Origin of the sequence: Mesorhizobium sp. M4B.F.Ca.ET.058.02.1.1 (assembly GCF_003952505.1) — a bacterium.
Lineage (GTDB): Bacteria > Pseudomonadota > Alphaproteobacteria > Rhizobiales > Rhizobiaceae > Mesorhizobium.
Window position 1 is genome coordinate 1,173,546 of record NZ_CP034450.1, and the last position, 53,981, is coordinate 1,227,526.

At 64.4% G+C, this 53,981-nt stretch carries 58 protein-coding genes, 1 tRNA gene and 1 pseudogene (1 of these 60 only partly in view); 26 read left to right on the top strand and 34 right to left on the bottom strand.

The window, feature by feature from the left end:
- The first annotated feature begins 6 nt into the window (after positions 1-6).
- Entirely contained in the window at positions 7-1,260 is a 1,254-nt protein-coding gene (locus EJ073_RS05945; RefSeq protein WP_126054898.1) for a cytochrome P450, read from the top strand.
- A 25-nt stretch (positions 1,261-1,285) separates the two neighbouring features.
- On the top strand, positions 1,286-1,993 hold the full coding sequence (locus tag EJ073_RS05950; RefSeq protein ID WP_126054899.1) for a transporter substrate-binding domain-containing protein: 708 nt from the start codon (positions 1,286-1,288) through the stop codon (positions 1,991-1,993).
- Positions 1,994-2,009: 16 nt separating this feature from the next.
- Here the strand turns inward: EJ073_RS05950 and EJ073_RS05955 are convergent, their stop codons facing one another.
- From EJ073_RS05955 to EJ073_RS05980, 6 genes are all read right to left on the bottom strand, one after another.
- Positions 2,010-2,360, bottom strand: a complete 351-nt coding sequence (locus EJ073_RS05955; RefSeq protein ID WP_126054900.1) for a cupin domain-containing protein — start codon at positions 2,358-2,360, stop codon at positions 2,010-2,012.
- Positions 2,360-3,640, bottom strand: coding sequence for an O-acetylhomoserine aminocarboxypropyltransferase (locus EJ073_RS05960; RefSeq protein WP_126054901.1), 1,281 nt, complete (start codon positions 3,638-3,640; stop codon positions 2,360-2,362). Before EJ073_RS05960 ends, EJ073_RS05955 begins: the two co-directional genes overlap by 1 nt.
- A 160-nt stretch (positions 3,641-3,800) precedes the next feature.
- On the bottom strand, positions 3,801-4,322 hold the full coding sequence (locus tag EJ073_RS05965; RefSeq protein ID WP_126054902.1) for a CoA-binding protein: 522 nt from the start codon (positions 4,320-4,322) through the stop codon (positions 3,801-3,803).
- Positions 4,319-5,095, bottom strand: coding sequence for an AAA family ATPase (locus tag EJ073_RS05970; RefSeq protein WP_126054903.1), 777 nt, complete (start codon positions 5,093-5,095; stop codon positions 4,319-4,321). The genes EJ073_RS05965 and EJ073_RS05970 overlap by 4 nt, the downstream gene beginning before the upstream one ends.
- An 8-nt stretch (positions 5,096-5,103) precedes the next feature.
- A complete protein-coding gene (locus EJ073_RS05975) occupies positions 5,104-5,526 on the bottom strand; it encodes a VOC family protein (protein WP_126054904.1) in 423 nt (140 codons plus the stop codon).
- 25 nt (positions 5,527-5,551) lie between these two features.
- Entirely contained in the window at positions 5,552-6,373 is an 822-nt protein-coding gene (locus EJ073_RS05980; RefSeq protein WP_126054905.1) for an enoyl-CoA hydratase, read from the bottom strand.
- A 184-nt stretch (positions 6,374-6,557) separates the two neighbouring features.
- Between EJ073_RS05980 and EJ073_RS05985 the strand changes: the two genes are divergently transcribed.
- The 3 genes from EJ073_RS05985 to rpsI all read left to right on the top strand — a co-directional run bounded on the left by EJ073_RS05985 (position 6,558) and on the right by rpsI (position 8,190).
- Positions 6,558-7,022 (top strand): PaaI family thioesterase, encoded by a 465-nt coding sequence (locus EJ073_RS05985; protein WP_126054906.1) that lies wholly within the window; start codon positions 6,558-6,560, stop codon positions 7,020-7,022.
- 227 nt (positions 7,023-7,249) lie between these two features.
- A complete protein-coding gene (gene rplM, locus EJ073_RS05990; protein WP_126054907.1) occupies positions 7,250-7,714 on the top strand; it encodes a 50S ribosomal protein L13 in 465 nt (154 codons plus the stop codon).
- Positions 7,714-8,190 carry a 30S ribosomal protein S9 gene (gene rpsI, locus EJ073_RS05995; RefSeq protein WP_126054908.1) on the top strand — a complete coding sequence of 159 codons (477 nt, stop codon included), beginning with the start codon at positions 7,714-7,716 and terminating at the stop codon, positions 8,188-8,190. The genes rplM and rpsI overlap by 1 nt, the downstream gene beginning before the upstream one ends.
- Before the next feature lie 60 nt (positions 8,191-8,250).
- On the opposite strand, the gene EJ073_RS06000 is transcribed toward rpsI, so the two are convergent.
- Positions 8,251-9,162: a LysR family transcriptional regulator gene (locus EJ073_RS06000; protein WP_126054909.1), complete on the bottom strand. Its 912-nt coding sequence runs from the start codon at positions 9,160-9,162 to the stop codon at positions 8,251-8,253.
- A gap of 94 nt (positions 9,163-9,256) precedes the next feature.
- Between EJ073_RS06000 and EJ073_RS06005 the strand changes: the two genes are divergently transcribed.
- Positions 9,257-10,129 carry an aldo/keto reductase family oxidoreductase gene (locus tag EJ073_RS06005; RefSeq protein ID WP_126054910.1) on the top strand — a complete coding sequence of 291 codons (873 nt, stop codon included), beginning with the start codon at positions 9,257-9,259 and terminating at the stop codon, positions 10,127-10,129.
- A gap of 212 nt (positions 10,130-10,341) precedes the next feature.
- Here EJ073_RS06005 and EJ073_RS06010 read toward each other — a convergent pair whose 3' ends face one another.
- The gene (locus EJ073_RS06010) at positions 10,342-11,400 is read right to left on the bottom strand and encodes a glycerophosphodiester phosphodiesterase family protein (RefSeq protein WP_126054911.1); all 1,059 of its coding nucleotides are present in this window, start codon (positions 11,398-11,400) and stop codon (positions 10,342-10,344) included.
- Positions 11,401-11,495: 95 nt separating this feature from the next.
- On the bottom strand, positions 11,496-12,713 hold the full coding sequence (locus EJ073_RS06015; protein WP_126054912.1) for an acyltransferase: 1,218 nt from the start codon (positions 12,711-12,713) through the stop codon (positions 11,496-11,498).
- 124 nt (positions 12,714-12,837) lie between these two features.
- On the opposite strand from EJ073_RS06015, the gene speB reads away from it, so the two are divergent.
- Both speB and argC read left to right on the top strand, forming a co-directional pair.
- A complete protein-coding gene (speB, locus tag EJ073_RS06020) occupies positions 12,838-13,839 on the top strand; it encodes an agmatinase (RefSeq protein WP_126054913.1) in 1,002 nt (333 codons plus the stop codon).
- Positions 13,840-13,869: 30 nt separating this feature from the next.
- The gene (gene argC / locus EJ073_RS06025) at positions 13,870-14,802 is read left to right on the top strand and encodes an N-acetyl-gamma-glutamyl-phosphate reductase (RefSeq protein ID WP_126054914.1); all 933 of its coding nucleotides are present in this window, start codon (positions 13,870-13,872) and stop codon (positions 14,800-14,802) included.
- A 212-nt stretch (positions 14,803-15,014) separates the two neighbouring features.
- Here argC and EJ073_RS06030 read toward each other — a convergent pair whose 3' ends face one another.
- Positions 15,015-16,106, bottom strand: coding sequence for a COX15/CtaA family protein (locus tag EJ073_RS06030; RefSeq protein ID WP_126054915.1), 1,092 nt, complete (start codon positions 16,104-16,106; stop codon positions 15,015-15,017).
- Between the two features lie 152 nt (positions 16,107-16,258).
- Here EJ073_RS06030 and EJ073_RS06035 point away from each other — a divergent pair, with 152 nt between their 5' ends.
- The 7 genes from EJ073_RS06035 to EJ073_RS06065 all read left to right on the top strand — a co-directional run bounded on the left by EJ073_RS06035 (position 16,259) and on the right by EJ073_RS06065 (position 18,928).
- Entirely contained in the window at positions 16,259-16,474 is a 216-nt protein-coding gene (locus EJ073_RS06035; RefSeq protein WP_126054916.1) for a DUF2842 domain-containing protein, read from the top strand.
- A gap of 110 nt (positions 16,475-16,584) precedes the next feature.
- The gene (locus tag EJ073_RS06040) at positions 16,585-16,908 is read left to right on the top strand and encodes a metalloregulator ArsR/SmtB family transcription factor (protein WP_126059087.1); all 324 of its coding nucleotides are present in this window, start codon (positions 16,585-16,587) and stop codon (positions 16,906-16,908) included.
- Positions 16,905-17,315, top strand: a complete 411-nt coding sequence (locus EJ073_RS06045) for an SRPBCC domain-containing protein (protein WP_126054917.1) — start codon at positions 16,905-16,907, stop codon at positions 17,313-17,315. The genes EJ073_RS06040 and EJ073_RS06045 overlap by 4 nt, the downstream gene beginning before the upstream one ends.
- 63 nt (positions 17,316-17,378) lie before the next feature.
- Positions 17,379-17,771: a VOC family protein gene (locus EJ073_RS06050; protein WP_126054918.1), complete on the top strand. Its 393-nt coding sequence runs from the start codon at positions 17,379-17,381 to the stop codon at positions 17,769-17,771.
- A gap of 32 nt (positions 17,772-17,803) precedes the next feature.
- Positions 17,804-18,025: a hypothetical protein gene (locus EJ073_RS06055; RefSeq protein ID WP_126054919.1), complete on the top strand. Its 222-nt coding sequence runs from the start codon at positions 17,804-17,806 to the stop codon at positions 18,023-18,025.
- Entirely contained in the window at positions 18,026-18,478 is a 453-nt protein-coding gene (locus EJ073_RS06060; protein WP_126054920.1) for a DUF1801 domain-containing protein, read from the top strand. It begins immediately after the preceding gene.
- 51 nt (positions 18,479-18,529) lie between these two features.
- The gene (locus EJ073_RS06065) at positions 18,530-18,928 is read left to right on the top strand and encodes a DUF1801 domain-containing protein (protein WP_126054921.1); all 399 of its coding nucleotides are present in this window, start codon (positions 18,530-18,532) and stop codon (positions 18,926-18,928) included.
- A 166-nt stretch (positions 18,929-19,094) separates the two neighbouring features.
- On the opposite strand, the gene EJ073_RS06070 is transcribed toward EJ073_RS06065, so the two are convergent.
- The gene (locus EJ073_RS06070) at positions 19,095-20,153 is read right to left on the bottom strand and encodes a polysaccharide deacetylase family protein (protein WP_126054922.1); all 1,059 of its coding nucleotides are present in this window, start codon (positions 20,151-20,153) and stop codon (positions 19,095-19,097) included.
- Positions 20,154-20,243: 90 nt separating this feature from the next.
- Between EJ073_RS06070 and EJ073_RS06075 the strand changes: the two genes are divergently transcribed.
- Positions 20,244-21,470 (top strand): GNAT family N-acetyltransferase, encoded by a 1,227-nt coding sequence (locus EJ073_RS06075; protein WP_126054923.1) that lies wholly within the window; start codon positions 20,244-20,246, stop codon positions 21,468-21,470.
- A gap of 59 nt (positions 21,471-21,529) precedes the next feature.
- Here EJ073_RS06075 and EJ073_RS06080 read toward each other — a convergent pair whose 3' ends face one another.
- The gene (locus tag EJ073_RS06080; RefSeq protein WP_126054924.1) at positions 21,530-23,704 is read right to left on the bottom strand and encodes an exopolysaccharide transport family protein; all 2,175 of its coding nucleotides are present in this window, start codon (positions 23,702-23,704) and stop codon (positions 21,530-21,532) included.
- 260 nt (positions 23,705-23,964) lie between these two features.
- Between EJ073_RS06080 and EJ073_RS06085 the strand changes: the two genes are divergently transcribed.
- The 4 genes and pseudogenes from EJ073_RS06085 (at position 23,965) to EJ073_RS06100 (ending at position 28,613) form a co-directional block, all read left to right on the top strand.
- Positions 23,965-24,528 carry a polysaccharide biosynthesis/export family protein gene (locus EJ073_RS06085; protein ID WP_126054925.1) on the top strand — a complete coding sequence of 188 codons (564 nt, stop codon included), beginning with the start codon at positions 23,965-23,967 and terminating at the stop codon, positions 24,526-24,528.
- An 8-nt stretch (positions 24,529-24,536) separates the two neighbouring features.
- A complete protein-coding gene (locus EJ073_RS06090) occupies positions 24,537-25,667 on the top strand; it encodes a glycosyltransferase (protein WP_126054926.1) in 1,131 nt (376 codons plus the stop codon).
- A 152-nt stretch (positions 25,668-25,819) separates the two neighbouring features.
- Positions 25,820-27,355 carry an undecaprenyl-phosphate glucose phosphotransferase gene (locus EJ073_RS06095; protein ID WP_126054927.1) on the top strand — a complete coding sequence of 512 codons (1,536 nt, stop codon included), beginning with the start codon at positions 25,820-25,822 and terminating at the stop codon, positions 27,353-27,355.
- Positions 27,352-28,613 (top strand): annotated as a pseudogene (locus EJ073_RS06100) (O-antigen ligase family protein). The gene EJ073_RS06095 and the pseudogene EJ073_RS06100 overlap by 4 nt, the downstream one beginning before the upstream one ends.
- A gap of 86 nt (positions 28,614-28,699) precedes the next feature.
- Here the strand turns inward: EJ073_RS06100 and EJ073_RS06105 are convergent.
- Positions 28,700-28,776, bottom strand: a tRNA-Pro gene (locus EJ073_RS06105).
- Positions 28,777-28,900: 124 nt separating this feature from the next.
- On the bottom strand, positions 28,901-29,170 hold the full coding sequence (locus EJ073_RS06110; RefSeq protein ID WP_126054928.1) for a helix-turn-helix transcriptional regulator: 270 nt from the start codon (positions 29,168-29,170) through the stop codon (positions 28,901-28,903).
- 158 nt (positions 29,171-29,328) lie between these two features.
- On the opposite strand from EJ073_RS06110, the gene EJ073_RS06115 reads away from it, so the two are divergent.
- The 3 genes from EJ073_RS06115 (at position 29,329) to EJ073_RS31985 (ending at position 30,948) form a co-directional block, all read left to right on the top strand.
- Positions 29,329-29,730, top strand: a complete 402-nt coding sequence (locus tag EJ073_RS06115) for a hypothetical protein (RefSeq protein WP_126054929.1) — start codon at positions 29,329-29,331, stop codon at positions 29,728-29,730.
- A gap of 76 nt (positions 29,731-29,806) precedes the next feature.
- Entirely contained in the window at positions 29,807-29,998 is a 192-nt protein-coding gene (locus tag EJ073_RS06120) for a hypothetical protein (protein ID WP_126054930.1), read from the top strand.
- A gap of 62 nt (positions 29,999-30,060) precedes the next feature.
- Positions 30,061-30,948 carry a hypothetical protein gene (locus EJ073_RS31985; RefSeq protein WP_245455475.1) on the top strand — a complete coding sequence of 296 codons (888 nt, stop codon included), beginning with the start codon at positions 30,061-30,063 and terminating at the stop codon, positions 30,946-30,948.
- Positions 30,949-31,067: 119 nt separating this feature from the next.
- On the opposite strand, the gene EJ073_RS06130 is transcribed toward EJ073_RS31985, so the two are convergent.
- The 6 genes from EJ073_RS06130 to EJ073_RS06155 all read right to left on the bottom strand — a co-directional run bounded on the left by EJ073_RS06130 (position 31,068) and on the right by EJ073_RS06155 (position 35,440).
- On the bottom strand, positions 31,068-31,610 hold the full coding sequence (locus tag EJ073_RS06130; RefSeq protein ID WP_126054931.1) for a MerR family transcriptional regulator: 543 nt from the start codon (positions 31,608-31,610) through the stop codon (positions 31,068-31,070).
- Between the two features lie 131 nt (positions 31,611-31,741).
- Positions 31,742-32,065 (bottom strand): integration host factor subunit alpha, encoded by a 324-nt coding sequence (locus tag EJ073_RS06135; RefSeq protein WP_006201891.1) that lies wholly within the window; start codon positions 32,063-32,065, stop codon positions 31,742-31,744.
- A 102-nt stretch (positions 32,066-32,167) separates the two neighbouring features.
- Entirely contained in the window at positions 32,168-33,139 is a 972-nt protein-coding gene (locus EJ073_RS06140; RefSeq protein WP_126054932.1) for a beta-ketoacyl-ACP synthase III, read from the bottom strand.
- 9 nt (positions 33,140-33,148) lie between these two features.
- Positions 33,149-34,219, bottom strand: a complete 1,071-nt coding sequence (gene plsX, locus EJ073_RS06145; protein WP_126054933.1) for a phosphate acyltransferase PlsX — start codon at positions 34,217-34,219, stop codon at positions 33,149-33,151.
- 125 nt (positions 34,220-34,344) lie between these two features.
- Entirely contained in the window at positions 34,345-34,893 is a 549-nt protein-coding gene (locus EJ073_RS06150; protein WP_126054934.1) for a DUF177 domain-containing protein, read from the bottom strand.
- A gap of 10 nt (positions 34,894-34,903) precedes the next feature.
- Positions 34,904-35,440 carry a ubiquinol-cytochrome C chaperone family protein gene (locus EJ073_RS06155; protein WP_126054935.1) on the bottom strand — a complete coding sequence of 179 codons (537 nt, stop codon included), beginning with the start codon at positions 35,438-35,440 and terminating at the stop codon, positions 34,904-34,906.
- A 116-nt stretch (positions 35,441-35,556) separates the two neighbouring features.
- Between EJ073_RS06155 and EJ073_RS06160 the strand changes: the two genes are divergently transcribed.
- The 3 genes from EJ073_RS06160 (at position 35,557) to EJ073_RS06170 (ending at position 40,113) form a co-directional block, all read left to right on the top strand.
- Positions 35,557-36,075 carry an outer membrane protein assembly factor BamE gene (locus EJ073_RS06160; RefSeq protein WP_126054936.1) on the top strand — a complete coding sequence of 173 codons (519 nt, stop codon included), beginning with the start codon at positions 35,557-35,559 and terminating at the stop codon, positions 36,073-36,075.
- 293 nt (positions 36,076-36,368) lie between these two features.
- The gene (locus tag EJ073_RS06165) at positions 36,369-36,740 is read left to right on the top strand and encodes a hypothetical protein (RefSeq protein WP_126054937.1); all 372 of its coding nucleotides are present in this window, start codon (positions 36,369-36,371) and stop codon (positions 36,738-36,740) included.
- A 4-nt stretch (positions 36,741-36,744) separates the two neighbouring features.
- Positions 36,745-40,113 carry a DUF4132 domain-containing protein gene (locus EJ073_RS06170; protein WP_126054938.1) on the top strand — a complete coding sequence of 1,123 codons (3,369 nt, stop codon included), beginning with the start codon at positions 36,745-36,747 and terminating at the stop codon, positions 40,111-40,113.
- A gap of 67 nt (positions 40,114-40,180) precedes the next feature.
- Here the strand turns inward: EJ073_RS06170 and EJ073_RS06175 are convergent, their stop codons facing one another.
- The 14 genes from EJ073_RS06175 to EJ073_RS06240 form a co-directional block, all read right to left on the bottom strand.
- The gene (locus EJ073_RS06175; RefSeq protein ID WP_126054939.1) at positions 40,181-42,322 is read right to left on the bottom strand and encodes a sodium-translocating pyrophosphatase; all 2,142 of its coding nucleotides are present in this window, start codon (positions 42,320-42,322) and stop codon (positions 40,181-40,183) included.
- A gap of 297 nt (positions 42,323-42,619) precedes the next feature.
- Positions 42,620-43,846, bottom strand: a complete 1,227-nt coding sequence (locus tag EJ073_RS06180; protein ID WP_126054940.1) for an MFS transporter — start codon at positions 43,844-43,846, stop codon at positions 42,620-42,622.
- Positions 43,843-44,343 carry a transcription antitermination factor NusB gene (nusB, locus tag EJ073_RS06185; protein WP_126054941.1) on the bottom strand — a complete coding sequence of 167 codons (501 nt, stop codon included), beginning with the start codon at positions 44,341-44,343 and terminating at the stop codon, positions 43,843-43,845. The genes EJ073_RS06180 and nusB overlap by 4 nt, the downstream gene beginning before the upstream one ends.
- Complete coding sequence (gene ribH, locus EJ073_RS06190) at positions 44,340-44,834, bottom strand: 6,7-dimethyl-8-ribityllumazine synthase (RefSeq protein WP_126054942.1); 495 nt, start codon at positions 44,832-44,834, stop codon at positions 44,340-44,342. Before ribH ends, nusB begins: the two co-directional genes overlap by 4 nt.
- A gap of 95 nt (positions 44,835-44,929) precedes the next feature.
- Positions 44,930-45,547 carry a riboflavin synthase gene (locus EJ073_RS06195; protein ID WP_126054943.1) on the bottom strand — a complete coding sequence of 206 codons (618 nt, stop codon included), beginning with the start codon at positions 45,545-45,547 and terminating at the stop codon, positions 44,930-44,932.
- A gap of 64 nt (positions 45,548-45,611) precedes the next feature.
- Positions 45,612-46,739: a bifunctional diaminohydroxyphosphoribosylaminopyrimidine deaminase/5-amino-6-(5-phosphoribosylamino)uracil reductase RibD gene (gene ribD, locus EJ073_RS06200; RefSeq protein WP_189347436.1), complete on the bottom strand. Its 1,128-nt coding sequence runs from the start codon at positions 46,737-46,739 to the stop codon at positions 45,612-45,614.
- A 2-nt stretch (positions 46,740-46,741) separates the two neighbouring features.
- Positions 46,742-47,221, bottom strand: a complete 480-nt coding sequence (gene nrdR, locus EJ073_RS06205; RefSeq protein WP_126054944.1) for a transcriptional regulator NrdR — start codon at positions 47,219-47,221, stop codon at positions 46,742-46,744.
- An 85-nt stretch (positions 47,222-47,306) separates the two neighbouring features.
- Entirely contained in the window at positions 47,307-47,636 is a 330-nt protein-coding gene (locus EJ073_RS06210) for a GlpM family protein (protein ID WP_126054945.1), read from the bottom strand.
- A gap of 21 nt (positions 47,637-47,657) precedes the next feature.
- Complete coding sequence (locus EJ073_RS06215; protein ID WP_126054946.1) at positions 47,658-48,284, bottom strand: hypothetical protein; 627 nt, start codon at positions 48,282-48,284, stop codon at positions 47,658-47,660.
- Positions 48,285-48,366: 82 nt separating this feature from the next.
- Positions 48,367-49,680 carry a serine hydroxymethyltransferase gene (gene glyA / locus EJ073_RS06220; RefSeq protein ID WP_126054947.1) on the bottom strand — a complete coding sequence of 438 codons (1,314 nt, stop codon included), beginning with the start codon at positions 49,678-49,680 and terminating at the stop codon, positions 48,367-48,369.
- Positions 49,681-49,854: 174 nt separating this feature from the next.
- Positions 49,855-51,495, bottom strand: coding sequence for a Na+/H+ antiporter (locus EJ073_RS06225; RefSeq protein WP_126059090.1), 1,641 nt, complete (start codon positions 51,493-51,495; stop codon positions 49,855-49,857).
- Positions 51,496-51,630: 135 nt separating this feature from the next.
- Positions 51,631-52,884 (bottom strand): murein L,D-transpeptidase, encoded by a 1,254-nt coding sequence (locus tag EJ073_RS06230; protein ID WP_126054948.1) that lies wholly within the window; start codon positions 52,882-52,884, stop codon positions 51,631-51,633.
- 386 nt (positions 52,885-53,270) lie between these two features.
- Positions 53,271-53,669, bottom strand: a complete 399-nt coding sequence (locus EJ073_RS06235; RefSeq protein WP_245455476.1) for a hypothetical protein — start codon at positions 53,667-53,669, stop codon at positions 53,271-53,273.
- A 209-nt stretch (positions 53,670-53,878) separates the two neighbouring features.
- Positions 53,879-53,981 carry the 3' portion of a winged helix DNA-binding protein gene (locus tag EJ073_RS06240; RefSeq protein WP_126054949.1) on the bottom strand. It continues 413 nt past the right edge of the window, so only the last 103 of its 516 coding nucleotides appear in the window; its start codon lies off the right edge, out of view; the stop codon is at positions 53,879-53,881.

Sequence of the window (53,981 nt, forward strand, 5' to 3'; positions counted from 1 at the left end):
TCCAGCATGACCGATTTGATGCCGCCACCCGCCTACCTTGCCTTCGATCCCGCCGGCCGTCGCCTGCGGCTCGACCCGCACGAACCGGCCTTCTTCCTGAACCCGTACGACGCCTATGCCTTCCTGCAGGGCGCCGCGGACGCCTTCTTCTGGGAGGACTACGGTTTCTGGTGCTTTGGCGGCTTCGACGACGTCAACCGGCTCTTGCGCGACCGCCGCTTCGGCCGCCAGAACCCGGCCGGCATTCCCGACAGCCGCGGCGTCGGCCAGGACCGTTCGCATCTCGCCGCCTTCGACGGCATCGAGGCCAATTCGATGCTGGAACTGGAGCCGCCGGTCCACACCAGACTGCGGACGCTGGTCAACCGCGCCTTCGTCTCGCGCCAGGTCGAGCGGCTGCGGCCACGCGTCGAGGCGTTGGCCAACGAACTGATCGACAGCTTCGAGCCCGCCGGGGTCGACCTTCTGCCTGCCTTTGCGTCGCCCTTGCCGATCACCATCATCGCCGAAATGCTCGGCGTGCCGGTGGCGATGGCGCCGCAACTGCTCGACTGGTCGCACCAGATCGTCGCCATGTACATGCATGGCCGCACGCGCGAGACCGAGGAGACCGCCAACCGCGCCGCGCGCGACTTTTCCGATTTCCTGCGCGGGTACGTCGCCGAGCGGCGCAAGCAGCCGGGCGACGACCTGCTTTCGCTTCTGATTTCTGCGCAGGAGGACGGCCAGAAACTGTCCGAGGACGAACTGGTGTCATCGACCATTCTGCTGCTCAATGCCGGCCACGAAGCGACCGTGCACCAGACCGGCAATGCGGTGCGCGCGATCCTGGCGCAGGGCGGCGACCCCAGCCGCTTCTTCACCACGCCGGAGGCGACCGCGGCCACGGTCGAGGAATGCCTGCGCTTCGACGCGCCGCTGCACATGTTCCTGCGCTATGCCTATGAGGAGATCGAAGTCCAGCCAGGCATCGTGCTCAAGCCTGGCGACAAGATTGCGCTGCTGCTCGGCATGGCCAACCGCGACCCCTCCGCCTTCGCTGCGCCGCAGGCCTTCAATCCCGGCCGGGCCGACCAGAAGAACGTCTCCTTCGGCGCCGGCATCCATTTCTGCATCGGCGCGCCGCTGGCGCGGCTCGAACTGCAGGTCTCGCTGAAGACCCTGTTCGAGCGGCGGCCAAAGCTCCACCTCGCCGAGGAGCCGCGCTTCCGCGACAGCTATCATTTCCATGGGCTGGAACGGCTCGCGGTGGCCTTCTGACAGGCGACGGACGGATATCGGGACCATGAGATTCGCCTTCCTGCAGGAACCGCCATTCTGCTTCACCGATTCCTCGGGCGCCTTGCACGGCTGCGACGCGGTGCTGGCGGAGAAAGTCTGCCAGACATTGGGGCTGGAAGGCTTTTCGGCCGTCGAAGCGGAGTTCGCGGAACTGCTGCCGGGACTGGTCGAGGACCGGTGGGACATGACCACGGGGCTGTTCGTTTCCGACGAACGCGCGAAGCTGGTCGATTTCACCCGGCCGATTTGGTCCCTGCCGGACGGCCTTTTGGTCGCCAAGGGCAATCCGCGCGGTTTCGTAGGCTATCGCTCGGTCGCCATGGATCAGACCGGCATGATCGGTGTCATATCAGGCCAGATCCAGCACCAGACGGCGCTGCGTAACGGCATTCCGGCCAAGCGGATCAGGACCTTCGGCACCCAGGCCGAGGCGGCCGAGGCCGTCGCCGCCGGCGTGGTGCATGCCTATGCCAGCGTCGCCATGGCGCATCGCGGCTACCTGGCCGGACGGCCCGACGCGCCGCTCGCCGTCATCGATGTTACGGCCGAGGAAAAGCAGCCGGCGGCCGGCGCTTTCGCGCTCGCCAAAGGCAATGCGCCCCTGCGCCAGCGCATCGATTCCTGCCTGGGCGAGCTGCTCGGCGGCCCCTGGCACCGGCAGATGATGAGCGAATACGGATTCTCCGGCAGCGAAATCGACCGCCTTCTCTGATCCGGTTGGCAGGCGGTCAGAGCTTGATCACATATTCCTTGCGGGTGGTTTCAAGCACTTCCCAACTGCCCTTGAAGCCCGGCCGCAGCACGAAGCTGTCGCCGGCCCTGACGGTGCGCGCCTCGCCGCCGTCCTCGGAAATGACTGAGACGCCGGACAGGATGTGGCAGAACTCCCACTCGTCATAGACGATGCGCCACTTGCCGGGCGTCGATTCCCAGATGCCGGCATAGAGGCCACCGTCCCGCTCCTCGACATTCCAGGTGCGAAACTTCGGATCGCCCGAAATCAGCCGGTCCGGAGCAGGCGCGCCGGCCTCCGGCTCGGCGCTTGCGACATCGACGGAGAGAAAGTTCGGCGCCGCCATCAGACCTTGTCCAGCGCCTGTTCGAGGTCGGCGACGATGTCGTTGACGTCCTCGATGCCGACCGAAAGACGGACCGTGTCCGGCCCGGCGCCGGCCTTGATCTTCTGCTCGTCGGAAAGCTGGCGGTGCGTGGTCGAGGCCGGATGGATGACCAGCGACTTGGTGTCGCCGACATTGGCAAGATGCGAGAAAAGCTCCAGCGCCTCGACGAACTTGACGCCCGCCGCGTAGCCGCCTTTGAGACCGAAGGTGAACACCGCGCCCGCGCCCTGCGGCGAATATTTCTTCTGCAGGGCGTTGTTCTTGTCGCCCGGCAGGCTGGGATAGCTCACCCACGCGACCTTGGGATGGTTCGAAAGCCAGCCGGCGACGCTCGCCGCATTGTCGCAGTGGCGCTGCATGCGCAGCGGCAGCGTCTCCAGTCCGGTCAGGATCAGGAAGGCGTTGAAGGGCGAGATCGCCGGGCCGATGTCGCGCAGGCCGAGTACGCGCGCGGCAATCGCAAAGGCGAAATTGCCGAAGGTCTCGTGCAGCACGATGCCGCCATATTCGGGGCGCGGTTCTGACAGCATCGGATATTTGCCCGACTTCGACCAGTCGAAGGTGCCGCCGTCGACGATGGCGCCGCCGATCGAATTGCCGTGGCCGCCGATGAACTTGGTCAGCGAATGGACGACGATGTCGGCGCCGTGCTCGATCGGCCGCACCAGATAGGGCGAGGCCAGCGTGTTGTCGACGATCAGCGGCAGGCCGTGCTTGCGGGCGATGTCGCCGATCTTCTCGATGTCGACGAAGATGCCGCCCGGATTGGCAAGGCTCTCGATGAAGATCGCCTTGGTCCTGTCGTCGATCTGGCTTTCGAAGGTTGAGACATCGTTGGTGTCGGCCCAGCGAACCTCCCAGCCATAATTCTTGAAGGCGTGGCCAAACTGGTTGATCGAGCCGCCGTAAAGCCTTGTCGCGGCGACGAAATTGTCGCCCGGCTGCATCAGATTGTGGAACACCAGTATCTGCGCGGCGTGGCCGGATGCGACCGCCAGCGCCGCGGTGCCGCCCTCGAGCGCCGCGACGCGCTCCTCGAGCACCGCCTGGGTGGGGTTCATGATGCGGGTGTAGATGTTGCCGAAGGCCTTCAAGCCGAACAGCGAAGCGGCATGGTCGGCGTCATCGAAAACATAGGAGGTGGTCTGGTAGATCGGCGTCGCCCGGGCGCCCGTCGCCGGATCGGGCTTGGCGCCGGCATGAATGGCGAGCGTGTTGAAACCGGGCGTACGCGTCATCGAAAACTCCCTCAGGAACCTGCGCAAGAAATCGCCGGGCATTCTTGGCGAAGGCCGGCCATGAATGCAAAGAAGAAAATACCTTTCGGCGAGGGATCCGCGACGAACGCCCGAGAAAATCCTATTCTTCCCGGAATAATTTTGCGCCGCGGCAGCCGGGCTATTTTTGCCTTACGCCGAAGCTCTGGAAGCCCTGCCGCATCAGCGGCTTCTTGGACGACAGCACGCCGGAATTGACGCCGGTCCAGCCGATCTCGCCCGACAGCTTGCCGTATTCGATCTTCGGGCAGCGGTTCATCACCACCTTCATGCCGGCGGCCTCGGCGCGGACAGCCGCCTCGTCATTGCGCACGCCAAGCTGCATCCAGACCACTTTCGGCAAGGGATCGAGCCGCAGAATCTGATCTAGGATGCCCGGCACCGCGACCGAGCCACGAAAGATGTCGACCATGTCGACCGGCTGCGGCACGTCGGCGAGGCTTGCGTAGACGGTACGGCCGAGAATTTCCTTGCCGGCATGGCCAGGATTGATCGGGAACACCGAGAACCCCTTGGCCAGCAGGTATTTCAGCACGAAAAAACTCGGCCGAACGTCGTTGGGCGACGCGCCGACCATGGCGACGGTCTTCACCGAATTGAGGATGCCGGCGATATAGGTGTTGTCGTAGCTGTCGTGGTTCATGCCTCGTCCTCATACAGCGCTTCAGCGAGAAAACCATCCGGATCGCCGCAGAAATCGCGCATCATGCGAAAGTGGTCGGTGTCGCGAAAATCGACCAGGTCGAGCCCGAAGCGGCTGATGCGGAACAGGCGCGCGCCGGGACAGGCCATCAGCAGCGGCGAGTGCGTCGCCATGATCACCTGCGCGGTGCCGGACTGGTCCATCCGCCCGAGCAGCTTGAGCAGTTCGATCTGGCGCGTCGGCGAAAGCGCGCTTTCCGGCTCGTCCAAGATGTAGATGCCTTGCCGACGGCAGCGCTCCTCGAAGAAGCGGATGAAGCCCTCGCCATGCGACCAGGAGAGGAAATCGGGCGGCGCACCACCAGAGTCCAGCGCCGCCTGATCGAGGTAACGAGCGACGGAGTAGAAGGACTCGGCCCGGAAGAACCAGCCGGCCGTGACCTTCGGCAGCCAGTGGCCGCGCAAGGCGTTGGCCAGTGCGGTCCCGCTCTTGTCGATGGCAGCCGAATGATCGACCGGCCTGTAACCCTTGCCCCCGCCGGCCTCGTCATAGCCGGCCAGCGCGCCGATGGCTTCGAGCAGCGTCGATTTGCCGGTGCCGTTCTCGCCGACGATAATGGTGATCGGCGTGGTGAATTCGAACTCGAACGCGCGGCTGGCGAAGATCGGCAGGTTCCAGGGATATTGTTCCCAGTCCTCGACGCGCACCGGCTCGAGCAGGATGCGCTTGAGGTAGGGCGCCTTCAGCCGCGTCAGTTGCTTGCGAGGCGCCACGGGCAGCGTCAGCCTGGCAGCGAGATCGAGCCGTCTTCCGCGATCGGAAAGGCCGGATTGTGGGCGACTTCCCAGACATGGCCGTCGGCATCGGCGAAATAGCCATACCAGCCGCCCCAGAAGGCGCGGCCGGCCGGTTTCACGATCCTGCCGCCAGCTTTCTCGGCCATGGCAAGGACTTCATCGACTTCGGCGTCGGAGCGGGTGTTGTAGGCGAGGTAGACGGCCGACGGCGCCTTTGCAAAGCTGATGCCGGAATCCTCCTCGGCGCTCTGGCGCGGGAACAGGCCGAGGATGGCGCCACCCATCTGGAAGAAGGCGACGCCCTCTGTGATCCCTTGATGGCGGGCCAGGCCCATGCCCTCATAGAAGCGCGTCGCGCGATCGAGATCGTCGGTGGCGATGGTGATGATGGAGATACGCGGTTCCATTCGGATCTTCCTGTTTCCGGGCGCCCTACTCGTCCTTCCATTCCGGCTTGCGCTTGCCGACGAAAGCGCCGATGCCTTCCTCGGCGTCGCGCGCCAACATGTTCTCGACCATCACGCGGCCGGTGTAGGCATAAGCGTCGGCCAGCGCCATCTCGGCCTGGGCGTAGAACGCCTCCTTGCCGGTCTTGATCACCAAAGATGATTTTGAAGCAATGGTTTGCGCGTATTTGCTGACAACCTGATTCAGGTATTCGCGCGGCACGATGCGGTTGATGAGGCCGAATTCCCTGGCTGTGGCCGCGTCGATCGTCTCACCGGTCAACAGCATTTCCATGGCCTGCTTGCGCGAGACATTGCGCGACAGCGCCACCATCGGCGTCGAGCAGAACAGGCCGATGTTGACGCCCGGCGTGCAGAACGTCGCCTCGTGCGAGGCAATCGCAAGATCGCAGCTCGCGACCAATTGCAGCCCGGCGGCGGTGGCGAGGCCGTCGACCTCGGCGATGACGGGCCTGGGGTGGCGCACGATCGCCTGCATCAACTCGGCGCAAGCGGCAAAGGTCTCTTCGAAGAAACCCCGGCCGCGATCGGCATCGCTGCGATGGGCGCTCAGTTCCTTGAGATCGTGGCCGGCGCAGAACACCTTACCGGACGCCGCGAGGATAATGACGCGGACGGATCTGTCGGATTTCGCGCGATCGAACTCGGCCATCAGCGCCGCCATCACCGCCAGCGACAAGGCATTGGCCGGCGGGCTGGCGAGCGTCAGGCGAAGAATGCCTTTGTCCAGGCTGGCGACAACAGGCCCCTCGGCGATTGCCGGCTTGATGGCAACGACTTCAGCCATGTTCCAAACCTCTCCGCCCAATCCTTTTCGCCCTGCTGTGGCGAACTTCACAGACCATGGAACAAAAGAACTAGCACGCTGCCGATTGAAGAAAAGCCGCTAGCCGTGTTTTCTCGGCCGCAACATTTGGTCCAGGCGCCCTCGCCTTGGGTGCCCTGCCCGTCCCGCACATAGGAAATCGCCGATGCCCGCTCAAAGCAATCTGAAGCCGGTGTTGACCGCGGCTGACGTCAATCGGTTGATGGAAAGCGTCTATCCGCAGGTCAACGACCAGTTTTCCTTCTATCAGGCGCTGGAGGTGTTTCCCGGCGGCTGCACCGTGCGGCTCAATGCCGATGCGCGGCATCTGCGGCCCGGCGGCACGGTTTCCGGCCCTTCGCTGTTCACGCTGGCCGATATTGGGGGCTATGTCTGCGTGCTCTCGCATGCCGGGCCGGATGCGCTGTCAGTCACCACCAACCTCAACATCAACTTCGTGCGCAAGGCCGAGGCCGGTCCGATCGACGGCCATTGCCGCATCCTGAAGCTGGGAAAAAGCCTGATGGTGTTCGACATCGACATCGTCGCCGGGCCGGACGGACACACGGTAGCGCATGCCACAGGCACCTATTCGATCCCACCGAAACGTCCGAATGATGTGGTAAAATAATACCTTTTGCTCAATTCGTTGTTTTTGCTATGTTTTCCACACAAACAGAGATTTCGGTCGCCTTGACGCGCTGATTGCCCTCGCCTATAAGCCCTCGTGAAGCAGCGGCCCGCAACGGCCGCCGTTTTGTTATTGGCCACGGGCGAACACCCCAGCCAATCCAAGCAACAAGAAACGCCTTTCCCTGTCGTTCGCGGGTAGGGAGGGTCCAACCGAGAGCAAGAACCATGGCTACCTTTTCGCAGAAGCCTGCGGATGTGGTGAAGAAGTGGGTGCTGATCGACGCCGAAGGTCTCGTCGTCGGCCGCCTCGCCACTGTCATCGCCAACCATCTGCGCGGCAAGCACAAGCCCACCTTCACCCCGCATGTCGACGACGGCGACAACGTCATCGTCATCAATGCCGACAAGGTGGTGTTCACCGGCAAGAAGTACACCGACAAGGTCTACTACTGGCACACCGGCCATCCCGGCGGCATCAAGGAGCGCACCGCGCGCCAGCTGCTCGAGGGCCGTTTCCCCGAGCGCGTCGTCGAGAAGGCCGTCGAGCGCATGATCCCGCGCGGCCCGCTTGGCCGTCGCCAGATGAAGAATCTCCGCGTCTATGCAGGCGCTGAACATCCGCATGTCGCCCAGCAGCCCGTCACGCTCGACGTGGCCAAGCTGAACTCCAAGAACAAGAGGGCTTCGTAATGGCTGAGCTTTCCTCGCTCGCAGAACTCGGGACCGCCGCTGCCGTCGCGCAGCCGGCCGCTCCCGTCCACGTCCAGAAGCTCGACAAGTCGGGCCGCGCCTATGCCACCGGCAAGCGCAAGAACGCCATCGCGCGTGTCTGGGTGAAGCCGGGCTCCGGCAAGATCGTCGTCAACGACAAGGAATTCGCGAGCTACTTCGCGCGTCCGGTGCTGCAGATGATCCTCAACCAGCCGATCATCGCCGCCAACCGGGCTGGCCAGTACGACATCGTCGCCACCGTCATCGGCGGCGGCCTGTCCGGCCAGGCCGGTGCCGTTCGTCACGGCATCTCCAAGGCGCTGACCTACTACGAGCCGGCGCTGCGCGCCGTGCTCAAGAAGGGCGGCTTCCTGACTCGCGACAGCCGCGTCGTCGAGCGCAAGAAGTACGGCAAGGCGAAGGCCCGCCGCTCCTTCCAGTTCTCGAAGCGCTAAGCGCTCCGGTTTCAAGCTTTCGAAAGGCCGCCTTCGGGCGGCCTTTTGTTTTTGGGATGCTCAGGGGCCGCGGCCGGCCGGTGTCTTGATGTAGTCGATGAAGGCCCGCAGCGGCGCCGGTACCAGGCGGCGCCCGGGATAATAGAGAAACGGCCCCGGAAAGCTCTGCCACCACGGCTCCAACACAGGCTCCAGCGCGCCGCTCTCGAAATGCGGGCGCACCCAGTCCTCGAACAGCCAGAGAATGCCGACACCAGCGATCGCCGCATCGACAGCGAGATCGACGCCTCCACCGATGCTAACGACCAATGGCCCCGTGGGATCGACGCGCACTACCTCGCCGTCGCGCTCGAACTCCCAGGGCGTCATGACCCCGCTCGGGAAGCGGCCGCGCACACAGGCATGGCCAAGCAGGTCGCGCGGGTGCTGCGGCCGGCCGTGCCGGTCAAGGTAGGACGGCGCAGCGGAGGTCGTGAAGCGCTGCACGCGGGGCCCGATCGGCACCGCGATCATGTCCTGCTCCAGCCGCTCGTCATAGCGGATTCCGGCGTCGCAGCCGGCCACCAGCAGATCGATGAAGTTCTCTTCGGCGATCACCTCCAGGCGAATGGCGGGATAGGCCGCGAGAAATCCCGGAACGATTTTGGGCAGCACCAGCCGCGAGGCGCTTATCGGCACGTTGAGACGCAAGGTTCCGGCGGGCCGGTCGCGAAAGCCGTTCACCACATCGAGCGCTGCTTCTACCTCGCCCAATGCGGGGCCGAGTCGCGCCAGCAGGCTGGCACCAGCCTCGGTCAAAGCAACGCTGCGCGTGGTGCGGTTGAAGAGCCTGACACCGAGCTGGGTTTCCAGACGGCGGATGGCTTCGCTGAGCGCGGAGGCGCTGCCCGCCGTCGCGCGGGCTCCTTCGCGAAAACCGCCGGCGCGCGCCACCGCCATAAACGCCTGGAGATCATTGAGATCCGCCGTCATTGTTCGTCGTCCCGTACAACCTGTCCAGATTATAAGCGATTATCGAAACAGCCGACAGCGCCTATCTGCCTCGTCGACAGCAAGGAGAAACAGCATGTCCAGCATCGACAAATCCGACACCTTCACACTCGGCGACCGCCTGGTCCGTCGCCTCGGCTACGGCGCCATGCAGCTCGCGGGCAAAGGCGTGTTCGGCCCGCCGAAAGACCATGACGCGGCCATCGCCGTGCTGCGCGAAGCGGTGGCGCAAGGTGTGAACCATATCGACACCAGCGACTTCTACGGCCCTTACGTCACCAACAGGCTGATCCGCGAGGCGCTATCGCCTTACCCCGACGACCTCACCATCGTCACCAAGATCGGCGCCCGTCGTGGCGAAGACGGCTCCTGGCTGCCGGCGTTCACGGCCGATGAGCTCGAGCAGGCCGTGCACGACAACCTTCGCAATCTTGGCCTCGAGGTGATGGACGTCGTCAATCTGCGCATCATGTTCGGGGTGCATGGTCCGGCGGAAGGCTCCATCGAGGCGCAGGTCACCAAGCTTGCCGAACTGCAGCGCAAAGGCCTGGTGCGCCATATCGGCTTGAGCAACGTCACCCGCACCCAAATTGCGGAGGGTCGAAAAATCTGCGACATCGCCTGCGTGCAGAACCAGTACAATCTGGCGCATCGCGACGACGACGCGCTGATCGACGAACTGGCGCGCGCCGGCATTGCCTATGTGCCGTTCTTCCCGCTCGGCGGCTTCAACCCGCTGCAATCCTCGACCCTGTCGGGGGTGGCGGATCGGCTCGGCGCTACGCCGATGCAGGTAGCGCTGGCGTGGCTGCTGCAGCGCTCGCCCAATGTGCTTCTGATCCCCGGCACGTCGTCAGTTGCGCATCTGCGGGAAAACCTCGCGGCGGCGGAGCTGGAACTGTCGGCGGACGTCCTGCAGGAACTGGATGGCGTGGCGAAAGCGGCGTGATTGGCTAATCTCCCCCCTCGTGGGGGAGATGGTCGGCAGGCCAGAGGGGGGCGCGAAGGAACACCATCCTCAAAGGCCTGCGATCAACAAACACCTGAAATGCGGCCGCGATTGGACCCAGCTGCTGGATAGGCTGGCGGGACAGCGCCCCCCTCTGCCCTGCCGGGCATCTCCCCCACAAGGGGGGAGATCAGCTGCGTCGGCGCCGGCGCCTAATTGATGCTCGCCGTGTGCGCCGGCTCGGCCGGCCGAGGCTGATCTGCATAAGGCACGCGAAAACCGTTCGCTGCGAGCCATTCTATCGCCGCCTTAGGCTCATCGGTCTGGATGATGCTGGCGCCGCGCTCGGCCCAGAACCCCCAGGTCTCGCGCGGCAGGCTGGCAGCGACAGCCAACTCGTCGCCGCGGCCGCCGGAGAGGTAGCCGCCAGGCTTATTGACGATGGCGTAGGTGTCGGCCCAGATGTGCCAGCCGCCGCGCACGGCAGAAGCCCGCATGCGATTGCTGAACAGCGGTCCGCCCGTCTCGGTCAACGTCTCGCCGCCAGCCCGCCAATTGATCAGTTCGATCGCACCCGGAGAAAAGACCCGGCGGACCTTCTCGGCGAAAGCGGCGTCACGCACGGCGTCATCGGCGATGATCGGCATGAACTGGAAGCCGCCGCCGATGGCGTCGATCGCCGCCTTGACTGTGTCGATCCGCTGCTGGTTCCAGAGGTTCTCCTTGACGATGACCTGATCGGCCATGCCGAGATCGCGGGCAACCGCGATCATGCCGGGCAAGGCCCGAACGTCGAGCTTGTTGTCCAGATTGATCAGGATCCGGTCCCTGGTCGCCAGGAGCATCTCGCGCAGCGTCGAAACCGGCTCACTGGTGACAGCGCCAGTGCCTTCGAGGACCAGCCGGCATTCCTTCAGCTCGGCGACCGTGTAGCCGACCACCTCGCCCTTGCAGTTGGTGGTGCGGTCGAGCCAGCTGTCATGCATGACGACGAACTCGCCGTCCTTCGAGCGGCGGATGTCGACCTCGACGATCTCGGCGCCGAGCGCGATCGAGGCTTCGACAGCGGCAAGCGAGTTTTCCGGATAGAGCGTCTTGCCGGCCTGCATGCCGCCGGCGCGGTGCGCCGCCACCATCACATGGTCGCGCCACTGGTTGGCATGCTCGAAGCGGTCGAGGATCTGCCTGGCGCGCGTTTCGCCGGCCAAGGCATGGCCGATCGAGACCGCAAGCGCCGCGGAAAGCAGAAGGCCTTGCCAGATGGTACGCATCAAGAATCGCTCCGTTCCGGATGGAACCCCGGTTAGGCGATGCGCATGACAAGCCGGTGAACGAAGCCGGCTATGGGCTTGAACGGATTGGCTTCTCAGATCCGCTTGGCGAGCCGCCGGAACCAGGCCAGGGCCGGCATTTCGACGAAGCGCCAGGTGCACCAGGACACGGCGATGGTGGCGACAAGCATCGCAAGGATCGCGGCGAGGCCCACCCCCGGCAGGTCGGCGCCGAAGCCGGTTGCGTGGTCGCCGCGCAGCACGATGTCGCCGAGCAGGTGGAGCCCGAACTTGCGCTCCACCAGCCCGCCGACATTGATCATGCGCGCCTGCACGAAGATGTGGACCATGTAGATGGAATAGGAGAGCGCGCCCAGCATCAGCATCGGCCGGGTGCGCAGGAAGGCGCTGATCCAGCCTCCCTCATGCGCAAAGAGGTAGAGCGCCAGCGCAAACACCAAGGGAGCGGCGATGCCGGCATCGTTGTCGCCGGCCAGCGCGACGAAAACACCGATCACCGCGATCATCGCCATCTCGGCCGCCGTCCAGGCGAGCCGCGCCCTGGCGTCGCCGGCAAGCGCCTGTCGCGCCTCTGCAATGGAATCGTGCTGAAACCATGCCAGGAGCGCGCCGAGCGAGAAGCCGTAGAGGCAGCGGATGAAGCCAAAGTCGAAGGACACGTCCATATGCCTGTGAGAGAAGGCAAGCAGGAAAAGCGGCGCGGTGACGGCGGCGGCCACAAGCCAGATCCAGCTGCGCCGGCCCGTCGTGAAGACAATGGCGGCAAACAGCAGATAGGCGAAGAATTCGGCCGAGATGCTCCAGCTCGGGGCGTTCCAGCTCAGATGATCCTCGACACCCATGCCTTGCAGCAGGAAGAGATTGGTGGCGAGGCTGTTGAGGTCGAAGCCCCCGGTGAAGGGCTCGGCACCCGTGCCGCGCAACTGCGGCAAAATGAGCCGCAGTTCCTCGAAGGCGGAGAAGGCTGCCAGCATCAGCAGATGCAGCGGATAGATGCGGCCGAAGCGGACGGGCACGAAGCGGGCAAGCTCGACCGGCTCGCTGAGCCGGCTGCCATAGGAGCTGGCGATGACGAAGCCGGAGAGCACGAAGAAGAAATCCACGAACAGATAGGACCCGCCGACAAAGGCGCTCTGCGAGATCAGCGAGTCGGTCGGGAAATGGAACAATGCCACGAGCAACGCGCAGATGCCGCGCCAGGAATCCAGCACCAGGAAACGCTCGCCCGCCACGGTGCCGGTCCGGGTCGCCGCGGGCATGTGCGCGGGGTTGAGAAAGGCGGTCTGCGTCATGATGATACAATCCTGTGTTGTCGTGGCACTCGCCGAACGCCATTTCCGTTTCCCCACTCTGTGACTGGCATGTTGCGTGCCGGTTCTGTAGTTGTGGCAGCCCGATGAAAACCGAGGATCCGTAATGGCGAACCAGAACATCGACCATGCCTTCACCGCCCGCTCCAAGACGGGCGCGTCCCTCGAGCCGACCTATGCCGGCGCGCTGTCTTTCATGCGGCGCAAATACACGAAGGACGTGAAGGGCGCGGACGCCGTGGTGTGGGGCATTCCCTTCGACGCCGCCGTCACCAACCGGCCGGGCGCACGCTTCGGGCCACAGGCGATCCGCCGCGCCTCGGCGATCCTCGACAACGACCCGCAGTACCCGTTCTCGCGCGACCTGTTCGAGCACCTCGCCGTCGTCGACTACGGCGACTGCCTGCTCGACAGCGGCAACCATCAGAAGACGCCCGGCACGATCGAGCGCGAGGCGGCCAGGATCCTGAAATCAGGCGCCTTCCTGTTGTCGCTCGGCGGCGACCATTTCGTCACCTGGCCGCTGCTCAAGGCGCATGCCGCCATCCACGGACCGCTGGCGATGGTGCAGTTCGACGCCCATCAGGACACCTGGCCGGACGACGGCAAACGCATCGACCACGGCTCTTTCGTCGGACGCGCGGTGAAAGAAGGCATCATCGATCCCGACCGTTCGATCCAGATCGGTATCCGCACGCACGCCCCCGATACGTTCGGCATCAAGATCCTCTACGGTCATGAGGTCGAGGAGATGCGGGCGTCCGACATCGCCTATGCCATCGTAGACCGCACCGGCGGCAGGAAGACCTACCTCACCTTCGACATCGACTGCCTGGACCCGGCCTTCGCGCCGGGCACCGGCACGCCGGTCGCCGGTGGCCCATCCTCGGCGAAGATCCTGTCGACGCTGCGCCAGCTCGGCCAGGTCGACATTGTCGGCGCCGACGTGGTCGAGGTTGCGCCCGCTTACGATCATGCCGATATAACGGCGATCGCGGGCTCCATGGTGGCGATGCACTATCTGGGCCTGGTGGCAGAACGAAAAGCCCGGCTCGAGGAGCTGAACAACGGCAATACTGTTGCAGTCAATCATGCTCAGGGCATATAGCACTGAAATCGCAGGGAATTTTCAAAGGCAATGAAACCAAAAATCTTCATCGACGGCGAACACGGCACGACCGGGCTGCAGATCAGAGCGCTGCTGGCGGAGCGGGGCGACCTTGAGATCATCTCCATCCCCACCGAGCGCCGCAAGGAAACGGCGGCGAGAGCCGAGTTTCTCAACGCCGCCGACGTCGCGATCCTCTGCCTGCCGGACGCCGCTGCCAAGGAAAGCGTCTCGTTGATCGAGAACGACACCACCAGGGTGATCGACGCCTCGACAGCGCACCGCGTCGCGGCGGGCTGGGAATATGGCTTTGCCGAAATGGACAAGGACCAGGCGAGGAAGATCGCAGCAGCGAAGCGCGTCGCCAATCCCGGCTGCTGGCCGCAAGGGCCGATCGCGACGCTCAGGCCGCTGGTGTCGGCCGGATTGCTGCCCGCCGATTTCCCGATCACGGTCAACGGCATTTCCGGCTATTCCGGCGGCGGCCGGCCGATGATCGAGGACTATGTCGGCAAGGGCGAGGACGCACCCGAATTCCTGCCCTACGGGCTGACCCTGCAGCACAAGCACGTGCCGGAGCTCAGGACCTACGCCAAGCTTTCGCACGACCCGATCATGCAACCGGCGGTCGGCAATTTCGCGCAAGGCATGATCACTGTGGTGCCCCTGCAACTCGGCTCGCTTGACCGCGTGCCGACCGGCGCCGAAATGCACGCCGCGCTCGCCGATCATTTCGCTTCGATCGAGGGCGGCGTGGTCGAGGTCGCGCCCTACACGCATCTGGAGCGCATCGCCGAGGTCGATCCGGAAATCTACAACGGCACCAACAAGATGAAGGTCTATGTGTTCGCCAATGACGAGCGGGCGCAGGCGCTTCTGGTCGCCGTCTATGACAATCTCGGCAAGGGCGCGTCGGGTGCCGCCGTGCAGAACATGGACCTGATGCTCGGTCTCGCCCCGTAAGCGGGCAGGCGGGAATTCCCGACGGGCGAAGCTGCGGCAGGAGATCCGCCACGATGAAGGCGAAGCTCGTGGCCGCTCAGGCCCGCTGACAAAGGCGGTCGGCCATCAGCAGTCGGCCGCTTCTGCCCGTCAGGCCGAATTCGACAGTCAGACAGCAAGCAGCTCCACCACCTTCTGGACGTGAAGATACCCACCACCTCAGGCGACGTGGCTCAGCTTGCGAGCTTGACCTCATGCGGTAGCGGATAGGCGCCCTTGGTGCCGCGCCAGTGCGCGGCGGCAAAGCCCAACAGCACGAGCGCGAAACCCTGGTGGGTCAGCGCCATATGCAGCGGCACCTGCATCAGCAGCGTGCCGATGCCGATCGACGCCTGCACCAGGACGATAAGGAACAGCAGCGTCGCGCGACGCGCATGGGTCGTTCCCGGCAGACGCCGGCGGGTTGCGATCATGTGCCAGAGCGCCACCGCGAAGACCGTGTAGGCGCCGATGCGGTGGACGAACTGCACCGTCTTCGGGTTCTCGAAGAAATTGCGCCAGGCAGGCTCGAGCAGGAGCAGATCGCCTGGAACCAGCCTGCCGTCCATCAGCGGCCAGGTGTTGTAGCTCAAGCCGGCGTCGAGCCCGGCGACCAACCCGCCGAGATAGATCTGCACCAGCGCCAGAAGCACGATGACGCCGGCAAGCCGCTGCGTCGAGCGGTCGGCGGCGAGCTCGGAATGCGGCGCCAGCCCACGCGCGACCACCATCGTGGCGGTGAAGATCAGCGCCGCCAGCGTCAGATGCGTGGCCAGCCGGTACTGGCTGACCGAGACGCGGTCGACAAGGCCGGACGCGACCATCCACCAGCCGATGGCGCCCTGCAGGCCGCCGAGCAGCAGGATGCCGATGAGCTTCGGCCCCAGGCCGCGCTCGATACGGCGCGTCGCCCAGAAGAACAGCAGCGGCAGGGCAAAGACGACGCCGACGCTGCGCGCCAGAATGCGGTGCACCCACTCCCACCAGAAGATCGACTTGAACGCGTCGATGCTCATCCCTTTGTTGAGCTCGGCATATTGCGGGATCTGCTGGTAGCGCTGGAATTCCTCCTGCCACTCGGCATCGTTGAGTGGCGGGATGACACCATGGATCGGCTGCCATTCGGTGATCGACAGGCCGGATTCGGTAAGCCTGGTGGCGCCGCCGACCAGCACCAGGGCGAACAGCACGAGAAGCACGAAATACAGCCAACCGCGCAGTTGCGCCCGGTTGCGCAGGTCGCGATCGCGGGCGGCATAGGGTGCGGCAGCAGTGATGGCAGCCATCGTTGTGTTCCGGCAATTGAGGTCGCGGGATTGGTGGACCAAGGCAGCCCCGGTGGCAAGACCGGGCAGCGCGGCACGCCGTCGCGCCGCCGATGACGGGTTGCGCGCACCCGCCGATCGGCCTAAGCGGTAGCGGTCAGAGAGATCGCGACATGCCCATTCGCCTGAAAAAGCTGATCGGAACCGTGCTGCTGGTGGCGCTGGTCGTCATCTACGCGCTGGTGGCGTCGATCGTGGCGGTTGCCCAACTGTCGGAATCGAGCCCGCTGGTGCATCTGCTGTTCTTCCTGTTGAGCGGCCTGCTGTGGGTGCTGCCTGCGATGGGCATCATCAAGTGGCTGATCATCGAACCGCGGCCCAAGGGCTGAAGCGCGGCGTCTGCGAAGGCGCAAACGGGAACGTGATTTCCTTCCCGCTTGACGAACACATATCTCAATGGTTATACGTTTCGATCAATAGCCCTCAGGTTATCGATCCCATGACGAACGCACACGACCTGCTGTTCAGAACACTTGCCGATCCGACCCGGCGCGCCATCTTCGAACGACTGTGCCAGAAGGGAGAGCAGACCGTAGGCGCCCTTACGGCCCAGTCCGGGGTTTCGCAGCCGGCCGTGTCGAAGCATCTCGGTGTCCTGCGGCAGGCCGGCCTGGTGCGCGACCGCCATGAGGGACGGCAGACCCACTACAGCGCGCAGATCGGCGCGTTGTCGCCGCTGATGGACTGGACACGGCAGATGGCAGGCTTTTGGGAAAGCCGGTTCGACGACCTCGAGGATCTGCTCAAAAGGATAGATCAATGAACGATGCCGCTACCGAAACACGCTCCATAGTCGTCGAGCGGGAGATACCTTATCCGCCGGAAAAGATCTGGCGCGCGCTGACGCAACCGCATCTGATCGAGGAGTGGTTGATGAAGAACAATTTCAGGCCGATCGTGGCCCACCGCTTCAATCTCAGCGCGGACTGGGGCGGCGTCGATTGCCAGGTCCGGACCGTCGAGCCCAACAGGACGCTGTCCTACAGCTGGGACACCAAGGATCTCGAGAGCGTGGTCACCTGGACGCTCACCCCCACGGGCACGGGAACCCATTTGCGCATGGAGCAGACGGGCTTCCGGTCCGATCAGGAACCATACTTCCGCGGCGCAACCGTCGGCTGGCCGAGGTTCCTTGCAGCCCTGGAGCAGGTGCTGGCGCGGATGGACTGAGGCCAGCCGGCGCGCTTCGCGGCGCCGTGATCCCCGAACGCGAGAACCAGAGGAAGAAGCAGAATGAAGATCAAGCTGGCGAAAGTGTATGTGGACGACCAGGAAAGGGCCCTGGCCTTCTACACCGACGTTCTCGGCTTCACCAAGAAGGCCGATTTCAGCAATGGACCGTTTCGCTGGCTGACGGTGGCCTCGTCCGACGAGCCCGAGGGGACCGAACTGCAGCTGGCGCTGAACGACAATCCCGCGGCCAAGTCTTACCAACAGGCGATGTTCAAGCAGGGCCAGCCCGCCGTCATGCTCTTCACGGACGACATCAAGGGCGACCACGAGCGCATCAAGGAACGTGGCGGCGCCTTCGCCATGGCGCCGACCGAAGTCACCGGCTCGACCATCGCGCAGGTGAACGACAGCTGCGGCAATCTCGTCCAGATTACTCAATTGGCCCGCTGGTAGGGTTCCCGTTGGCTTTTTCAGAGGAGGTCGCATTGAGCCTTAGCCAATGGATTCGGCAAATTCATCGTTGGCTGTCGATCGCCTTTACGGTGACCGTCATCGCCAACTTCGTCGCCATGGCATTGGGGGAGCCTCCGGCTTGGGTGGTCTACTCGCCACTCCTGCCGCTCTTCCTGCTGCTGTTTTCCGGCCTGTACATGTTCGTGCTGCCTTATCTCGCTAGGTCACGCGACGAGCAGCGCGCGGGCGGATAGATGGCCAAGGCGCGCCAACGATCGAAGCTCACCGCCCAGCGGCCCGGCGCGGAGCCGGTCCTGCTCTCAGGCGGCAACCCGCAGATCGCCAAGGGCTATGGCGACGCCCCGGTGCAGGCCTACATCGCCGCCATGCCGGGCTGGAAGCGCGATGTCGGCCGCCGCCTCGACGCGCTGATCGAGCGTAGCCTCCCCAGCGTCGAAAAGGCGGTGAAATGGAACTCGCCGCTCTACGGGGTCGAGGGCCAGGGCTGGTTCCTCGGCATTCATTGCTTCACCAACTACGTCAAGGTGGCCTTCTTCCGCGGAACATCGCTCAGCCCGCTGCCCCCAGGCGAGTCCAGGACCAAGGAAACGCGCTACCTCGACATCCGCGAGGACGATCCAGTCGACGAAGCCCAGGTCGCCGACTGGGTGAGGCAGGCCAGCCGGTTGCCGGGCGAAAAGATGTGACCAGCCGATGGACACGAGGGGCAAACAACACGAAGGAAGTGACCGCCAGCCATGAAGAATAGCGCATCGCCGGAAAGCAAGTCTCCTTCGCAGCTGATAGACGCCAGGATCGAGGAGTTAGGCGACTGGAGGGGTCAGATGCTCAGCCGGCTCCGCGCTCTGATCAGGGACGCCGATCCCGACGTCGTGGAGGAGTGGAAATGGCGGGGCGTTCCGGTGTGGGAGGACGCCGGCATGATCTGCACGGGCGAGACCTACAAGGCCGTCGTCAAGCTGACCTTCGCCAAGGGGGCTGCCCTGGAAGACCCCTCCAGTCTCTTCAACTCCAGCCTGGAGGGCAACACCAGGCGCGCCATCGACTTCCACGAGGGCGATGCGATAAACGCGGAGGCTCTGAAGGCGCTGGTTCGCGCGGCTGTGAGCCTGAACAAGTCCAAGGCCAGGAAATAATCCGCGGGATCGACCGGCGGCGGCCAAGGTCTGTTGAGATGCAGGTCAGGCCGAGTCGAAAACGGTGATTTCCAAGAACCGGAGCGGAGCGTACTTAAAGTACGTGAGCACCGGAAGCGCAGGAAAGCGCCGTTTGCAGGCTGGCCTCACCTGAATATCAACAGACCTAGATCGTCACCACCATTTTGCCGGCATTGGCGAGCGGCGTCGTAACCCCGGACAGCATCGTGCGAATATGGGCGACGCTCTGGTAGCGTCCGTTGACGGAGATGCGCGGCAAGGCGTGCAGGAAGCCGGCATGCTCGGCGCGCAACACGCCATGGCGCGTCGTCACCGCCGAGACATAGCCGGCGTCGGTGGCAAAGCCCACTTCGCGGCGGCCGACGGCGCTGGCATAGCCATAGGGATAGGCGAGATGGCGCGGTTCCTGGCCGAGCTTTTCCAGCAATATGCGCCGGACATCGCCGATCTCATGCCGGGCATCGGCTTCCGGAAGCCGCTTCAAGTTGAGATGGTTGACGGTGTGGGCGCCGATCGTCACCAGCCTGTGTCCTGCCATGGCGCGGATCTCGTCCCAGCTCATCAGCGTGCTCGGGCGCCTTGTCTCCAGATCGATGCCGTTAGCGCGCGCGAATTCGCGCAGCGTCGCGCGCTGGTCCTCCTCGCGCACCTCCGCGGTCAGCCAGCTATGCAGGCGCGCATTGGCTTGGAGTTTTTTCCCCCGCGTCGAGCAATCGATCGTCACGGAGCCGTCCGGCATCGTCAGCGTCAGCCGATCGCGGGCGTTGACGATATCCTCGATCACGTCCCACCAAAGATCGGAGGCGCCGTCGATCAGACCGGGCGCGACATAGATGGCGATCGGGGCGCCGTGCTTTTCCAACACCGGCAGCGCCTCAGTCATGTTGTCGCGATAGGCGTCGTCAGCGGTGATGGTGGCGAACTGACCGCCCTTGCCGCCGTGCTTGATACGTTCGATCGCCTCGTCCAGCGAAACGAAAGCGTAGCCTTCGGCCCTCATGTCGGCGATGAGGGCGTCGAGGAAGCCGGGCGCGATGTTCAGGTGACGGTTGACGCCGTTCGGCTTCTCCGGCGTCGCGGTGACCCGGTGCAGCATGAGGATGGCGCCGATGCCGCCGACAAACGGCTTTGCCAGCGGGGCAAGGCCGGTGTAGCGGGCAACGTTCAGCGCCAGTTTCCGGATTGCTTCACCCCCGTCGATCATTCCTTCACCTTTTGCGCCTAGGCTCATCCAGCATGCGACGTGCCCATGCGTACCCCCAGGTTGAGACGAATACGCCTTAAGGATTGAGGTATGGTTGACGCCACCGCGTCATTTGACGGCAATCGGCTGGCCGCGCGCGAGACACCGCCACGCACCATGCCGGTCGGTCACGCCGGCCTGTCGGTGACCATCGGCGACGGCGCGGCACTTGCAACTTACGCGCGATTCTGCGCTTCGGCGCTGTTCGCGCCGGCGCAAAGTGCCGTTTGGGTAAGCAACTGGGCTCGGGCGGTTCAGCCCGACATTGTCGTTGCGGCACTCAGCGTCGAAAACGAGCAGGTGCTTTCTCTGGCCCTTGAAGTCGTCAGCCGTGGACCATTCCGCATCGCCCGCTTCATGGGTGGCCGCCATGCCAACGGCAATTTCGCCGCCGCTGCGCCGGGCCGGCTGCCAAGCGCCGACGCCGCGGCGGTCCGTTCGATGCTGAAGACCATCGCCCGGGCGCGACCCGACATCGACCTGATCTCGCTGGAGCGGCTGCTGCCCGACCTCGACGGCGTCGGCAATCCGCTCGCCGCCCTGCCCCATTTTCCGAGCCCGAATCTGTCGCTCGGCGTCGATCTCGACGGCGGCTTCGACGCGCTGCTGGCGCGCGCCAGCGGCAAGCGCAAGCGCAAGAAGCACCGTTCGCAGACGCGCAAATTCGAGGCGGTCGGCGCCTTCCGCCGTATCGAGGCGCGCACGCGCGCGGAGGTGGACAGGCTGCTCGATGCCTTCCTCGACATGAAGGAGGTGCGCTTCCGCAAGATGGGCATCGCCAATGTGTTCGGCGAGCCGGAGGTCCGCGCCTTCTTCCGCACCCTGTTCACCGAAGCGCTGGCAGAGGGAAAACCGTCGTTTGTGTTGCATGGCCTGGAAGTCGCCGGCAAGCTGCGCGCCGTCACCGGATCGAGCCTCTCGGGCAAGCGCCTGATCTGCGAGTTCGGCGCGATCGCCGAGGACGATCTCGCCTTCACGAGCCCCGGCGATTTCCTGTTCTTCGACAACATCCAGGAAGCCTGCCAGGCCGGATTCGGCGTCTATGACTTCTCGGTCGGCGACGAACCCTACAAGCGGCTATGGTGCGATATTGAGACCCAGCATTTCGAGGTGCTGGTGCCGCTGACGCTGAAAGGCCGCGCGCTGGCGCTGGCGCTCCGGCAAGGCGCGCGGACAAAGGCCATCATCAAGAACAGCCCGCTCATCTGGAAGCTGACCAAGATGCTACGCCGCAAGGCCGCCGGACAGGCGGCGCCTGCCGCCGAGGACGACAACTAATCACTGACCGCTGAGACCATTCGAACGATGCCCCGGCAAGCGGCCAGAGAATCGCGGTCTCACGCCGCCGTGCGGCGTCCTGGCACCGGCGTCCCCGGGGCCTCGTGGCCGAGCGGCGTCACCAGCGTGAGCTCGGGGTAGCCGTTCTCGATCAGTTTGACTGCGGCCTGCGTCACCTCGTCGTCGGCTTCCAGCATCGACAGGAAGACCTCGGTGCCCTCGCCCACCAGCCGGCCGATGCCCTGCGCGTCGGCCGGGCCGCATTCGACCACGACAAGATCATAGGCGGTGGTCAGCGACTGCATGATGATCGGCAGCCGATCGGCGGCGCGCATGGCGCGGGCCGGATCGGCGGTGCCGACCGGGATGACGTGGCAGTCCGAGTAGAGGTCGGCGTGGATGACGTCGCTGAACTGCGCCTCCGAGGCGAGCAGGTCGGTGATCCCCGGGAAAAGCCCGCTGTCCAGCATCGGCCGCGAGGCGGCACCCGATGCGGTGAGGTCGAGCAGCAGCACGCGCAGGCCGGCGTCCGAGACCTCGCGCGCTACCAGCACGGCGGAAGCGGCTGCCTCGTCGCCTTCCGGCGACACGAATATGGCGCGCGCCGTGCCAGAAGCGATCAGTTTCTCCGCCGCCTTCTCGATATCAATCTCGCCCAGCGTCGAGGCCTGCTGCCCGGTGTCTCCATCCGTCGCGTCTGCTGCGGCGACTGCTTCCGGCCCTGCCTCCGGTTCGGTCGAGCGATGCCTGGTCAGCCCGGCATCGACAAGCGCGGGCTCGGCGCGGGCAACCGGCATCTCCACCTGCTCGATTCGTCCAAATCGCGCACCGGTGGCCGGGCGCATGGCGCGGCCCGAAAACAACTCCCGAAGCAGCGTCGCGACCGCCATCAGCAGCAGCGAGGCGACAAACGCGGCGCCGACAATCGGCACGATCTTCGGGAAATAGGGCTCCGACGGCACCACGGCGCGCGAGAAGATACGCGCATCGACCGGCAGGTAGTTGCGATCGCTGCGCGAGGAGGCCTCGCGGTAGCGCGTCATATAGGATTCAAGCAGTTGGCGCTGGGCGTTGGCGTCGCGCTGCAGCGCGTCGAGCTCGACCTGTTGCTCGCCGGCACGGGCCGATGCGGCCTTCAGCGTGTTGACGTCGCCGAGGAGCTGGTTCTCGCGCGCCTGCGCCGTCTGCGCCTGCGTCGCCAGACCCTTCATGATCTTTTGCGCCTCGTTACGGATCTGGCCGTCGAGATCGGCAAGCTGTGATTTCAGGGCGCGGATGCGGGGATGATTGTCGAGCAAGGTGGTGGAGAGGTCGGCGATGTTGGCCCTGAGCTCGACCTGCCGCTCGCGCAGGCGTTGGATCAGGTCGGAATTCAGAACTTCCGGAACCGCATCCAGCGAGCCGCCTGACTGCAGCGCCTTGCGCACGCTGTCGGCGGTCGCCTCGGCGGCGGCGCGATTGGCGCGCACCCGCGACAGTTCGGTGGACAGTTCGGAAAGCTGCTGGGTAGCCAGCACCGCATTGTTGCCGCCCATCAGGAGATCCGACTGCGCGCGGAAGTCGGCGACCTTGGCCTCGGCATCCTTGACCCGCTTCGACAGGTCGGCGATCTCGGGCGCAAGCCAGTCGGTGGCTGCGGCGTTCGATTCCAGCTTGGCGTTGCCCTGGACGGAAATGTAGGTGTTGGCGATGGCGTTCGGGATGTCGGCGGCGAGCCTGGGATCCTCCGAGGAGAACTCGATGACGATAACGCGAGATTTTTCAACGCTGTAAACGTTGAGCTTCTCGCGCATCTTCTTCAGCACGCGCTCTTCCGGCGCGATTTCGTTGGGGTCGCTTTTCAACCCGACGATGACAAGCAGGCGGCTGAGCGCCGACATCTTGGCCGCCTCGTCGAATTCGGGCAGCTTCGACAGGTTGAGCTTGGCGGCCACCTGCTTGAGGATGTCCGTCGAGGAAATGACCTCGACCTGGCTGGCGACGCCCTGCTCATCGAGAATCGGTTTTTCGCTGTCGTTGCTCGTGCCGTCAGGCCGGGTGAAGACCGATTCGCGGGTTTCTATCAGCAGTTTCGTCTCGGCCTTGTATTGCGGCGTGGCAAGCCAGGCGAGCGCGAAAGCCAGACCAGTGACGGCAAGCGCAACGATAAGAATGCGCAACCAGTTCCTCGCCAGGCTGGCGAAGAGTTGCCTGAGATCGACATCGACGTCTGCGGCCGCGGACTGAACGGACATGCATCCTGCTCCGAACTTGAGTCTAGGATGGACCGTAAACAACTATGGTAACTCAGCCGTTAAGATAAGAGCGGGCGCCATTAGAGACGACTGAAGAACATTCAGCAAAGACAGTAGAATAGCTACGCTTTTTGGCAACCGCCGCCGCCCGGGACGGCAAACCTTTACCGGCCATTAACCCTAACAGGAGGATAACGGATTCCGTTCCCTGGGGTTTGCCGCAACATCTGGCGGCCAGCGATGAAGGTTCGTGACCGGTCATGAAAAGCACTGCCTCCCTTTTTCGTGCTCTGCTTGCCGTATCAATGCTCGCCGGCTGCTCAAGCTATCGGCCGACACCAGCGGCCTTCCATGAGGTGCTCGACCAACCTTATCGGCTGGGTGCCGGAGATCGCGTCCGGGTCACCGTATTCGAGCAGGATGGCCTGACCAACACCTACAGCGTCGACCAGTCCGGCTATCTCTCCTTCCCATTGGTCGGCTCCGTGCCGGCACGCGGACACACCGCCCAGCAGCTCGAGAAGGAAATCGCCGACAAGTTGCGGCAAGGCTATCTGCGCGACCCCGATGTTTCGGTCGAGATCGACCGCTACCGGCCGATCTTCGTGATGGGCGAAGTTGGCGCGGCCGGCCAGTATTCCTATGTGCCGGGCCTCACCGTGCAAAAAGCCATCGCGATCGCCGGCGGCTTCTCGCCGCGCGCCAACCAGGAGAGCGTCGACATCACCCGCGACATCAACGGCAAGGTGATGACCGGGCGGGTGGTCACATCCGATCCGTTGCTGCCCGGCGACACTGTCTACGTGCGCGAACGGCTGTTCTGAAAACCAACGTGGCGGCGAACCTGCGGATCGTCCATTGCTTTCGCTCACCCGTCGGCGGGATTTTCCGCCATGTGCGCGACCTGACCGAGGCGCAGCTCGCCGCCGGTCACTCGGTCGGCATCGTTTGCGATTCGACCACCGGCGGCGCTTTCGAGGAGCATCTATTCGAGGGTATGAAGGACAGCCTGGCGCTCGGCATCCATCGCACGCCGATGCAGCGCCATGTCGGGCCGGGCGACCTCGCCTCGGCTTGGCGCACATACAGAATCATCAAGGAATTGCGGCCGGACGTGCTGCACGGGCACGGCGCCAAGGGTGGCGCCTATGCCCGTCTGTTCGGCTCACTGTTGCGGGTATCAAGGTCTCGCGTAGCCCGCCTTTATTCGCCGCACGGCGGCTCCCTCCATTATGACGAGACGACGGCCACCGGGAAGCTGTTCTTCGCGCTCGAGCGATTCATGGCCCGGTTCACCGACTGCCTGCTGTTCGTCTCCGACTATGAAAGGCGCACCTGGCGCAGGAAGGTGGGCGAACCGCCTATCCCCAACACGCTGGTCTACAATGGTCTGCGCGCCACAGAGTTCGACGTGGTGCCGACCCTGCCCGAAGCGGCGGACCTGCTCTACATCGGCATGATGCGCGACCTAAAGGGACCGGACATCTTCATCGACGCGGTGGCGCTGGCCGGCAACAGACTCGGCCGCCAGATTAGCGCGGTGATGGTCGGCGACGGCGACGACCTGCCGCGCTACCATGCGCAGGTGAAGCGCCTTGGGCTCGACGGCCACGTCCGCTTCCTGCCGCCCATGCCGGCCCGGGATGCCTTCGCGCTGGCGGAGCTGATTGTCGTGCCCTCGCGCGCCGAGGCCATGCCCTATATCGTGCTGGAGACGCTGGCCGCCGGCAAGCCGATGATCGCCACCGCCGTCGGCGGCATACCGGAGATATTCGGCGAAGCCTCCCCTGCCCTGATCCGTCCCGATCCGAACCAGCTTGGCGACAGGCTGAGCGACGCGCTCTCCGATCTCGGCGCCTATCAGCGCCTGATGCCCGGGGCGCCCGACCTCAAGGCACGATTCGGCGCCGACGTCATGGCCGCGGAGATCGAGAAGGCCTATTTTGCCGCGCTCCGGCGCTAGAGCGTGGTCGATTTGCTCTGGGACGTTTTCTCACGCTGACCAGCCCCGTCCGCCTCAACGCAGGGTGGCAACCGGTTCAAAGCCATCTGTTGTCTCAAGGGTTTCTTAGCTCTCTTTTGCTATTCAGCCGAGCGAAGCCCGCGGACAATCCAATGAACGAGATCGACCCCGCACGCCGCTTTTCAATGAATGCGGTACGCAAATTCGACGGCCCTGCCGAGAGCGAAGCAGCGAGCGGCCTGAACGATGTGGCGCGTCAGGTTGCCTCGCAGTACCGGCGCGATACGATGTCGCCGATCATGGTCAGCGGCGTGCTGCGCATGGTCGAATTCGCGCTGCTGTTCGTGTCGGGCCTCTGCCTCTATTTCTACTATGTCGGCTTCTTCAACTATCTCGCCTGGCAGTATCCAGTAACGATCGCCGCCGCCTCGTTCCTGGCGGTGGTGCTGCTCGACGTCACCGATTCCTACCAGATCGCCGCCCTCATGCGGCCGATCGCCAGTTTTGGCCGGGTGCTTCTGGTCTGGGCCGGGACTTTCGCGCTGATGGCGTTGACGGCCTTCGCCATGAAGATGTCGGAGGACTATTCGCGCCTCCTGTTCGGCACCTGGTTCGTCGTCGGCTTCGTGCTCATCTTCGGCCTCCGGCTGGTGATGTCCAACCTGATCCGGCGCTGGGCCCGCGATGGGCGCATGGAGCGGCGCGCCGTCATTGTCGGCGGGGGCAAGTCGGCGGAGATGCTGATCCGCTCTGTCGAGAGGCAGCCCTACAACGACATCCGCATCTGCGGCATCTTTGACGATCGCGGCGACAAGCGCTCGCCGCCGATCGTCGCCGGCTATCCCAAGCTCGGCACCATTTCCGAGCTGATCGACTTTGCCCGCATCGCCCGCATCGACATGCTGATCGTGTCGCTGCCGCTGACCGCCGAATCGCGCGTGCTGCAGCTCTTGAAGAAGCTGTGGGTGCTGCCGGTGGACATCCGACTGTCGGCACATTCAAATGCGCTGCAATTCCGCCCGCGCGCCTATTCCTATATCGGCTCGGTGCCGATGCTCGACATCTTCGACAAGCCGATCAACGACTGGGACTCGGTCGCCAAGCGCGCCTTTGATATCCTGTTTTCGATCATCGGCATCATCGTCTTCTCGCCGGTGATGCTGGTGACGGCCATCGCCATCAAGCTCGACAGCAAGGGGCCAGTGCTGTTCAAGCAGAAGCGGCACGGCTTCAACAATGAAATCATTGAGGTCTACAAGTTCCGCTCGATGTACACCGATCGATCGGACCCGACCGCCAAGCAGACGGTGACCAAAAACGATCCGCGCGTCACCCGCGTCGGCCGCTTCATCCGCAAGACCTCGATCGATGAACTGCCGCAATTCTTCAACTCGCTGTTCGGCTCGCTGTCACTGGTTGGACCGCGCCCGCATGCGATCGCCGCCCAGTCGCACAACCTTCTCTACAATGAGGTGGTCGACGGCTACTTCGCCCGGCACAAGGTCAAGCCGGGCGTGACCGGCTGGGCGCAGATCAATGGCTGGCGCGGCGAGCTGGACACCAATGAAAAGATCCGCATGCGCACCGAATACGATCTCTATTACATCGAGAACTGGTCGCTGCTGTTCGATCTCAGGATCCTGTTCCTGACCCCAGTGCGGCTGCTCAACACGGAAAATGCCTATTGAGCGCGGTCGCCCATGATCTGCCGGCGGCGGCGGTCAATAGGTTGCCGCCTCAGGCGGTCAACGCCAAGCTGATCGCACTGATTGCATCCGGCGCGGTCTTTTTCGGCCTGCTGCTCTCGGGCTTCGTCATTGACGAGCCGGCGCCCTATGACCTCTACATGGTCGGGCTCATCGCCGTGTGGGGGTTTTCGGCCTGCGCATCTCGCGCGCGGTGGTCCCACTTCTGGTGCTGCTGATAGTGATGAATATTGGCGGCATGATCTCGATGACGCAGATGGCGAATCTCGCCAACACGCCGCTCTACCTCGCCGTCTCGATGTTCCTCGCCTTCACCGCGATCTTCTTTGCCGCGGTCGCGTCGGTGCAGCCCAGCCTCTACCGGCTGATCTTCATCGCCTATGTGGTATCGGCGGTGCTGACCGCGCTGCTCGGCATCGCCGGCTATTTCCACGCCTTCCCGGGAGCGGAGGTGTTCACCAAATACGACCGCGCCGCCGGCGCCTTCCAGGATCCGAACGTGTTCGGACCGTTCCTGGTGCTGCCCGGCGTCTACCTGCTCTATCTGCTCCTGACCGGTCCCGTCGCGCGTATGCCGCTGGTCGCGGCGCCGCTCCTGATCATCACCGCCGGCATCTTCTTTTCCTTCTCGCGCGGCGCCTGGGGCATGTTCGCGGTTTCGGCGGTGTTGCTGACCGGCGCACTCTTCCTGCAGAGCAACAGCGGCAAGTTCCGGCTGCGCGTGGTGATCATGACGATCGCCGCCATCGCGCTGCTTGTCATCGCCATGGTCGTGATCCTGCAACTGCCGGGCGTGGGCGAGATGTTCTCCAGCCGCGCCCATCTCGAGCAGAGCTACGACACCGCGCGCCTTGGCCGGTTCGCCCGCTACACGATCGGCTTCCAGATGGCGCTGGAGCATCCGTTCGGCATCGGCCCGCTGGTGTTCGGCACCATCTTTGGCGAGGACACGCACGACATCTGGCTGAAGATGCTGATGGACTACGGCTGGCTTGGCTTCATCTGTTTCCTGACGCTGACAGTGTGGACGATCGTGGCCGGCTTCCGCATCCTTCTGCGCGACCGGCCCTGGCAGCCCTATCTCTTGTGCGCCTATGTCGCCTTCGTCGGTAATATCGGCCTCGGCACCTTCATCGACATCGACCACTGGCGCCATGTCTACCTGCTGCTCGGCCTGATCTGGGGCGCGATCGCGCTCGAATACCGGCATCAGAAGGAATTGCGGCTGGCGCCCGCATGACGATCCGCTTGTTGCCCGACCGAGGCGGCTACAGAAATCGCTGATTTCAGGAGAAGAGACTTTTGGGGGCAAGTCTCTGGTTTGAATGGTCGGAGTGGCCGGATTCGAACCGACGACCCCTTGACCCCCAGTCAAGTGCGCTACCGGGCTGCGCTACACTCCGGACCGGCCGCGATCTATCGTGATAACCCCGTGCGGGTCAACCGAATTCCACCACAGGACCCCAATCCTGAAAGCGGAATCCGGTTTTTCGGAAACATTGCCGCGGCCGGCTTATCGAACAGCTCTCAGGCGATCCGGCTTTCCGGTGGCGCCATCGCCGCCGCGCCAATGACGGCATCTTCGGGGAGCTGGAGCGCCACAGCGATTCGTCGCAGCTTCGAAGAATCAGTATCCCTGCCACTTTCGATTTCGGCGATCTCTTGAATGGACAGGCCGCAGGTCAGGGACAGCTCTTCGAGGCTGTATCCCCTGGTTTCGCGGGCGGTTTTGAGGGCGCTATGGCCGGGCGTTGCAATCAAATCAGTCAGAACTTCTCGTCTTGCAGTGGCAGGCATTGGCAACTCCTTGGGTTTGAAACACACTGATCAAATCATGGGTTGCCTGAGACGAGCGAGACAATGACCGCTCGGCGGCGATTTGCCAAGCGCCAAAGCGGGCGTCACACCATCGTGAAGCGACGCCGGAACGACTTAACGAAGCGGAAACCGGCCAAATGCGCGGTCCCGTCTTTCGCGAGGTCCAATCAAGTTCTTTTGAAGAACCGAACATCGAGTTGAGCCTCCGTTCGTTCCGCGGATGTCGCTGGCAAGCCAGACAGGTGCGCCAGCCATTTCAGGAAGGATCGGGCCAGCCTGTCGTGGCATTCGCGCCGGCCACGCCGGACGACCTCAGGCCCGGCGCTGTCGTCTTCGCCACTGCCCAGTGCGCCGGCGACGGCATGCTGACATCCGGCCGCGTCATGGTTGGCAACAACGGCGTTGTGCCGCCGATGTGGGCGATCATCTCTGCAACCGGGGCAAACGCCCAGCCGAAACGGCGCGGATGTCACTCAGACACAATCCAGAAACAAAATTCTACAATCGGGAAAAATTGCCGAAAGAATCCAGGAGGATAGTCCCGATCGCGGCGCTCGAGCCACCGATTTGGTCCGGTGCCCTCGGAATGCGGCCCGCGCAAAAGGAAACGATATCATGAAGAAGTCCCTTCTCTCCGCTCTCGGGCTGGCGGTGGCCCTCGCTGTCTCGATGCCGATCCTCGGCGCGACCAGCGCCGATGCTGCTCCGGTGCACCACAAGCATCACCGTCATCATCATCACCGCAAGCATCACCACCACCACCATCATCATCACCACCACAAGAAGGTCCTGGCGAAGAAGGCCTGAGCAAGCCGGCTTATCCGACAGGAAGGGCGGTTTTTGGTTTTGCCACAGCCGGCCTTCCTGCCGTGATCCGCAGCGCCGCATTGCATGGTTCGGCAAGACGTCGCCTTGTCCTGGCCGCAGCCCGGCTGCTGCTAACGCTTCGCCACCCTGCTCTTGTCTTCCGCTTCATCCGGAAGCTCGGCTACCTGCCTAATCCCGCCGCGCCGCGCAGCCATCACGAGCTGATGCTCTGGCGAAAAATCGTCGACCGCGATCCGCTGTTCGTGACGCTGGCCGACAAGCTTGCGGCCAAGGACTATATCCGCCGCATCTGTCTTGAAATGCCCCGGGCCTTTATGCCGGCGAGGTCACCATCTATTCCGCAGCCGGCTGCTGCACGTGGACCAATCCGGTTATCATGGCGGCGATCGAGCGAAACTGGCGGCTCGACCGGTCGGACTTTCTTCGCAGACGGCATCGCGGAATCGCCGGCCTCTATGCCTGCGCACTCATCGCCCGGTGCTTGCCGAGACGCACTCGCCAGGCCTGAAAACCGGTCCGACAAGAAATCAAACCGAGACGTGAACCTTTCCTCTCCGGGGCGCACCAAGCCTGCATGGACGCCAAGAAGGCGCTCCCCAACCCAGAAGGACGCCGGAACGGCGAACCTCGATCAAAGAGAAGGAAATGCTCAAATGACCAACTTCACCAACTTCAAGCGCATCTCGCTCGCCGCGGCCATAGCCGTCTCGGCCTTCGGCTCGGTTTCCGTCCCGAACTCGGCCGTCGCCGGCACGCACCCCACCGGCGACGGCGGCGCGGTCTGTAAGGGCGCAGGCTCGTGTCTGGTGCTGGAGATCGACTGCAAGGGCACCTACACCGACGCCACCGACAAGAACGGCACCGTTTACGGCAAGTGCAGCCAGGTCATGAAGATCGATCCGACGAAGCGGCTCAAGCTCGCGAACTGATCGCGTGCCATCAAGGAAAATGGCGGCCGTCCGCGCGACGGCCGCCATTTTCCTTCGCCTTGATCATGATGCGGCAGGCACTGTTCGCAGGCCGGCATCAACCTGCATGTCAACCCACCCTAGCGCACCTGGTCGAGCAGGCGCTTACACTCCAACAGGTCGAACAGCGCCTCCTGCAGCAGCGCGCGGTTGTCGCGCGACAGTTTCGAGGAGTCCGGCTGGACCGGGCCTTCGTCGTCGCTCTTGCCGAGGCCGAAAAAGCGACGGCTGGGTTTCACCCTGGGCTGGCCGACAAGCATCTCGTCGTCGGCGCCGCGTGGCTGGGCCGCCGGTGTCAGGGGCACCTGTTCGGCCTGCCGGCGCTGCGCGATCGCCTCGACGGCCGCCATGTCGCCATTGCCGATGGCAACCAGGAAATGGTTGCCGTTCTCGCGCAACAGCTTCTGCACGCCCTTGATGGTGTAGCCCTGGTCGTAGAGCATATGGCGGATGCCCTTGATCAGCTCGACATCCTGCGGCCGGTAGTAGCGGCGGCCGCCGCCACGCTTCATCGGCTTGATCTGGTTGAAACGCGTTTCCCAAAAGCGCAGCACATGCTGCGGCAGATCGAGATCTTCCGCGACCTCGCTGATGGTGCGGAAAGCATCGGGGCTCTTGTCCATGGGCGAATCCTCCGCTGGACGGCGATCGGACCGATTGGTCCCGAATCGGGCCTTATTTCAGCGGTTTATGAAACAATATTCAAGCCCGGCGTCAAAGCGCGCGGGCGTTATCAACCGGGCATTTGCGGCGGCTACTTGCCGCCCTTGGCCTTGCTGTTCTGGTGCGAGCGCAGGATGCGGCTCTTCAGCACGTTCGACGACTTGAAGGTCATCACCCGGCGCGGCAGGATCGGCACTTCCTCGCCGGTCTTGGGATTGCGGCCGATGCGCTCGTTCTTGGAGCGGACATGGAAGGTCGCGAAGGACGACAGCTTGACCGTCTCACCACGCACGATGGCCTCGCAAATTTCGTCCAGCACCGCTTCGACGAGCTCGGCCGATTCAGTTCTCGACAAGCCAACCTTGCGGTAAACGGCTTCGGCAAGGTCGGCGCGCGTAAGTGTCTTTCCCCCCATGCGACCGTCCCATCAGCTCAAAAACATAAATCGGTACAAGCAACGGCAGAGCCTAAGTAATTGATCCGTCAAGGTCAAGGACCGAACCCTTCAGTTCGGCACTTACCAGCGGACCAAAACCGCGCCCCAGGTGAAGCCTCCGCCCATCGCCTCGAGCAGCACCAGGTCGCCCTTCTTGATGCGACCATCGGCGACGGCCACCGAGAGCGCCAGCGGCACGGAAGCAGCCGACGTGTTACCGTGCAAATCGACCGTGACCACCACTTTTTGCTCGGCAATCCCGAGCTTCTTGGCGGAAGCGTCAATAATCCGTTTATTGGCCTGATGCGGCACGAACCAGTCGAGGTCCTCGGCAGTGATGCCGGCCTGAGAGAATGTCGCCTCGATGACGTCGGTGATCATGCCGACGGCATGCTTGAACACCTCGCGGCCTTCCATCCTGAGATGGCCGACGGTCCCGGTGGTCGATGGCCCGCCATCGACGAACAGCTTGTCCTTGTGGACGCCGTCGGAGCGCAGGCTCGCCGCCAGCACGCCATGGTCGGCGATGCCGCCGGTCCCCTCGCCCGCTTCCAGCACCAGGGCGCCTGCGCCGTCGCCGAACAGGACACAGGTCGAGCGGTCGCTCCAATCGAGGATGCGCGAGAAAGTCTCCGAGCCGATCACCAGCACGCGCCTGGCCAGGCCACCGCGTATATAGAGGTCGGCCGTTGCCACCGCGTAGACAAAGCCGGAACACACCGCCTGCATGTCGAAGGCAAAGCCGTGATGCATGCCGAGCCGGTTCTGGATCTCGACGGCGGTCGCGGGGAAGGTGTTGTTGGGCGTCGAGGTCGCCAGCACGATCAGGTCGATGTCGGCGGGTGTCAGGCCAGCACTGTCAAGCGCGGCGCGCGCCGCCGCCTCGCCCAGCGAGGCGGTCGTCTCGTCGTCGGCCGCGACATGGCGCTGGCGAATGCCGGTACGCTGGACGATCCACTCGTCGGAGGTCTCGACCATGCCTTCGAAATCGGCATTCTTCATGATGCGGCGGGGCAGCGCGGCGCCCGAGCCGCGCACGACTGATCTGATCAAAGCTCTTTCCTATTCCTTTGCGCCGACAACGACGTCGGATTTCCTGTTTGCCTGGGCATGCGGATTGCGCGCATGGAACAGATCGAGATCGGCCTCGATGCGGTCAAGCAGATTATTGCGCACCATGTCGTAGCCAAGCTCGATCGCCGCCGCGAAGCCGTCCGAATCGGCGCCACCATGGCTTTTCACCACGATGCCGTTGAGGCCGAGGAAGACACCGCCATTGGAGCGCCCGACATCCATCTTCTCGCGCAGCCGGTCAAAGGCCCCCTTGGCGAAAACATAGCCGATCCTGGCCATCAGCGTGCGGCTCATGGCGGCGCGCAGGTAGCCGCCGATCTGTCTTGCGGTGCCCTCGGCGGTCTTGAGCGCGATGTTGCCGGCAAAGCCCTCGGTGACGACGACGTCGACCGTGCCCCTGCCGATGTCGTCGCCCTCGACGAAGCCGCGATAGTTCATCGAGGCCATGTTGGCCTCGCGCAGCATGCGCCCGGCCTCCTTGACCTCTTCCTGGCCCTTGATCTCCTCGACGCCGACATTGAGCAGACCGACGCTCGGGCGCTCGATGCCGAACACCGAACGCGCCATGCCGGTGCCCAGGATGGCGAAATCAATGAGTTGGTGCGCATCCGCGCCGATGGTGGCGCCTACGTCCAGCACCACGCTTTCGCCGCGCGTCGTCGGCCAGATCGCCGCGATCGCCGGACGGTCGATGGTGGCCATAGTGCGCAGGCAGAATTTCGACATCGCCATCAGCGCGCCGGTGTTTCCGGCCGAAATGCAGGCCTGTGCGGTGCCGGACTTCACCGCTTCGACCGCCTTCCACATCGACGACTTCCAGCGGCCATGGCGCAGCGCCTGGCTCGGCTTATCGTCCATGCGGACAGCGATCTCGCAATGCACGAATTCGCTCGCCTCGGCGAGCTTCGGAAACTTGGCAAGCTCGGGGCGCACAGCCTCCTCGCGGCCGTAGATGATGAAGCGGATATCGGGACGGCGAATGGCGACCGTCATGAGCGCCGGGATGACCACGCCTGGCCCGTGATCGCCGCCCATGGCATCGATGGAAATCCTGATCACGCGGTATTCATCTCACGGTTTGCCTGACCGGCGGAGTTGGTCAGGTTCGGGGGCTCGCGAAGGTTCGGCGAAAATAACGGTTTTGGGCTGCCGCACAACCAGCTTTTCTAATATCGGGTCCGGTTTCAGGATTTTCCAAGCAGGGACCGGAGCTTTTGCTGGAATTCGCTTTCCTCGGTCTCGCCGTCGCCCGAGACCTCCAGCGACGCTCCGGCCTTGCGCGGATACGGATCGATCGCCAGGCCAAAAAACTGCTCGGCAAGCGCGCCGACATCGATGGTGTCGCCGGAAAACGTCTCCGGGCTATCGGGTCCGTCGGCGTCGAGCACGATCTCGCCGCCACCTTCGAAACCCTGCCGCCCGAGCTTGGACTGTTCCGGCAGGAACAGCGCCTCGACCGGCTCGTCAATGTGCGCTGCGACCGGGTCCAGGGTAACGATGCAGGCCTGCGTGATGTCGGCCTCGACACGGCCGCTGACCTTGACGCCATTGCGCTTCCACTGCGTCACCAGAAGCTCGGCGCGATACCGCTCGACCGAAAGCAGTTCGTGCTCGGTGGCGAGCGCAGTGCGCTGCCGTTCGTCGGCCTCGATCGTCACTGGCAGCCCCTTTTGCGGCAGGCGGGCGACATTGGCGACGAAGGATACCGGGCTTTGCGGGTCGACATGTTTCATCTTCGCCTCCTCAGCCGGCCGCCGGAAACGTCACCGCGCCGGATGCGATCGATTCGGCCGGCTGGGCCGCAAGATGGCGGGCGGCACCCGCGACATAGGCGGCCAGCAGCGGCGCCTGCGGCCAGTCGGCGGCCTCGGGCAGGATATTGCGGGCAAGGGCGGCGGCGAGCGCGTCGCGGTCGTCGCGATCCAGCGCATCGTCATAAGCGGCTGTGCGGCCATAGAACATCTTGGCCAGCTTCTTCATGCGCTTCGGCACGCCGACGTCACTGATGCCCAGTTCCCGCAACGAATGTTCGACATCCAGGAAGAACTCGTCGATCAGCACCTGAGCGACCTCCGTCGCGGCCCCGTTTTCGCCGCGCAGCCGGTGCTGGAACAGGAACATGTGCAGCGACAGCATCTCGAAACGACCCAGCGGCGTATCCGGTACATTCCAGTCGGAATAAAACACGGTTTGCCGCGCCGCCGCCACGATTTGTGCGTAAAGCGCCTCGGTGATAGCGCGGTTGGCATGGCGTTCGCGGCCAAAAAGGCGTTGGAACATTGAGGGTGGTCTCCCGGGGACCTTTTGTTGAATTGGCCTTGTTGCATCGGCAGGCAAGCTGGTTTACCGGTTTTGCCGCCCAGCGCAAGTTGCGGGGATGTGATGGAGAATTGTTGTTGGGTGCGCTGAAATTCAAGTCGCTTTTTACGCCTGTTTCGGCGGGCGCGGCCTCTCTGCTGGTGGCGGTATCCGCGCTTTCGGCCTGCAATTCGTCCAAGATGATGGGTGACCTCAACCCCAGCGAGACGCTGACGCAGGGTTACGTCATCGACCAGCAGGCAATCGACTCGGTGCCGGTCGGGTCGAGCCGTGAGCAGGTTCTGCTGGCGCTTGGTACCCCGTCGACGACGGCGACCTTCGACAACGAGGCCTTCTACTACATCTCGCAGACGCGCAAGCGCTATGTCGCCTTCGACAAGCCGCATCTGGTCGACCAGAAAGTGCTGGCGGTCTATTTCGGCGCCGACGGCCGCGTCACCCAGATCGCCAATTACGGGCTGAAGGACGGCAAGATCTTCGACTTCATCTCGCGCACCACGCCGACCGGCGGCAAGGACCAGAACTTCCTCAGCCAGATCATCAACGGCGCCAGCAAGCTGGCGCCCGGCCTGCCCGGCGGCGGCAACGGCATGTGATCGACGGCCGGCTCGCTTTTCGCACGCGGGCAACACAGCATCAGGCAGCCAGGGACCCGCCGGATCGCTCCGGCGGGTCTTTGCTTGGTACTGACCGGTCGTTGCGGCTCAGGGAGGCCGGCTTTCCTCCAAGAGCAAAAGCAAAGCCACCGAATGTCCCGATGATCCTTTATTGATCATGGGGCGGGCGCAACTTCTGCGTTAGCCGTTTATCCACCACAAAACGCAATGGCGCTTGGGTTTCATCTGCCTATAATTTTTGATCCGCAAGATCAGCCGGATCGGAGGGTCAGATGAGCCGCATCGTCATGTACGACCAGATCGGCGCCCGCAAACCGGTCCAGAGCTTCGTCCTGGACTGGAAGGACGGCGTGCCGTGCACGCTCCGGCAGATCATCGCCGAACGCGTGCTGCTGGAGCATGACAGGTTGCACGCCTCGCGCAACGACGCAGCGATAGAGACGCTGCTCTATGCGCCAAACACCGGACCGCTCAAGAAGACGAACCCGGACTTGGCGGTGGCGGCGGCGATCGAGGCCTTCTCGCGCAACGCCTTCATGGTCGTCGTCGGCGGCAAGCAAATGATTGCGCTGGACGATGTGGCCGTCATTTCAGCGCGCACGGACGTCGTCTTCATAAAGCTTTTGCGGCTCAAGGGGGGTTGAGTGGATGGGCAATGGAAGGTTGTTTTCGGGTCTCAGGGCAGCGGCCGCTGCATTCGGCAAGGTCGTCGCCGGCGCCCCGCGTGCGAACGAGCCGGCGCCGCTCGCCGACATAAATAGGATGGTCGAGCGCCTCCATCGCGCCCATGCCGACCGGGAGCGGAGCGAGGCGGAGACATTGGCGCGGGATATCGAGCTGGCCTCATCCGCCGGCGGCTCGCGTCCGATGATGGCCGAACTCGTAGCCCTCATCCGTGCCTATGACACCGCGAACTCGGAGCAGGACCGCAAGGATATCGCGAGCCGCCTGCGCGCTTTGTCAGCGGAACAGCGCGGCGGATTGTTCGATGCCATCGACTTCCTGCGGGCACGCTTCGGCTGGGGTCCTGAGGTGGCCGTCTATGTGCGCAGCCGGGAGGGCAAGACCCCGCCCAAATTCGCGCGCTTCTGCGAGAGCTTGAGCCGGGATCTCCTGCGCAGCGGCTTCCAGACGAACGCGCCGAGAACCGCCACCGCGCTTCGGCTGCTCGCGAACGACCAGGCCGGCATGCACCTCAAGGGCACGATCGGCTGGTCGGGCGGATTGCCCAAGCTCGGCATCGTCCGCGAGATCGAGCGCGCGGTGAAAAACGGACAGGCGCTCGGCGCCGAAGACCGGGCCAACGCCGCCAGGCTCATCGCGCTGGTTTGCGATACGCAGTACTACAAAAACAGGACCGGACCGGAAAAGACCGATCCACCACTGATCGTTTCGCTGAAGGCGCTTGCCGGGGCCGGCCAGCAGGACAGTTTCTTTGCGCGCATGCGGGCCAATCCGCCGGCAAAACTTCCCCACCTGCGCTACACGCCGCCGCCGTCCGACAAGGCGGAATTTTGGGACGACGTGCTGACGGAACTGGCGCCGATGTTCGAGGACATCCGCGCCTACGCCGGCGACAGGACGGTGCATAACTGGCTGACCGACCGACAGGCGTTCGCCGCCCGTTTCGGCTCCGGCGATGGCAGTGCCGCCTTCAGGTTCGGCTGGTGGGCGCGCGACACCAAGGGCGAGGAAGGTTTTCACAAGGACTACAACAACCATCTCAGTCGCATGCTGAGCGAGGAAAAACCCGAATGGCGACAGCTCGCGACCGCCGCGCAAATGGCGATGCTGCGCGCCGTGGGGCCGAGCTTCGATCGGGGTTGGCCGCAGGACTTCACGAGGGCCGGCACGCGGGTCGAAGCGTTCGAATTCGGCGGCGGGGACCCTGACGGCAGCCTGCTCAACCATCTGGTTGCCGCGGGCGATGGCGCGCCGGGGACGACCTGGCTGAAGGATTGCGAACGCAAGATCGCAGCCCTTGGGCACGACGCGGTGGCCGACGGTTTCAGGCAGTGGCTCAAACCGCTCTGCGAACCGGCGCTGCCGGAGATCGAGCGCGACGTCTATATCGGCCTCGAAGCCTACAGCCTGGTGTTCAGCCCGCAGAATGCATCGGTGTTTCCGACACCGCTGCCGGAACGGGAGTCGGCGGGTTACGAGGCGGCGGTGCGGCAGTCCGCGCTGAAGGCGATCTGCGCGATACCGGGCCTGCTGTTCCAGCGTGCGGCCGGGGACTATGTACCCTGGCAATTTGATCTTGGCCGACTGCACGGCGAATTGTCGCCCGACAATGTCGCGGTAGCACGCGGCATTGGCTTGGCCCTGTCCCGCCTGCCGGCCGACAAGGCGCTCCCGCTGCTGGAATCGCTGGCAGGCGCGACGCTGATCAAGACAGGGCATCACGGACGTACCGTGCGTTCGCAAAAGACAGGGGCGGCCTGCGTCTGGTCGCTCGGCCAGCTGGGCACCGCGGACGCGGCCTATGCGCTTGGGCGCCTTCGCCGCAGGATCGACGACAAAGTGGTGATCAAGTCGATCGACAAGGCGCTGGAAGCGGCGGGCAGCAAGCTCGGCCTGTCGGGCGACGACATGCAGGAAATCGCCATGGCCGAGTACGGCATCGGCGATGGCGGGCTTCGTGTCGAGGAACTGGGCGGCGTTCGCGTCGAGTTGCGCGTTGTCTCGTCGGCCAAGGCCGAGTTGCGCAGCATCGACGCCAAGGGTAAGTCGAGCCGCGGCATCGCCAAGGATTTCAAGGCGGCACCCGGCGGTAGCGAAATGGCGGGCGAGTTGGAAGATGCGGCGAAGGACATCGCGCTGATTCTGCCGGAAGCGCGGCGCCGCATCGAGAGCGCCTGGCGCGACGGCCGCCACTGGAATTACCAGGGCTGGCAGGACCGGCTGATCGGCAATGGCCTGCTGCGCACGCTTTCCGAGCGCCTGATCTGGCGTTTTGCGGGTCCCAAGGGCGAGGCGTTCGTCGCCATGCCGCGCGAAGGCGAGCTTGTCGATCATGCCGGCGTTCGCTGCCCGGTTCCAGGACCGGACTGGACGGTCCACCTTTGGCATCCGCTGGACAGCCCGGCCACGACCGTCGCGGCCTGGCGCGAGAGCCTCGCCAGGCAGACGATCCAGCAGCCCTTCATCCAGGCCTGGCGGCCGGTCTACGTCGTCACCGACGCCGAGCTTGCCACACGCAGCTACTCCAACCGCTTCGCCGCGCACATATTGGAGCAGGCTCCAGTTATGGCCATCCTGAAGAAGCGCGGCTGGACGGCGTACAATCGCAGCATGCACGGCAACAATGCCGAGCATGAACGGGTGCGGCTCACCTTGCCGTATCATGGTGTCGCCGCCGAGTTCTGGGTCGCCGGCATCGGCACGCGCGTGCAGGACATCGAGGCGGCCGAGCGCGGCGCCGCGCTCTACGCCTTCATCGCCACGGATCGGGTGGCCTTCTTCGCGCTCGACCCCAAGACCGGGCAGCCGGGCGAAATTCCCCTACCCGTCGATGCGGTCCCTCCCCGCGCGTTCTGCGAGGCGATGTACGACATCGACAGCGTGATCGGCCGCACCTCGATCGGCAACGACCGCCACTGGCAGGATCGCGGCAGCAACGCGCGCCACCCGCTGTCTGAGCGGCCTGAATTCCTCGACTACCGCGAGCGCTATTCGGCAGGACAGGCCAGCGGCCTGGCAAAGGGCCGACGCGATTTCATCGCCACCATCCTGCCCGGCCTCGCGATTGCCAACCAGTGCACGGTCACGGACGAGTTCCTGATCGTTGACGGCAAGCGCAAGACCTACAGGATCAACTTCGCATCCGGACACATCAGGATGGCGCCCAACGACCGCTATCTCTGCATCGTGCCGTCAAACGAGGCGGCCGGGCCGAGGCCGGCCTATGTGCCGTTCGAGGGCGACGACATCCTGTCAGTCATCCTGTCGAAGGCGATGATGCTGGCCAATGACGACAAGATAACCGACGGCTCGATCCTGCGTCAGATCGCTTGAACCGCGGCGGGAAATGAAAAAACCCGCGGGATCACTCCTGCGGGTTTTTCGACGAACAGCTTGAGCCTCAGCCGTGCGCGAGCACGGCCAAGAGCAGCAGGGCGACGATGTTGGTGATCTTGATCGCCGGGTTGACCGCCGGGCCGGCGGTGTCCTTGTAGGGATCCCCGACCGTGTCGCCGGTGACGGAGGCCTTGTGCGCCTCGGAGCCCTTCAAGTGCTTGGCGCCGTTCTTGTCGGTGAAGCCGTCCTCGAATGACTTCTTGGCGTTGTCCCAGGCGCCACCGCCCGAGGTCATCGAGATGGCGACGAACAGGCCGTTGACGATCACGCCGAGCAGCGAGGCGCCGAGCGCGGCGAAAGCCGAGGCCTTCGAACCCGAGATCAGCAACACGCCGAAATAGACGACCAGCGGCGCCAGCACCGGCAGCAACGAGGGGATAATCATCTCCCGGATCGCCGCCTTGGTCAAAAGATCGACGGCGCGGGCGTAGTTCGGCTTCGAGGTGCCGGCCATGATGCCCTTGTCCTCGCGGAACTGCTTGCGCACCTCCTCGACGATCGAGCCCGCCGCGCGGCCGACGGCCGTCATGGCGATGCCGCCGAACAAATACGGGATCAGGCCGCCGAAGATCAGGCCGGCGACGACATAGGGATTGGAAAGGTCGAAGGAAACCTCGCCCATGCCCTGGAAGTAAGGGAACTTGTCGCCATTGGCGGCAAAGAACTTCAGGTCGTTCGAATAGGCGGCGAACAGCACCAGCGCGCCGAGGCCCGCCGAACCAATGGCGTAGCCTTTGGTCACCGCCTTGGTGGTGTTGCCGACGGCGTCGAGCGCGTCGGTGGATTGGCGCACTTCCTTGGGCAAGCCGGCCATCTCGGCAATGCCGCCGGCATTGTCGGTGACCGGGCCGAAGGCGTCGAGCGCGACGATCATGCCGGCGAGGCCGAGCATGGTGGTGACGGCGATCGCCGTGCCGAAGAGGCCGCCGAGCTGGTAGGTCGCGATAATGCCGCCGACGATGACGATAGCCGGCAACGCCGTCGATTCCAGCGAGACCGCGAGGCCCTGGATGACGTTGGTGCCGTGGCCGGTCACCGACGCCTGGGCGATGGAGTTGACCGGGCGCTTGTTGGTGCCGGTGTAGTACTCGGTGATCACCACGATGAGCCCGGTCACCAGGAGGCCGATCAGGCCGCAGATGAACAGGTTCTTGCCGGTGATGGCGATGCCGGCGACGGTGCCGATATCACCCCAGCCGATGGTCAGCGATGTCGCGGCGCCAAGGCCGACGATCGACAGCAGGCCAGTGACGATCAGGCCCTTGTAGAGCGCGCCCATGATCGAGCCGTTGGAGCCGAGCTTGACGAAGAATGTGCCGACAATCGAGGTCAGGATGCAGGCGCCGCAGATAGCCAGCGGATAGAGCATGGCGGTGCCGAGCACCGCGGTGCCGCCGAAGAAGATGGCGGCGAGAACCATGGTGGCGACGACGGTGACGGCATAGGTCTCGAACAAGTCGGCGGCCATGCCGGCGCAGTCGCCGACATTGTCGCCGACATTGTCGGCGATGGTGGCGGGGTTGCGCGGATCGTCCTCGGGAATGCCGGCTTCGACCTTGCCGACGAGATCGCCGCCAACGTCGGCGCCCTTGGTGAAGATGCCGCCGCCGAGACGGGCGAAGATCGAGATCAGCGAGGCGCCGAAGCCGAGCGAAACCAGCGCGTCGATGACGATGCGGTCATTGGGCTGGAGAGCCATCGGACCGGTCAGGATGAAGTAGTAGATCGAGACACCGAGCAGGGCGAGACCCGCCACCAGCATGCCGGTGATGGCGCCCGACTTGAAGGCGATGTCGAGGCCGGCGGCGAGGCTGTTGGAGGCAGCCTGCGCGGTTCGCACATTGGCGCGCACCGAAACATGCATGCCGATAAAGCCGGCGGCGCCCGAGAGCACCGCGCCGATCAGGAAGCCGATGGCCGAGGTGATCGACAGCAGCCACCAGGCAAGCAGGAGCACGACGGTGCCGACGACGGCGATGGTGGTGTATTGGCGCGCCAGGTAGGCCTGGGCGCCTTCGCGGATGGCCGCGGAGATTTCCTGCATGCGCTGATTGCCCTGATCGGACGCCAGGACCGAACGTGTCGCCCAGATAGCGTAAAGGACTGAAAGCAGGCCGCAGGCGATGACGGCGTAAATGGTGGTCATTGCCGAATTTTCCTCGATTGATGGCCCAAAAGAACCCCTCCCTGGGCCGTTGGAACGGGGATGCACGCCGCCAGGCGGAATCCACCCCTTGGCTGGGCTGTATGCGAAACAGGGCTGGGAACGTCAAGATATTGTTCGGTTTTTGCCCGGCTTTCGCCCAAAAGGCGAAGGCGATGGCAAACCTGCCCAGCGCCATACTCCTTTTAGATCGATTGAAATGACGCTGGGTAATAGACCGGAGCAGATCAGGTCAGGCTCGAACTGACGCGCGACCACACTGTCGGAATGGCTGTCGAGTCAGTTGGCTGCACGCAAGCTCGTCACCTTCAACGCACCGAGCGCGACGAAGCAGAGCGCGCAGACCGGGAACACCAGCCAGTTCAGCATCGCCCAACCCCAGGCGTTGTAGACCGCGCCGGACATCAGCGACGCGAAGGCGACCGAGCCGAACAGGACGAAATCGTGGAAGCCCTGCAGCTTGCTCTTTTCCGACGGCCGGTAACTGGCGGCGACCATGGAGGTGGCGCCGATGAAGCCGAAGTTCCAGCCCAGGCCGAGCAGGATCAGCGCCGTCCAGAACTGCCAGAGTGCCAGCCCCGACAGGGCGACCACGGCGCAGCCGATCAAGAGCACGAGGCCGGCGGCGACAATGCGCTCGGCGCCGAAGCGATGGATCAGCGAGCCGGTGAAGAAGCTCGGCCCGAACATCGCCATCACATGCCATGAAATGCCCAGCGTGGCGTCGTCGGCGGAGAGACCGCAACCAACCATGGCGAGCGGCGCGCCGGTCATGACGAAGCTCATCAGCGCATAGCTTCCGACGGCGCAGAACAGCGCCGCGACGAAACGCGGCTGGGTGACGATCTCCGACAGCGGCCTGGCGTCGCCGTCATCGATCGCCGCGCCGCCGACCACCTTAGGCGCGATGCGCAGAAACGATAGGATGACGGCGCCGACGGCCGACAGCACCAGGATAGAGGCGAACGAGCCGGCGAACATCACGGGCGCGAAGGATTCGCGGGTGAAGATCACGATCTGCGGCCCGAGAACGGCCGTGACGATGCCGCCGGCCAGCACGAAGGAAATGGCGCGCGCCTTGAACTCCGGCGGCGCGTTGTCTGCTGCGGCAAAACGGAACTGTTGTACGAAAGCGCCACCGACACCGATCACCAACAGGCCGAAGGCGAACAGCCAGAAATTCGGGTGGAACAGCGCCAGCGTCGCGACGACCCCACCGAGCGCGGTGATGACGGTGCCGGTCATGAACCCGCCGCGCTGGCCGAGCTGGCGGATAATGGCCGCCGCCGGCAGTGCGCCCAGAGCCACACCGATGTTGAAACCGGTGACTGGCGCCGTCGCCAGCGACTTGTCGGGGCCAAGCAGGTACTGCCCGGCAAGCGCGCCAAGCGAAATGGCTATGGGGGCGGCCGAACCGATGATCGCCTGGGCAGATGCCAGCAGCAGCGCCGTGCGGCGCGCCTCCCTTCCGGCTCCGGCGGCCAAGGCCGCAGCGGCGGCGGTCATGAAGCATCCTTGCCGCGCCCCTCGCCGCGCACCCGGCGCGACACGCGATCAAGCACGGCATTGGTGAGCTTGGGTTCGTCTTCCTCGTAGAAGGCCTTGGCGATGTCGACATATTCCGAGACGATCACCGCCACCGGCACGTCGTCGCGCTTCATCAATTCATAGACGCCGGCGCGCAGGATGGCGCGCAGTGTCGAATCCAGCCGTGACAACGGCCAGTCGTCGGTTAGCGCCTGGCGGATGACCGGATCGATGGTCTTCTGGTTCTCGACAACACCGGTGAGGATGGCGCGGAACCATTGCGCATCGGCCTCGCGATAGAGCGCGCCGTCGACTTCCTTGCCGAGCCGGAACGCTTCGTACTCGGCCGTGATCTCGATAACGCCACTGCCGGCAACGTCCATCTGGTAGAGCGCCTGCACGGCGGCGAGCCGGGCGGCGCCGCGCTTGTTGGCGTGGCGGACCGTGGGCTGGCCGGGCGACGCGGGCTCGCTCACGATCGGGCTCCCAGCTGCTGTTTGAGGGCGATCATGGTCAGCGCCGCGCGCGCGGCAAAGCCGCCCTTGTCGCCTTCCGAGCGTCTGGCGCGCGTCCAGGCCTGGGCGTCATTCTCGGTCGTCAGGATGCCGTTGCCGATACAGATCGCTTCCTGCACGGAGAGGTCCATCAGCGCGCGGCTCGATTCATTGGCGACAATATCGAAATGGTAGGTGTCGCCGCGGACGATGGTGCCAAGCGCGACGAAACCGTCATAGGTGGTGCCGCCTTCGGCGGCGCCGTCGAGCGCGAAGGTGATCACTGCCGGGATTTCCAGCGAGCCCGGAACTGTGACCACGTCATAGGTCGCGCCTGCCTCGTCCAGTGCACTCGTTGCGCCTTCGAGCAGCGCGTCGGCAAGGTCGTCATGGAAGCGCGCCTCGATGATGAGAAGGTGCGCCTTGTCCTTCGGACGGATGAACGCTTTGCCGTGTTGGGATATGCCAGCCATAGATGTCTCCGGGGATCGCCGGTGACTTAGGCCGAAGCGGCAGCATTCGCAAGCTTTGTCCGATGCTCAGGCCCGGTCTAATTTGCGGGGGTGGCTCAAAGCCCCTCTTTCGCGGCCTCCGCCAGGCGCGCCGCGTAGCGGGCCATGGTGTCGATCTCGAGGTTCACGCGGTCGCCGACCTGGCGTTCGCCCCAGGTGGTGACGGTCAGCGAATGGTGGATGAGCAGCACGTCGAAGCGCGTGCCCTCGACCTTGTTGACGGTGAGCGAGGTGCCGTCGAGCGCGACCGAACCCTTCGGCGCGATGAATTTCGCGAGCTCGCGCGGCGCTTCGAGCGTGAAGCGCACGGCGTCGCCCTCGTCCTTGCGCTCGATAATCTCGGCCGTGCCGTCGACATGGCCGGAGACGATGTGGCCGCCGAGCTCGTCGCCGATCCTCAGCGCCCGTTCCAGATTGATCCTGGTGCCGGATTTCCAGCCCATCGCGGTCGTCAACCTGAGCGCTTCTTCCCAGGCCTCGACCTCGAACCAGCACGCGTTGGAGCCGCCTTCCGGCAGCGCCGTCACCGTCAGGCAGACGCCGGCGCAAGAGATCGAGGCGCCGATGGCGATGCCTTCCGGGTCATAGGCGGTGTCGATGCGCAGTCCGACCCCTTCCCTGAGCGGCTTCACGGCAGCGACGGTGCCGACATCGGTAACAATTCCGGTAAACATCAAATATCTCTGTCTTTCAGGTTGACCATGATCTGGTCCAAAAACCGGTTCCCACTTTTTGGGATCATGGTCTTACCCACTCGGCGTAGCTGTCCTCGCCGAAGCGCATCTCGCGCAACTTGCGAAACCCTGCCGGGATATGGTCGGCGTCGATGGGCGATGCAATGCCCTCTTCGCCGATCGCGTCCGGCCCGCCGAACAGCACGATGCGGTCGACCAGCCCTTCGTCGAGGAAAGCCTTGGCCACCTTCGCGCCGCCTTCGACCAGCACGCTCGCCATGCCGAGCGCGGCCAGATCCTCTAACAATTCGGGCAAGGCCACCTCACCGCCATAGGTTTCCGTGCCGATGAAGTGCACGCCTGCGCGTTCGAGCGTGGCGCGCCGCTGCGGATCGGCCTCGAGGCAAGCGGCGATGTAAAGCGGCACGCGGTCGACGCCTGAGACCAGCTTCGACGCCTCAGGCAGCCTGATCTGGCGATCGAGGATGATGCGCGCCGGCGAGCGGTTCTCCAGCCCAGGCAGCCGCACGGTCAGCGCCGGGTCGTCCTCCAGCGCGGTGCCGATGCCGATCAGGATGGCGTCGGCTTCGGCGCGCATCAGATAGACTTCGCGACGCGCGATATCGCCGGTGATCGCGACCTGTCCCTCGCCTTCGATGCCGATCTTGCCGTCGCTGGAAAGCGCAAGCTTCAGGATCACTTCCGGGCGTTTCTTGAGAGATCGAATCAGGTAACCGGCCATCTGCTCCGAGGCCTCGGCTGCCAGCACCTTCTCCACCGCCTCGATGCCGGCGGCGCGCAGGATGGCATAACCCTGGCCGGAAACACGCGGATCGGGATCGCTCGCCGCACCGACGACGCGGGCTATGCCGGCATTGACCAGCGCGTTGGCGCAAGGCGGCGTGCGGCCGTGATGGGCGCAGGGCTCCAATGTAACGTAGGCCGTAGCACCACGCGCGAGCTCGCCGGCCTCGGCCAGCGCCTCGGTCTCGGCATGCGGCCTGCCGCCAACCGCGGTGACGCCGGTGCCGAGGATCATCGGCCCGTCGCCATCGTCGCGCACGATGATCGTGCCGACGGATGGGTTGGTCGAGGTGCGGCCGGCGTTCTTCCGCGACAATCTCAGCGCCGCCGCCATGAAGCGCCTATCGAGAGCCTCCTGCTCGGCTCGACTCACCTGTGGCCCTGCCATGCTCAGCCGGCGTCCTCTTCGCCCTTGTCCTCGTCGCCCTTGAGCTCGCCGAGCAGTTCGTGGAAATCCTTGGCCTCGCGGAAATTGCGATAGACGGAGGCGAAGCGGACATAGGCGACGTCGTCGAGCGACTTCAGCGCCTCCATGACCAGCCGGCCGACCTCGCCCGACGCCACTTCCGTCTCGCCGGAGCTCTCAAGCTGGCGCACGATGCCGGTCACCGCGCGGTCGATGCGCTCGGGATCGACATTGCGCTTGCGCACCGCGATCTCGACCGAACGCAGGAGCTTGTCGCGGTCGAACGGTACCTTGCGGCCGGATTTCTTGACCACGACGAGGTCGCGGAGCTGAACGCGCTCGAAGGTGGTGAAACGGCCGCCGCAATCGGGGCAGACGCGCCGCCGGCGGATCGCCGCGCCATCCTCGGCGGGACGCGAATCCTTCACCTGCGTATCTTCGGACTGGCAGTAGGGACAGCGCATGGAGAGCCTTCGGTTGGCGATTCTTGGTGAGCGGAAGGCTTAGAGCTTTTTGCCGGAATGGCAAATGACGGCCGGCCTTCGTGCCTCAGAGATAGCGAGGCGCGAGGAAGATTGCCAGCGCCGCCGCCAGCCAGACCGCGATGCCGCCGAGAACGGCCAGCCGATAGTCGACCCGTTCGATGAACAGCCAGCAGGCGCCAAGGAAGGCGAGATAGGCCGGGATCGTCCTGAAACCGGCAAGGCAGGCCTCGCGAAAGCCTGTCGAGTTGCCCTTGGCGCCGACGGCGAGCAGCGCGATGACGGCGAAGGTCGGCGCCAGCGGCAGGATGCCGGGCAGGACGTTGCCGCGCTTCGAGGCCCAGACGATCAGCGCCGTGACGAGGCCGCCGACGACGCCTTTCCAGAGAATGTCCATGGCGCGGCTCCTTGCTGCCTGTCAGGGCGCGACGTCGTTGGTCGCGAAGCCGCAGGATGCGCCAAGGCTGCGGTAGGCCTTGGTGAAACCGTCCATCGATATGCTGGCAACCGGCTTGTTGGCGAAGACGACATCGATCGCGGCCGCGCGCCGCATGGCGCGCAACAGGGCAAGCGCGACCTCCTTCTTGTTGTCCAGCATCCACTGGTCGCCGATATCGGCACTGACAGTCGCCTTGACCTTGCCCTTGTCGTCACCGAACACGGCGGGAATGTTCTCGCCGGCCGGCAGGTCCTTGTTCCGCAGCGCGATGACCAGGCTCGGATAGCCGTCGGGCGGCAGGGCGTCGCCGTTCGAGATGGCGAGCGTCAGCGTGCCGCCGGTGCCGTTCTGGTCGAGGAACGCCGTCGAGGCGGCGCAGGTCCTGCGCACGTCCTCACCGGTGTTGACTTCATCGATGATGGTGGACCACCTGCCGAAGGTTTCGGTCTTGGGAGATGCAGGCGGGGGAGATGTAGGCGCAGGCGATGCGGCCGGAGCCGTCTCGGCCTTCGGCGCCGTCGTCGTGGTCTGCGCCTGGGCGGCGCCGGTCAACGGCGAGGCCGCCAGAAGCGCCGCAAGAGCGCCGAGACAAAGAATTCGCGTCATCAATAAGGCTCCTGTCCGGACGCCGCCCCAGCCGGAGCGGCGCTTCTCGTCGTGGCCAATAAGAATGACGCGAGGCTTCAGGTCAACCGAGATCGGGATAGAGAGGGAAGCGATCGGTGAGCGCCACGACCTTGGCCTTCACCGCCGCCTCGACGGCCGCGTTGCCCTCGTCGGAATTCGCCACCTTCAGCCCGTCCAGCACCTCGGCGATCAGCTTGCCGATCTCGCGGAACTCGGCTTGGCCGAAGCCGCGCGTCGTGCCGGCAGGCGTGCCCAGACGTACGCCGGAGGTGACGAAGGGCTTCTCCGGATCGAACGGGATGCCGTTCTTGTTGCAGGTGATGTTGGCGCGGCCGAGTGCCGCCTCGGCGCGCTTGCCGGTGGCATTCTTGGGGCGCAGATCGACGAGCATCAAATGGTTGTCGGTGCCGCCGGAGACGATGTCGAGACCGGTTTCCTTGAGGCTCGAGGCCAGCGCCTTGGCGTTGGCGGCGACGCTTTCGGCGTAGTGCTTGAAGCTCGGCTTCAGCGCCTCGCCCAGCGCGACTGCCTTGGCGGCGATGACATGCATCAGCGGGCCGCCCTGCAGGCCTGGAAAGACCGCCGAATTCATCTTCTTGGCGATCTCCTCGTCGTTGCACAGGATCATGCCGCCACGCGGGCCGCGCAGCGACTTGTGGGTGGTCGTCGTCACGACATGGGCGTAGGGCAGCGGCGACGGGTGCACGCCGCCGGCGACCAGGCCGGCGATATGGGCCATGTCGACCATCAGATAGGCGCCGATCGAATCGGCGATCTCGCGGAAGCGCTTCCAGTCCCAGATACGCGAATAGGCGGTGCCGCCGGCCAGGATCAGCTTGGGCTTGGTCTCATGCGCTGTCTTCTCGATCTGATCCATATCGAGCAGGTGGTCGTCCTTGCGCACGCCGTAGGATACGACCTTGAACCACTTGCCGCTCATGTTGACCGGAGAACCATGGGTCAGGTGGCCGCCGGAATTGAGGTCGAGGCCCATGAAGGTGTCGCCAGGCTGCAGCAGCGCCAGGAACACCGCCTGGTTCATCTGGCTGCCGGAATTCGGCTGAACGTTGGCGAAGTTGCAGCCGAACAGCTTTTTCGCGCGCTCGATCGCCAGCTCCTCGGCGACGTCGACGAACTGGCAGCCGCCATAATAGCGCTTGCCCGGATAGCCCTCGGCATATTTGTTGGTCATGATCGAGCCCTGCGCCTCGAGGACGGCGCGCGAGACGATGTTTTCGGAAGCGATCAGCTCGATCTCATGGCGCTGGCGGCCGAGCTCGTTGCGGATGGCGCCGAAAATCTCCGGATCGGCGTCGGCCAGCGTGGTCTCGAAGAAGGATTCGAACTTGTTCGACGCTGCCGCTGCTGTTGCCATGGCCTGAAATCCTCCGGTTCGGGGCAATTTGTTCATGCATATCGTTGCCCCAAAACCGCTGCGCACTTCTGGGCGACATGCATTGCCGCGCCATTAACACAGTTGTTTTCGCCTCGCCACGTTTGCGCCGCGAAATTTGCTGGCCGGATTGCGCCAAGGAGGACGGCGTGAGCGCTATTTCCGCTCCCGCCGGCTTTTCAGCAAGGCTTCGGTGAGCGTGATCTCGGCAAGCAGCGCCCGCATCGTATGGTCGTTGATCTCCCGGCTGCGGAACATGGCGCGCACGGCGCCTCGCTCGGCCTCGATGCCGGCGTGCCTGAATTCCAGTTCCAGACGCCCGGCCTCGCGGGCTTCGGCGCGCGCCTCTTCGGCCTCATCGGAGGCGGCGATGCGGCGGCGGTAGCCGGCGACGATGCTGTCGGCGACCGCGAGCCTGGCCTCGGCGGCCTCGCCCTCGCCTCCCTCGTTGGCGATGCTCTCGATTCTGGCGATTGCCGCGTTGGCGGCGCCGACGCGCGCCCGGCGTTCCTCGGCGGCGCCCGGATCCTCGCCCGGCTCGACCAGCCCACGCGCGATCTTCGGCAAGGCGAGGCTGGCGATCGTGAGCGAACAAATGATGACGCCGGCGGCGAGGAAGATGACGACGTCGCGCGCGGGAAAGGGCGAACCGTCGGCCATGGCGAGCGGCAGCGACAGGATGCCGGCCAGCGTGATGGCGCCGCGCACGCCGGCGACGGAACCGGCGAGCCGCACGCGCAGCCCGAACGGCTCGGCCCTATGCTTGCCGAAGCGCGCCGCGACGCGCTGCGCGATGTCGCCGACCCAGATCCACAGGAACCGCAGGCCGATCAGGCAAAGCGTCAGGATCAGCACCGTGGCCACGGGCTCGATCAGCCAATGCCTGCTGGAAAGCTCCGGCGGCACGTTGCGGACGATGTCCGGAAGCTGCAGGCCAAGCAGGATGAAGAGCGCGCCGTTGAAGATGAAGGACAGCGTCGTCCACAGCGACATGGCCTGCATGCGCGCCGAGACGCCGAGATAGCGGAAAAGCCCGGAGCCGCCGGTGAGCAGGCCGGCGGTGACCGCCGCCAGGATGCCGGAGGCCTCGGCGTGCTCAGCGATGAGATAGGCGATGAAGGGCATCAGGATCATCACCAGCACCTGCGCCTCGGAGGGCACGCCGCCGATGCGGTTGAGCAACTGCAGCGTCTTGGCGGCGACGATCAGCGCCGCCACGCCGGCCAGGATGCCGGCGGCGACCGCATAGAGGAAAGTCAGGGATGCGGCGGCCAGCGAGAAGCTGCCGGTCAGCGCCGCTGCCACGGCGAAGCGGAACATGACGAGGCCGGACGCGTCGTTGAGCAGCGACTCGCCCTCCAGAATGTGCATCAGCCGCGCCGGAACCACGTTCCTGTCGACGATGGAGGACACGGCGACCGCATCGGTCGGCGACAGAACGGCGGCGAGCGCGAAGGCAACAACCAGCGGGATGCTCGGCACCAGCCAGTGCAAGGCATAGCCGAAGCCGACGATGGTGAAGAAGACCAGCCCGACGGCAAGGTCGAGGATCGGCCCGCGCAGCGCCAGAAGCTCGCGCTTGGGCGCGGCCACGGCATCGCCGAACAGGAGCGGCGGGATGAACACCAGGAGGAACAGCTCCGGGTCGATCTCGACATGCAGGCCGCGCGCCGGCCAGGCAAGGGCCGCACCGATGGCGATCTGCAGCACCGGCAGCGGCAGGCGCACCAGCCGAACCAACGCGCCGGAAAGCGCGACGAACACGAGCACGACCAGGATGAAGACGGCGACATGCATGGCGGCGATTCCGAATATGCCCGACCATGCGCAAAGCAGGCCCTGCCGTCCAGTCGCGACGAAGACTAGCTGACGGAAGGTGGAAAGCAAAAAGGCCGCCCTACAGGCGGCCTTTTCTGGAAATATATCAATTGCTTATAGCGAAGACGTGATCTGCAGCGCGTCGTTGCCGTCGAGACCGTAAATGTCGTCGCGGAACTGCACGACGCCTGGTCCCGTCGACCAGGCCGACAGGTAGAGGAAGTGTACCGGCACCGGATTGGTCACTTGAACCGGGGTGTTCTCGCCGGTCTTGATCGTCGCCTCGAAATGCTGGCGGTCCCAGCCGGGCGTGTCGCGCAGAATCCAGGTGACGAGGTCGCGCACGTTCTGGACGCGCACGCAGCCCGAGGAATCGAAGCGCATCAGCTTGCCGAACAGGCTCTGCTGCGGCGTGTCGTGCATATAGACGCCATCCGGGCTGGGGAAATTGATCTTGACCGAGGCCATGGCGTTGCCGGCGCCCGGATCCTGGCGGAAGCGGTACTTCTCGGCGTCGTCCGTCGACCAGTCGACCGTCATTGGATCGACCTCGCTGCCATCCGGCGCGAACAGGCGGATGTGGCTGTCCTTGAGGTAGTTGGGATCCTTGCGCATCAGCGGAATGATATCCTTGCGCACGATCGAAACCGGGGCATTCCAGTAGGGATTGACGATGATCTCGTTGATCTTGGAATTCACGATCGGCGTCTGGCGGTCGATCTTGCCGACGATCGCGGTGTGGCGCAGCACGACGCGGTCGTTCTCGACTGCCTCGATCTGGGCCGCCGGAATGTCGACCAGCACGTAACGGTTGCCCAGCGTGCCTGCCTTTTCGCGCAGACGCTGCAGGTTGGTCTGCAGCTGGCCAAGCCGGATCTGCGCCGAAACATTCATCGCGGTGTAGGTGTATTTGCCCATGGCGCCGTCGGCCGGCAGGCCGTGGCGAAGCTGGAAGCGCTTGACGGCGGCGTCGACGTAGGAATCGAACGAGGTCGAGATGCCGGCGCTCTGCGACAGATCGCCCGAGATCATCAGCCGCTTGCGCAGCGGCACCACATCCGGATCCTCGACGCCGAGCTGCAGCTTCTTGGTCGCGGGCACCTGCTCCCAGCCACCCTGGCCGGCGATGGTCTGGTACTGCGCCACGGCCTGCTCGGTGAAGGCGACGGTCTGCAGGCTGAAGATCGGCAGCGTCGAGGCCACCTTGCCGCCCTCGCTGGCGCGGGCGTCGAACTGGTCGTCCCAATTGCCGCGGGCCGAAGATTTCAGGATGTCCCCGATCACGTCCTGCGCGCTGGCGCTGTTGGCAACCATGGCCGCGGCAAGCGCGGAGGCTCCGGAAAGGAAGAAACGGCGGCTGGTTCTCATGGACGTTCTCTAAGTAATCTGGTCACTGCTGCGTTGATCGTCGGGCGATCCCGCCCGCACTTTATGGTTGGCAATCTTAACAATTAGCCAACCATAGCCGGTGTCACTTCAGCGTGAAACACGCGGCGTGACGCAACTTCCGGATGAAGGCAAGCCTGCGGCCGCAGCATCATCCGCATTCTCGCTTTCACTGCGATTATGGCGGCAACGTGGCCTTGGCCCGCGATTTGCTTCCGGCGAGGCGATGAAAGGAAGGGACCGGTGCTTTTTTGGCACCCATGGGACAATCCAAGCATCTGACCTGAAGCGGCCCTCGTCCCAATCTCAACAGCAGCGCGCCCGACTACGCCCTGCGTAGCGATGGGCGTTGCAGGGAGCGTTGCCCTTCAGGGCGAAGTATCGACCTTCGGAGCCTGAGCTGGCCGCGCCTTCAATTCCGAACATCGCTGCAACACCTCTTGTCGAGGATAACGCATGACCTTGTTGTCGTGCAGCTTGAGCAGCAGCTCGCGTCTCGTTTCCGTGGTTTCACCGTCCGAACAGGTCATGTCCAGAACGATCGCATCGAGGCCCTTGATCTTCTGAACCCTCTCCAGCGAGCAGCCGACTTCCCACATCTCCACCGCCTTGTCGGTGAATGTCACGATCGTATCGTTGTTGTCGCATGGGGCGCTGCCTTCGGCGGCGAAAGAATCCTTCCACCACTCCTCGGCGGAAGCCGCGGTCGAAATCAACAGAAGCACCGCGGCAACCCAGCAGATCTTTGAACGGTTTTTCAGGTCCATGTTCGCTCCCTCGCCAGGAAGCGACATTAGGCAGTGCTGCAGCGAAAGCAAACAGGGCAGACGCCCTGCCGATGGGCGCGGCGCATCCGGAAGGTCCCTTTGCATCGCGAAAGGGAAAAGGAACCGGCGCCTTTCGACACCGGTCCCCGACTGTATCCCCTGCCCGCGCTTCTGCGGCAAGGCTTCTATCCCTCGGCGTGGATGCGCACTTACATCCGGTAGGCGATCGTGTCGTTCCAGAAGCGGTCCAGCCGCTGCAGCGCGCGGTTCATCTGCTTGAACTCGTCGGTGTTGATGCCGCCGACCTGCTCG

What these genes read in the sequence shown, in the direction of transcription:
- EJ073_RS05945 (WP_126054898.1), top strand. Translation starts at nt 7, where the DNA reads ATGACCGATTTGATGCCGCCACCCGCCTACCTTGCCTTCGATCCCGCC.
- EJ073_RS05950 (WP_126054899.1), top strand. Translation starts at nt 1,286, where the DNA reads ATGAGATTCGCCTTCCTGCAGGAACCGCCATTCTGCTTCACCGATTCC.
- EJ073_RS05955 (WP_126054900.1), bottom strand. Translation starts at nt 2,360, where the DNA reads ATGGCGGCGCCGAACTTTCTCTCCGTCGATGTCGCAAGCGCCGAGCCG.
- EJ073_RS05960 (WP_126054901.1), bottom strand. Translation starts at nt 3,640, where the DNA reads ATGACGCGTACGCCCGGTTTCAACACGCTCGCCATTCATGCCGGCGCC.
- EJ073_RS05965 (WP_126054902.1), bottom strand. Translation starts at nt 4,322, where the DNA reads ATGAACCACGACAGCTACGACAACACCTATATCGCCGGCATCCTCAAT.
- EJ073_RS05975 (WP_126054904.1), bottom strand. Translation starts at nt 5,526, where the DNA reads ATGGAACCGCGTATCTCCATCATCACCATCGCCACCGACGATCTCGAT.
- EJ073_RS05980 (WP_126054905.1), bottom strand. Translation starts at nt 6,373, where the DNA reads ATGGCTGAAGTCGTTGCCATCAAGCCGGCAATCGCCGAGGGGCCTGTT.
- EJ073_RS05985 (WP_126054906.1), top strand. Translation starts at nt 6,558, where the DNA reads ATGCCCGCTCAAAGCAATCTGAAGCCGGTGTTGACCGCGGCTGACGTC.
- rplM (WP_126054907.1), top strand. Translation starts at nt 7,250, where the DNA reads ATGGCTACCTTTTCGCAGAAGCCTGCGGATGTGGTGAAGAAGTGGGTG.
- rpsI (WP_126054908.1), top strand. Translation starts at nt 7,714, where the DNA reads ATGGCTGAGCTTTCCTCGCTCGCAGAACTCGGGACCGCCGCTGCCGTC.
- EJ073_RS06000 (WP_126054909.1), bottom strand. Translation starts at nt 9,162, where the DNA reads ATGACGGCGGATCTCAATGATCTCCAGGCGTTTATGGCGGTGGCGCGC.
- EJ073_RS06005 (WP_126054910.1), top strand. Translation starts at nt 9,257, where the DNA reads ATGTCCAGCATCGACAAATCCGACACCTTCACACTCGGCGACCGCCTG.
- EJ073_RS06010 (WP_126054911.1), bottom strand. Translation starts at nt 11,400, where the DNA reads ATGCGTACCATCTGGCAAGGCCTTCTGCTTTCCGCGGCGCTTGCGGTC.
- EJ073_RS06015 (WP_126054912.1), bottom strand. Translation starts at nt 12,713, where the DNA reads ATGACGCAGACCGCCTTTCTCAACCCCGCGCACATGCCCGCGGCGACC.
- speB (WP_126054913.1), top strand. Translation starts at nt 12,838, where the DNA reads ATGGCGAACCAGAACATCGACCATGCCTTCACCGCCCGCTCCAAGACG.
- argC (WP_126054914.1), top strand. Translation starts at nt 13,870, where the DNA reads ATGAAACCAAAAATCTTCATCGACGGCGAACACGGCACGACCGGGCTG.
- EJ073_RS06030 (WP_126054915.1), bottom strand. Translation starts at nt 16,106, where the DNA reads ATGGCTGCCATCACTGCTGCCGCACCCTATGCCGCCCGCGATCGCGAC.
- EJ073_RS06035 (WP_126054916.1), top strand. Translation starts at nt 16,259, where the DNA reads ATGCCCATTCGCCTGAAAAAGCTGATCGGAACCGTGCTGCTGGTGGCG.
- EJ073_RS06040 (WP_126059087.1), top strand. Translation starts at nt 16,585, where the DNA reads ATGACGAACGCACACGACCTGCTGTTCAGAACACTTGCCGATCCGACC.
- EJ073_RS06045 (WP_126054917.1), top strand. Translation starts at nt 16,905, where the DNA reads ATGAACGATGCCGCTACCGAAACACGCTCCATAGTCGTCGAGCGGGAG.
- EJ073_RS06050 (WP_126054918.1), top strand. Translation starts at nt 17,379, where the DNA reads ATGAAGATCAAGCTGGCGAAAGTGTATGTGGACGACCAGGAAAGGGCC.
- EJ073_RS06060 (WP_126054920.1), top strand. Translation starts at nt 18,026, where the DNA reads ATGGCCAAGGCGCGCCAACGATCGAAGCTCACCGCCCAGCGGCCCGGC.
- EJ073_RS06065 (WP_126054921.1), top strand. Translation starts at nt 18,530, where the DNA reads ATGAAGAATAGCGCATCGCCGGAAAGCAAGTCTCCTTCGCAGCTGATA.
- EJ073_RS06070 (WP_126054922.1), bottom strand. Translation starts at nt 20,153, where the DNA reads ATGATCGACGGGGGTGAAGCAATCCGGAAACTGGCGCTGAACGTTGCC.
- EJ073_RS06075 (WP_126054923.1), top strand. Translation starts at nt 20,244, where the DNA reads ATGGTTGACGCCACCGCGTCATTTGACGGCAATCGGCTGGCCGCGCGC.
- EJ073_RS06080 (WP_126054924.1), bottom strand. Translation starts at nt 23,704, where the DNA reads ATGTCCGTTCAGTCCGCGGCCGCAGACGTCGATGTCGATCTCAGGCAA.
- EJ073_RS06085 (WP_126054925.1), top strand. Translation starts at nt 23,965, where the DNA reads ATGAAAAGCACTGCCTCCCTTTTTCGTGCTCTGCTTGCCGTATCAATG.
- EJ073_RS06095 (WP_126054927.1), top strand. Translation starts at nt 25,820, where the DNA reads ATGAACGAGATCGACCCCGCACGCCGCTTTTCAATGAATGCGGTACGC.
- EJ073_RS06110 (WP_126054928.1), bottom strand. Translation starts at nt 29,170, where the DNA reads ATGCCTGCCACTGCAAGACGAGAAGTTCTGACTGATTTGATTGCAACG.
- EJ073_RS06115 (WP_126054929.1), top strand. Translation starts at nt 29,329, where the DNA reads ATGCGCGGTCCCGTCTTTCGCGAGGTCCAATCAAGTTCTTTTGAAGAA.
- EJ073_RS06120 (WP_126054930.1), top strand. Translation starts at nt 29,807, where the DNA reads ATGAAGAAGTCCCTTCTCTCCGCTCTCGGGCTGGCGGTGGCCCTCGCT.
- EJ073_RS06130 (WP_126054931.1), bottom strand. Translation starts at nt 31,610, where the DNA reads ATGGACAAGAGCCCCGATGCTTTCCGCACCATCAGCGAGGTCGCGGAA.
- EJ073_RS06135 (WP_006201891.1), bottom strand. Translation starts at nt 32,065, where the DNA reads ATGGGGGGAAAGACACTTACGCGCGCCGACCTTGCCGAAGCCGTTTAC.
- EJ073_RS06150 (WP_126054934.1), bottom strand. Translation starts at nt 34,893, where the DNA reads ATGAAACATGTCGACCCGCAAAGCCCGGTATCCTTCGTCGCCAATGTC.
- EJ073_RS06155 (WP_126054935.1), bottom strand. Translation starts at nt 35,440, where the DNA reads ATGTTCCAACGCCTTTTTGGCCGCGAACGCCATGCCAACCGCGCTATC.
- EJ073_RS06165 (WP_126054937.1), top strand. Translation starts at nt 36,369, where the DNA reads ATGAGCCGCATCGTCATGTACGACCAGATCGGCGCCCGCAAACCGGTC.
- EJ073_RS06170 (WP_126054938.1), top strand. Translation starts at nt 36,745, where the DNA reads ATGGGCAATGGAAGGTTGTTTTCGGGTCTCAGGGCAGCGGCCGCTGCA.
- EJ073_RS06175 (WP_126054939.1), bottom strand. Translation starts at nt 42,322, where the DNA reads ATGACCACCATTTACGCCGTCATCGCCTGCGGCCTGCTTTCAGTCCTT.
- EJ073_RS06180 (WP_126054940.1), bottom strand. Translation starts at nt 43,846, where the DNA reads ATGACCGCCGCCGCTGCGGCCTTGGCCGCCGGAGCCGGAAGGGAGGCG.
- ribH (WP_126054942.1), bottom strand. Translation starts at nt 44,834, where the DNA reads ATGGCTGGCATATCCCAACACGGCAAAGCGTTCATCCGTCCGAAGGAC.
- EJ073_RS06195 (WP_126054943.1), bottom strand. Translation starts at nt 45,547, where the DNA reads ATGTTTACCGGAATTGTTACCGATGTCGGCACCGTCGCTGCCGTGAAG.
- ribD (WP_189347436.1), bottom strand. Translation starts at nt 46,739, where the DNA reads ATGGCAGGGCCACAGGTGAGTCGAGCCGAGCAGGAGGCTCTCGATAGG.
- nrdR (WP_126054944.1), bottom strand. Translation starts at nt 47,221, where the DNA reads ATGCGCTGTCCCTACTGCCAGTCCGAAGATACGCAGGTGAAGGATTCG.
- EJ073_RS06210 (WP_126054945.1), bottom strand. Translation starts at nt 47,636, where the DNA reads ATGGACATTCTCTGGAAAGGCGTCGTCGGCGGCCTCGTCACGGCGCTG.
- EJ073_RS06215 (WP_126054946.1), bottom strand. Translation starts at nt 48,284, where the DNA reads ATGACGCGAATTCTTTGTCTCGGCGCTCTTGCGGCGCTTCTGGCGGCC.
- glyA (WP_126054947.1), bottom strand. Translation starts at nt 49,680, where the DNA reads ATGGCAACAGCAGCGGCAGCGTCGAACAAGTTCGAATCCTTCTTCGAG.
- EJ073_RS06225 (WP_126059090.1), bottom strand. Translation starts at nt 51,495, where the DNA reads ATGCATGTCGCCGTCTTCATCCTGGTCGTGCTCGTGTTCGTCGCGCTT.
- EJ073_RS06230 (WP_126054948.1), bottom strand. Translation starts at nt 52,884, where the DNA reads ATGAGAACCAGCCGCCGTTTCTTCCTTTCCGGAGCCTCCGCGCTTGCC.
- EJ073_RS06235 (WP_245455476.1), bottom strand. Translation starts at nt 53,669, where the DNA reads ATGGACCTGAAAAACCGTTCAAAGATCTGCTGGGTTGCCGCGGTGCTT.